Annotated in this window: 53 protein-coding genes and 1 tRNA gene (2 of these 54 only partly in view); 29 read left to right on the plus strand and 25 right to left on the minus strand. The window is 65.8% G+C overall.

Going from position 1 to position 55,784, the window contains the following annotated elements:
* The 4 genes from CXR02_RS02300 to CXR02_RS02315 form a co-directional block, all read right to left on the minus strand.
* Positions 1-233, minus strand: partial view of a type II secretion system F family protein gene (locus CXR02_RS02300; protein WP_104060521.1) — the 5' portion only. Its footprint begins 649 nt before the window's first position; only the first 233 of its 882 coding nucleotides appear in the window; it begins with the start codon at positions 231-233; the stop codon falls past the left edge of the window.
* Entirely contained in the window at positions 230-1,405 is a 1,176-nt protein-coding gene (locus CXR02_RS02305) for a TadA family conjugal transfer-associated ATPase (RefSeq protein ID WP_258060711.1), read from the minus strand. The genes CXR02_RS02300 and CXR02_RS02305 overlap by 4 nt, the downstream gene beginning before the upstream one ends.
* A 74-nt stretch (positions 1,406-1,479) precedes the next feature.
* Entirely contained in the window at positions 1,480-2,721 is a 1,242-nt protein-coding gene (gene ssd / locus CXR02_RS02310) for a septum site-determining protein Ssd (protein WP_308470656.1), read from the minus strand.
* A 116-nt stretch (positions 2,722-2,837) separates the two neighbouring features.
* Complete coding sequence (locus CXR02_RS02315; RefSeq protein ID WP_104060523.1) at positions 2,838-3,053, minus strand: transcriptional regulator; 216 nt, start codon at positions 3,051-3,053, stop codon at positions 2,838-2,840.
* 94 nt (positions 3,054-3,147) lie between these two features.
* Here CXR02_RS02315 and CXR02_RS02320 point away from each other — a divergent pair, with 94 nt between their 5' ends.
* Positions 3,148-4,860, plus strand: a complete 1,713-nt coding sequence (locus tag CXR02_RS02320; protein WP_104060524.1) for a bifunctional 3'-5' exonuclease/DNA polymerase — start codon at positions 3,148-3,150, stop codon at positions 4,858-4,860.
* 135 nt (positions 4,861-4,995) lie between these two features.
* On the plus strand, positions 4,996-5,193 hold the full coding sequence (locus CXR02_RS02325; RefSeq protein ID WP_104060525.1) for a DUF1508 domain-containing protein: 198 nt from the start codon (positions 4,996-4,998) through the stop codon (positions 5,191-5,193).
* 112 nt (positions 5,194-5,305) lie between these two features.
* On the opposite strand, the gene CXR02_RS02330 is transcribed toward CXR02_RS02325, so the two are convergent.
* The 3 genes from CXR02_RS02330 to CXR02_RS02340 are packed head-to-tail and all read right to left on the minus strand — an operon-like array spanning position 5,306 to position 8,124.
* Positions 5,306-5,983 (minus strand): CoA pyrophosphatase, encoded by a 678-nt coding sequence (locus CXR02_RS02330; RefSeq protein WP_104060526.1) that lies wholly within the window; start codon positions 5,981-5,983, stop codon positions 5,306-5,308.
* Positions 5,980-6,804, minus strand: coding sequence for an endonuclease III (nth, locus tag CXR02_RS02335; RefSeq protein WP_104060527.1), 825 nt, complete (start codon positions 6,802-6,804; stop codon positions 5,980-5,982). The genes CXR02_RS02330 and nth overlap by 4 nt, the downstream gene beginning before the upstream one ends.
* Before the next feature lie 9 nt (positions 6,805-6,813).
* Positions 6,814-8,124 (minus strand): hypothetical protein, encoded by a 1,311-nt coding sequence (locus tag CXR02_RS02340; protein WP_104060528.1) that lies wholly within the window; start codon positions 8,122-8,124, stop codon positions 6,814-6,816.
* Between the two features lie 405 nt (positions 8,125-8,529).
* Here CXR02_RS02340 and acs point away from each other — a divergent pair, with 405 nt between their 5' ends.
* From acs to CXR02_RS02365, 5 genes are all read left to right on the plus strand, one after another.
* Positions 8,530-10,539, plus strand: coding sequence for an acetate--CoA ligase (gene acs, locus CXR02_RS02345; protein WP_104060647.1), 2,010 nt, complete (start codon positions 8,530-8,532; stop codon positions 10,537-10,539).
* Between the two features lie 208 nt (positions 10,540-10,747).
* Positions 10,748-12,058 (plus strand): ABC transporter substrate-binding protein, encoded by a 1,311-nt coding sequence (locus CXR02_RS02350; RefSeq protein ID WP_258060673.1) that lies wholly within the window; start codon positions 10,748-10,750, stop codon positions 12,056-12,058.
* 133 nt (positions 12,059-12,191) lie between these two features.
* Entirely contained in the window at positions 12,192-13,163 is a 972-nt protein-coding gene (locus CXR02_RS02355) for a carbohydrate ABC transporter permease (protein ID WP_104060530.1), read from the plus strand.
* Positions 13,160-14,074 carry a carbohydrate ABC transporter permease gene (locus tag CXR02_RS02360; protein WP_104060531.1) on the plus strand — a complete coding sequence of 305 codons (915 nt, stop codon included), beginning with the start codon at positions 13,160-13,162 and terminating at the stop codon, positions 14,072-14,074. The genes CXR02_RS02355 and CXR02_RS02360 overlap by 4 nt, the downstream gene beginning before the upstream one ends.
* Positions 14,075-14,131: 57 nt before the next feature.
* Positions 14,132-14,920 carry a DeoR/GlpR family DNA-binding transcription regulator gene (locus tag CXR02_RS02365; protein ID WP_104060532.1) on the plus strand — a complete coding sequence of 263 codons (789 nt, stop codon included), beginning with the start codon at positions 14,132-14,134 and terminating at the stop codon, positions 14,918-14,920.
* On the opposite strand, the gene CXR02_RS02370 is transcribed toward CXR02_RS02365, so the two are convergent.
* Entirely contained in the window at positions 14,917-15,936 is a 1,020-nt protein-coding gene (locus CXR02_RS02370) for a LacI family DNA-binding transcriptional regulator (protein WP_104060648.1), read from the minus strand. The genes CXR02_RS02365 and CXR02_RS02370 overlap by 4 nt on opposite strands.
* Before the next feature lie 17 nt (positions 15,937-15,953).
* The gene (locus CXR02_RS02375; RefSeq protein WP_104060533.1) at positions 15,954-17,153 is read right to left on the minus strand and encodes a Gfo/Idh/MocA family protein; all 1,200 of its coding nucleotides are present in this window, start codon (positions 17,151-17,153) and stop codon (positions 15,954-15,956) included.
* 210 nt (positions 17,154-17,363) lie between these two features.
* Between CXR02_RS02375 and CXR02_RS02380 the strand changes: the two genes are divergently transcribed.
* The 5 genes from CXR02_RS02380 to aroQ all read left to right on the plus strand — a co-directional run bounded on the left by CXR02_RS02380 (position 17,364) and on the right by aroQ (position 23,540).
* A complete protein-coding gene (locus tag CXR02_RS02380; protein ID WP_104060534.1) occupies positions 17,364-18,305 on the plus strand; it encodes a carbohydrate ABC transporter permease in 942 nt (313 codons plus the stop codon).
* 10 nt (positions 18,306-18,315) lie between these two features.
* Positions 18,316-19,242: a carbohydrate ABC transporter permease gene (locus CXR02_RS02385; RefSeq protein ID WP_104060535.1), complete on the plus strand. Its 927-nt coding sequence runs from the start codon at positions 18,316-18,318 to the stop codon at positions 19,240-19,242.
* 48 nt (positions 19,243-19,290) lie between these two features.
* The gene (locus tag CXR02_RS02390) at positions 19,291-20,634 is read left to right on the plus strand and encodes a sugar ABC transporter substrate-binding protein (RefSeq protein WP_104060536.1); all 1,344 of its coding nucleotides are present in this window, start codon (positions 19,291-19,293) and stop codon (positions 20,632-20,634) included.
* A gap of 95 nt (positions 20,635-20,729) precedes the next feature.
* Entirely contained in the window at positions 20,730-22,937 is a 2,208-nt protein-coding gene (locus CXR02_RS02395; protein ID WP_104060537.1) for an alpha-galactosidase, read from the plus strand.
* 123 nt (positions 22,938-23,060) lie between these two features.
* Positions 23,061-23,540 (plus strand): type II 3-dehydroquinate dehydratase, encoded by a 480-nt coding sequence (gene aroQ / locus CXR02_RS02400; protein ID WP_104060538.1) that lies wholly within the window; start codon positions 23,061-23,063, stop codon positions 23,538-23,540.
* Between the two features lie 45 nt (positions 23,541-23,585).
* On the opposite strand, the gene CXR02_RS02405 is transcribed toward aroQ, so the two are convergent.
* Positions 23,586-24,770 carry a MarP family serine protease gene (locus CXR02_RS02405; protein WP_104060539.1) on the minus strand — a complete coding sequence of 395 codons (1,185 nt, stop codon included), beginning with the start codon at positions 24,768-24,770 and terminating at the stop codon, positions 23,586-23,588.
* A gap of 264 nt (positions 24,771-25,034) precedes the next feature.
* Here CXR02_RS02405 and CXR02_RS02410 point away from each other — a divergent pair, with 264 nt between their 5' ends.
* Positions 25,035-25,712, plus strand: a complete 678-nt coding sequence (locus CXR02_RS02410; protein WP_011693220.1) for a Crp/Fnr family transcriptional regulator — start codon at positions 25,035-25,037, stop codon at positions 25,710-25,712.
* A 107-nt stretch (positions 25,713-25,819) separates the two neighbouring features.
* On the opposite strand, the gene CXR02_RS02415 is transcribed toward CXR02_RS02410, so the two are convergent.
* The 3 genes from CXR02_RS02415 to CXR02_RS22050 are packed head-to-tail and all read right to left on the minus strand — an operon-like array spanning position 25,820 to position 27,440.
* Complete coding sequence (locus tag CXR02_RS02415) at positions 25,820-26,731, minus strand: NUDIX hydrolase (RefSeq protein WP_104060540.1); 912 nt, start codon at positions 26,729-26,731, stop codon at positions 25,820-25,822.
* Between the two features lie 17 nt (positions 26,732-26,748).
* Entirely contained in the window at positions 26,749-27,282 is a 534-nt protein-coding gene (locus CXR02_RS02420; protein ID WP_058931305.1) for a RidA family protein, read from the minus strand.
* A gap of 2 nt (positions 27,283-27,284) precedes the next feature.
* Positions 27,285-27,440, minus strand: a complete 156-nt coding sequence (locus tag CXR02_RS22050) for a DUF4177 domain-containing protein (RefSeq protein WP_099093395.1) — start codon at positions 27,438-27,440, stop codon at positions 27,285-27,287.
* A gap of 37 nt (positions 27,441-27,477) precedes the next feature.
* Between CXR02_RS22050 and CXR02_RS02425 the strand changes: the two genes are divergently transcribed.
* The 5 genes from CXR02_RS02425 (at position 27,478) to CXR02_RS02445 (ending at position 34,718) form a co-directional block, all read left to right on the plus strand.
* Positions 27,478-29,748 carry a transglycosylase domain-containing protein gene (locus CXR02_RS02425; protein ID WP_104060541.1) on the plus strand — a complete coding sequence of 757 codons (2,271 nt, stop codon included), beginning with the start codon at positions 27,478-27,480 and terminating at the stop codon, positions 29,746-29,748.
* A gap of 6 nt (positions 29,749-29,754) precedes the next feature.
* A complete protein-coding gene (locus CXR02_RS02430; protein ID WP_104060542.1) occupies positions 29,755-30,702 on the plus strand; it encodes a metallophosphoesterase in 948 nt (315 codons plus the stop codon).
* Positions 30,703-30,856: 154 nt separating this feature from the next.
* Positions 30,857-32,665 (plus strand): ABC transporter ATP-binding protein, encoded by a 1,809-nt coding sequence (locus tag CXR02_RS02435; protein ID WP_104060543.1) that lies wholly within the window; start codon positions 30,857-30,859, stop codon positions 32,663-32,665.
* Positions 32,662-34,560: an ABC transporter ATP-binding protein gene (locus CXR02_RS02440; RefSeq protein WP_104060544.1), complete on the plus strand. Its 1,899-nt coding sequence runs from the start codon at positions 32,662-32,664 to the stop codon at positions 34,558-34,560. The genes CXR02_RS02435 and CXR02_RS02440 overlap by 4 nt, the downstream gene beginning before the upstream one ends.
* 81 nt (positions 34,561-34,641) lie before the next feature.
* Positions 34,642-34,718, plus strand: a tRNA-Pro gene (locus tag CXR02_RS02445).
* A 184-nt stretch (positions 34,719-34,902) separates the two neighbouring features.
* Here the strand turns inward: CXR02_RS02445 and CXR02_RS22260 are convergent.
* The gene (locus tag CXR02_RS22260) at positions 34,903-35,076 is read right to left on the minus strand and encodes a hypothetical protein (protein ID WP_181037100.1); all 174 of its coding nucleotides are present in this window, start codon (positions 35,074-35,076) and stop codon (positions 34,903-34,905) included.
* A 132-nt stretch (positions 35,077-35,208) separates the two neighbouring features.
* Between CXR02_RS22260 and CXR02_RS02450 the strand changes: the two genes are divergently transcribed.
* Positions 35,209-36,483, plus strand: coding sequence for a helix-turn-helix transcriptional regulator (locus CXR02_RS02450; RefSeq protein WP_181037101.1), 1,275 nt, complete (start codon positions 35,209-35,211; stop codon positions 36,481-36,483).
* Between the two features lie 44 nt (positions 36,484-36,527).
* Here CXR02_RS02450 and CXR02_RS02455 read toward each other — a convergent pair whose 3' ends face one another.
* Both CXR02_RS02455 and purD read right to left on the minus strand, forming a co-directional pair.
* Positions 36,528-37,481, minus strand: a complete 954-nt coding sequence (locus CXR02_RS02455; RefSeq protein WP_104060546.1) for a phosphoribosylaminoimidazolesuccinocarboxamide synthase — start codon at positions 37,479-37,481, stop codon at positions 36,528-36,530.
* Between the two features lie 2 nt (positions 37,482-37,483).
* Positions 37,484-38,800 carry a phosphoribosylamine--glycine ligase gene (purD, locus tag CXR02_RS02460; protein WP_104060547.1) on the minus strand — a complete coding sequence of 439 codons (1,317 nt, stop codon included), beginning with the start codon at positions 38,798-38,800 and terminating at the stop codon, positions 37,484-37,486.
* Between the two features lie 104 nt (positions 38,801-38,904).
* On the opposite strand from purD, the gene CXR02_RS02465 reads away from it, so the two are divergent.
* From CXR02_RS02465 to CXR02_RS02475, 3 genes are read left to right on the plus strand one after another with little or no spacing between them, the layout of a single operon-like run.
* Positions 38,905-40,482: a molybdopterin-dependent oxidoreductase gene (locus tag CXR02_RS02465; protein ID WP_104060548.1), complete on the plus strand. Its 1,578-nt coding sequence runs from the start codon at positions 38,905-38,907 to the stop codon at positions 40,480-40,482.
* 36 nt (positions 40,483-40,518) lie between these two features.
* The gene (locus tag CXR02_RS02470; protein WP_104060549.1) at positions 40,519-41,535 is read left to right on the plus strand and encodes an asparaginase; all 1,017 of its coding nucleotides are present in this window, start codon (positions 40,519-40,521) and stop codon (positions 41,533-41,535) included.
* Positions 41,535-41,912, plus strand: coding sequence for a sterol carrier family protein (locus CXR02_RS02475; RefSeq protein WP_104060550.1), 378 nt, complete (start codon positions 41,535-41,537; stop codon positions 41,910-41,912). The genes CXR02_RS02470 and CXR02_RS02475 overlap by 1 nt, the downstream gene beginning before the upstream one ends.
* On the opposite strand, the gene CXR02_RS02480 is transcribed toward CXR02_RS02475, so the two are convergent.
* The 3 genes from CXR02_RS02480 to CXR02_RS02490 all read right to left on the minus strand — a co-directional run bounded on the left by CXR02_RS02480 (position 41,909) and on the right by CXR02_RS02490 (position 44,863).
* A complete protein-coding gene (locus CXR02_RS02480) occupies positions 41,909-42,646 on the minus strand; it encodes an HAD family hydrolase (RefSeq protein ID WP_258060679.1) in 738 nt (245 codons plus the stop codon). The two genes, CXR02_RS02475 and CXR02_RS02480, sit on opposite strands and share 4 nt — an antisense overlap.
* Positions 42,643-42,936 carry a hypothetical protein gene (locus CXR02_RS02485; RefSeq protein WP_104060551.1) on the minus strand — a complete coding sequence of 98 codons (294 nt, stop codon included), beginning with the start codon at positions 42,934-42,936 and terminating at the stop codon, positions 42,643-42,645. Before CXR02_RS02485 ends, CXR02_RS02480 begins: the two co-directional genes overlap by 4 nt.
* Positions 42,937-43,051: 115 nt before the next feature.
* The gene (locus CXR02_RS02490) at positions 43,052-44,863 is read right to left on the minus strand and encodes a glycoside hydrolase family 15 protein (RefSeq protein WP_104060650.1); all 1,812 of its coding nucleotides are present in this window, start codon (positions 44,861-44,863) and stop codon (positions 43,052-43,054) included.
* A 150-nt stretch (positions 44,864-45,013) separates the two neighbouring features.
* Between CXR02_RS02490 and CXR02_RS02495 the strand changes: the two genes are divergently transcribed.
* The 3 genes from CXR02_RS02495 to CXR02_RS02505 all read left to right on the plus strand — a co-directional run bounded on the left by CXR02_RS02495 (position 45,014) and on the right by CXR02_RS02505 (position 47,779).
* On the plus strand, positions 45,014-45,745 hold the full coding sequence (locus tag CXR02_RS02495; RefSeq protein ID WP_104060552.1) for a DUF72 domain-containing protein: 732 nt from the start codon (positions 45,014-45,016) through the stop codon (positions 45,743-45,745).
* A 66-nt stretch (positions 45,746-45,811) separates the two neighbouring features.
* The gene (locus CXR02_RS02500) at positions 45,812-46,894 is read left to right on the plus strand and encodes an App1 family protein (protein ID WP_104060553.1); all 1,083 of its coding nucleotides are present in this window, start codon (positions 45,812-45,814) and stop codon (positions 46,892-46,894) included.
* A 33-nt stretch (positions 46,895-46,927) separates the two neighbouring features.
* Positions 46,928-47,779 carry a formate/nitrite transporter family protein gene (locus tag CXR02_RS02505; protein WP_104060554.1) on the plus strand — a complete coding sequence of 284 codons (852 nt, stop codon included), beginning with the start codon at positions 46,928-46,930 and terminating at the stop codon, positions 47,777-47,779.
* Between the two features lie 45 nt (positions 47,780-47,824).
* On the opposite strand, the gene CXR02_RS02510 is transcribed toward CXR02_RS02505, so the two are convergent.
* Positions 47,825-49,390, minus strand: a complete 1,566-nt coding sequence (locus tag CXR02_RS02510) for a glycoside hydrolase family 1 protein (RefSeq protein ID WP_104060555.1) — start codon at positions 49,388-49,390, stop codon at positions 47,825-47,827.
* A gap of 97 nt (positions 49,391-49,487) precedes the next feature.
* Here CXR02_RS02510 and CXR02_RS02515 point away from each other — a divergent pair, with 97 nt between their 5' ends.
* Positions 49,488-50,969, plus strand: coding sequence for an ATP-binding protein (locus CXR02_RS02515; RefSeq protein WP_104060556.1), 1,482 nt, complete (start codon positions 49,488-49,490; stop codon positions 50,967-50,969).
* Here CXR02_RS02515 and CXR02_RS02520 read toward each other — a convergent pair.
* The 3 genes from CXR02_RS02520 to CXR02_RS02530 form a co-directional block, all read right to left on the minus strand.
* Positions 50,961-51,338, minus strand: a complete 378-nt coding sequence (locus tag CXR02_RS02520) for a hypothetical protein (protein ID WP_104060557.1) — start codon at positions 51,336-51,338, stop codon at positions 50,961-50,963. The genes CXR02_RS02515 and CXR02_RS02520 overlap by 9 nt on opposite strands.
* Before the next feature lie 43 nt (positions 51,339-51,381).
* On the minus strand, positions 51,382-51,735 hold the full coding sequence (locus CXR02_RS02525) for a J domain-containing protein (RefSeq protein ID WP_104060558.1): 354 nt from the start codon (positions 51,733-51,735) through the stop codon (positions 51,382-51,384).
* 76 nt (positions 51,736-51,811) lie between these two features.
* A complete protein-coding gene (locus CXR02_RS02530) occupies positions 51,812-52,234 on the minus strand; it encodes an Hsp20/alpha crystallin family protein (RefSeq protein WP_104060651.1) in 423 nt (140 codons plus the stop codon).
* A gap of 141 nt (positions 52,235-52,375) precedes the next feature.
* Here CXR02_RS02530 and CXR02_RS02535 point away from each other — a divergent pair, with 141 nt between their 5' ends.
* Positions 52,376-52,696, plus strand: coding sequence for a MerR family transcriptional regulator (locus tag CXR02_RS02535; RefSeq protein WP_104060559.1), 321 nt, complete (start codon positions 52,376-52,378; stop codon positions 52,694-52,696).
* Here CXR02_RS02535 and CXR02_RS02540 read toward each other — a convergent pair.
* The gene (locus tag CXR02_RS02540; RefSeq protein WP_104060560.1) at positions 52,693-53,019 is read right to left on the minus strand and encodes an MmcQ/YjbR family DNA-binding protein; all 327 of its coding nucleotides are present in this window, start codon (positions 53,017-53,019) and stop codon (positions 52,693-52,695) included. The two genes, CXR02_RS02535 and CXR02_RS02540, sit on opposite strands and share 4 nt — an antisense overlap.
* 5 nt (positions 53,020-53,024) lie before the next feature.
* On the minus strand, positions 53,025-53,804 hold the full coding sequence (locus CXR02_RS02545) for a phosphatase PAP2 family protein (protein WP_258060681.1): 780 nt from the start codon (positions 53,802-53,804) through the stop codon (positions 53,025-53,027).
* 131 nt (positions 53,805-53,935) lie between these two features.
* On the opposite strand from CXR02_RS02545, the gene CXR02_RS02550 reads away from it, so the two are divergent.
* Together CXR02_RS02550 and CXR02_RS02555 are read left to right on the plus strand one after the other, a co-directional pair.
* Positions 53,936-55,045, plus strand: a complete 1,110-nt coding sequence (locus CXR02_RS02550) for a DNA alkylation repair protein (protein ID WP_104060561.1) — start codon at positions 53,936-53,938, stop codon at positions 55,043-55,045.
* A 118-nt stretch (positions 55,046-55,163) separates the two neighbouring features.
* Positions 55,164-55,784, plus strand: partial view of a zinc-dependent alcohol dehydrogenase family protein gene (locus CXR02_RS02555; protein WP_104060562.1) — the 5' portion only. It continues 417 nt past the right edge of the window; only the first 621 of its 1,038 coding nucleotides appear in the window; it begins with the start codon at positions 55,164-55,166; the stop codon falls past the right edge of the window.

A 55,784-nucleotide genomic window follows, 5' to 3' on the forward strand; every position in this document is an offset into this window, starting at 1 on the left:
GCAAGCTGCTGCACCACAAGGGTCAGTGACAGGTCATTCCGTTCCGGTCCGGCACGGAGCAACTTCCGCCACGAACCGCCCGTCCTGGTGCCACCAGCCCCGAGGCGAACCCGACGGGCGGGGCCCTGTCCTGCACTCCCCACGGCCCGCCGGAAACGCCCTGAGGCACCGCCGGGCGGGCTGAAGAGCAGCACGACCGCCAGCCCGAGGACCACGGCCAGCAGAAGTGTCATGCGGCGGCACCCGCCTCGGCGGACAGTCCCAGCCGCTTGCTCATCGCCTCCCAGGCTGGACCGGTGCCGACCTGGCCGCGTCCGGCCTCCAACGCCGGAACCACGGCTAGACCGCCGGGACCGTCCTGCACCACGCCCACGCAGGCAACATGCCGCCCCTGGCCGGACCGCTCCACGTGGACCACAACATCCAAGGCGCTGGCTGCCTGCAGCCGGACCGCGTCCTGGCCCATGCCTGCCAGAGCTCCCAAAGCTGTCAGGCGGGCCGGGACAGCGGTGGCCGCGTTCGCATGGATGGTCCCTCCCCCGCCAGTGTGGCCTGTGTTCATGGCGGTCAGGAGTTCCCGCACCTCGGCCCCACGGCATTCCCCCACCACCAGCCGGTCGGGCCGCATCCGCAGTGCCTGCCGGACCAGCTCGCCGAGATCCACTTCGCCGCCGCCTTCGAGGTTTCCGTGACGGGACTCCAGCGACACAATGTGCGGATGGACGGGGTTCAGTTCGGACGCGTCCTCAATCAGGACCAGCCGCTCTGCCGAGGAGCACAGCCCCAGCAGGGTGGACAGCAACGTCGTCTTTCCGGAACCCGTGGCCCCGCTGATCAGGAAACTCAGCCGCTGCTCAACAACCCGTTCAAGGACCTCCTGGACCACGCTGCCGAACATGCCGCCGGCACGGAGTTCGTCCATGGTGAAGACCTGCTCCCGCCGGATCCGGACGCTCAGCAAGGTGCCGGCTGTCGAAATGGGCGGCAGGACTGCGTGGACGCGGTATCCGCCCTCAAGCCTGACGTCAACGCACGGGGATCCGTCGTCCAGCCGCCTGCCGCCGGCGGCCACCAGCCGAGATGCCAGAGCCCGCACCTGTGCCTCGCCGGAAAACGAAACCCCTGCCGGTTCGAGGCCCTGACCCCGGTCGATCCAGACCGAGTCCGGGGCGTTGACGAAGATGTCGGTGACGTGGACATCCCGCGTCAGTTCCTGGAGCGGGCCGAGCCCGTTCAGCTCGGCGCTGATCCTTTCCACAGCGGCAAGGGAGCCGGCAGTCCCCAGCAGCCGGCCGGTGGCCTGGACGGCGGCGGCAACCCGGGACGGGGTGACAGGTCCGGCGTCGGCCATGACTGACTCACGGACGGTTTCCAACAGCGCCGAATCCAAAAAGCGCGGATCCAGGACGCGGGCCTGCCGACGGCGTGCCCCCGTCCGCTGGTCCTGGGGCGATGTCGGCGGGACTGGCCGCTGCGCGCTCACGGCAGGTCTCCGACAGGGATGTCGCCGTCCAGCAGATCGAGCACTGAGGCGGCGAAATGCCTGACACTCCGTCGTTTGCCCACGTCAAGGAGCCTGCCGTTTTCCCCGGCAGCCGTAACGCCGCGCAGCTCCGGAACCCGGCCCTGGACCGGCAGCCCGACGGCGTCCGCAATCAGTCCGGCGTCCAGCGCGGCACCGGCCTTGCCCCGGACCAGGAGGGCCGCCTCGACCGGCGGAAGTTCGTGCAGCAGCCGGGCCGTGGCTACCGCGGCCTTCAGCTGCGCCGGCACAACCACGAGGATGCGGTCGCAGTCCCAGGCAAACATGCGCACGGATTCAGCGCCCCGGCCGATGTCCACCACCACCAGCTCATAGCCCCGCCGGGCCGCATCCAGTACGCCACCTGTGGTGGCGGCGTCCACCGGTGCCTGGCGGTCGCGGCTGCCGGGCCAGGACAGGAAGGAAAACCCGCCGGCGACCGGCAGTGAGTCGGCCAGCTGCTCCGGATCGATGCTTCCGCTCGCGTCGGACAGGTCAGGCCAGCGCAGACCCAGCGTCTCCTCAGCCGCCAGTGCCAGTTCCAGGCCACCACCCCACGGGTCGCCATCAACCAGCAACACGCGCACACCCAGCCCGGCTGCCGCCTGGGCGATCCAGATTGCCGCGGTGGTGGCACCGGCACCGCCGCAGCCCCCTGTTATCCCGAGGACGAGCCCTCCCACTTCGGGTGACCGCGACCGGCTCAGGTACTCTGCCAGCCAGGCAGCGGCATCCGGAAGCACCGCCACCCGCTCCGCTCCGAGGGCTGTGGCCAGGTGCCAGAGACTGTCCCCCTCCCCGTTCAGGCCCACCAACACGGCAGGGGCCCGCCGCCGCGGAGGCAGCTCACGGACATCGCTCCCCACCAATACTGCGGACGCGGCGTCCCAGTACTTGGCGGCATCAGCCACGTCCGCCACCACCCGCAACTGGCCGCCGGCGGCAGCCACAATCCGCTCCACTTCGCCCTGCAGAAAGTCGTAGCCGGTGACCAGGAGAACCTCGGCACCAGCGGGGTCCGGCAGCCAGGCTCCCGCAGCCTGTGCTGAGGCAGGCGCACTGGACGTGGATCCACCGGACCTGGAATCACCGGTCTGGGAACCGCTGGAGTCAGATCCCTGCGAAGATAAGGGCCGCGCGCGGGACAACTGCGTGGAAGGCCGATCGGAAGGGGGTGGCGATAGCTGGTGCCTGCTCATGCAGCAACTCTCCACCGGACTCAAGGGCGAGAAACAGGGGCATTCCACCGTATGTGGACAACTCCCCAGAACGGCCGATAGGCCGGACAGAAAGACGAACCGAACGGCCGGACCGGTTACTGCTTCCCGTATTTGCGGTGGACGGCCTGCTTGCTGACCCCAAGGCACAGGGCAATGGCCTCCCAAGACAGACCGGCCTGCCTCGCCTTGCGAACCAGGGCAGCTTCAGTGCGGCCGACCTCCTTCTGCAGTTCCGCCACCGCGTACAGCGCTTCAGCGGGACCTTTCCCATCCATTGATGCGACCAGCGTTTTCATCCGCTCTACCTCCATTCGTCAACTTTAGTTGACGAATGGAGGGGCGTCAACACATGTTGACGGCAGGGATTGGGGCTTGAATGTCCCGCCACAGGGCAGAATTGGACCTATGTATCTGCTGCTCGCCGCCCACGCCCACGGCGCAGCCCTCCAGCAGGTCACCCAGGCGGGCGATCCCCACCCCGACCGCCCCGAACCGCGCCTCATCAGCGCAAGCGAGCTGGCCGGCGTCGTTCGCCAGCTGGAGAACCGGCCCCGCGAGGCGCCGCCCCGCTGGATCTGGAACCGAACCCAGGACTGGTACCCCGCCCTGCTGGCGGCCGGCGTGGAACTGGAGCGCTGCTATGACCTCGGTTTGTGCGGCAATATCCTGGCGTATTCGCAGTTCACTGCCCACACGGAGTACGCGCGGAACGCCGACAAGGAATCGTTGGACGATCCCCAGGAGACGCCCCGCGCCCTCCAGCCGCCGCCCCCGCCGGCGGATCAGGGCGCCCTCTTTGACGATGTCCGCCACCGCGCCCCACGGCAAGGCCTGGCGGAGCTCCGCGCAGAATACGCCGCCCAGCAGGCTGCCCTGGCCGATGCGCCTCCGGACGAAAACAAGCGGAAGCGGCTCCAGCTGCTGCTGGCCGCCGAGGCCGCCGGCGCCATGATCGCCGCGGAGATGCAGCACACCGGCGTCCCTTGGCGCGAGGACCTGCACGAGCAGATCCTGGCCGGCCACCTCGGGCCGCGCCCGCCGTCCGGTCACCGCCCCGCGAAGCTGGAGGCCCTGAACATCGAACTGCGGGGGCTGCTCAACTCGCCCGGACTGAACCCGGACTCGCCGCAGGAACTGATGCGCGCCCTGCACCGCAACGGCATCGAGGTGAAAAGCACGCGGCAGTGGGAGCTGATGGAATCCAGCCACCCCGCCATCGAACCGCTCCTCGCTTACAAGAAACTGTCCCGCCTGCACACCGCCAACGGCTGGGCCTGGCTGGACGCATGGGTAGCCAAGGGCCGCTTCCAGCCCGAGTATGTTGTGGGCGGTGTGGTGTCCGGCCGCTGGGCCTCGCGGGGCGGCGGGGCCCTGCAGATCCCGCGGCAGATCCGCGGCGCCGTCCATGCGGATCCCGGCTACAAGCTCATCGTCGCGGACGCCTCCCAGCTGGAACCCCGCGTGCTGGTGGCACTGGCGCAGGACTCCAAAATGGCGGAAGCAGCGCGCGACAAGGACCTGTACGCCGGCATTGCCGCCCAGGGGTTCGGCGGCGATCGCGCCAAGGCGAAGGTCGCCCTCCTCGGCGCCATCTATGGCGCCACCACAGGCGAATCGGGGCGCCTGATGCCGCAGCTGGCACGGACCTACCCCCGCGCCGTCGGCTTCGTGGAGCAGGCGGCGCGCGACGGCGAGGCCGGCGGCACCGTGACCACCCGGCTTGGCCGGAGCAGCCCGCCCCCGTCGGAAGGCTGGTACCGGAGCCAGCAGTCGGCCACTGCCGAGGAGCAGCGCCGCGCGGAATCCATTGCCCGTTCCCGCGGCCGCTTCACCCGCAATTTTGTGGTGCAGGGATCCGCCGCTGACTGGGCGGCGTGCTGGCTGGCGGAATTACGACGGCGGCTGCGGGCCTTGCGTGCCGACGGTTCCGTTCAGGCGGAGCTGGTGTTCTTCCTGCATGACGAGGTGATGGTCCATGCCCCCGAGGCCGGCGTCCAGGCCTGCATCCGGGCCGTCGAGGAAGCTGCCGCCGCCGCGAAGGAACTGCTGTTCGGCCCCATCCCGGTGGAATTCCCCGTCAGCGTGGCCGTGGTGGACTCCTACGACAACGCAAAATAGCAAATTCGGTTAGCCGGAAGAAACCTACCCGTGAGTAGATGGTCGAACCGCTGTGACCATGGTTACATCAGTGCAGGACTGAAGCAGACGGTCCAGCTATTCATGCAAAGACGCATATCAGGGGAGGTCCGGCCTATGGCGGGCAGGTTTGAAATACATCGGGTAAGTGACGAGTGCTATCGGCTCAGGCTTACCGACTCAAACGGAAACACCGTTGCGGTTTCGCCCGACTTCAAGCATCTCGGTGCCTTGAAGGACGGCATCAACGCCCTGCGTGAAAACGCAGCAACCGGCATTGTTGTTGATCTTAGGCAGCAGCCGCTCACCAGCTGAGGCGGTGTGCGCGAGCCCAGCTGGCGCACACATTGTGCAAGCCCGGCGGGCTCAGTCCCGCCGGGCCACACGGACCCTGCGAGCTACCCCGAACCTATGAGCTACGCCGAACCTAGAAGACCACCTCATGGAGCCGGGTCCGGTCCCACGGCACGGCCCAGCCCAGCTGCTCAAAGAGTCCATCGAGAATGATCCCGGTGAAGCCCCAGACAAGCACGCCGCTGACCGCGAAGGCCGGGCTGCTGAAGGTCCTGCCGTCGCGGCTGACCGTAGCTGTCACGCGGTTGGCGGGGTCCAGCAGGTCCCGGACGGGGATCCGGAAAACCTGGGCGGATTCGGCGTAGTCCACCACGTGCACCGGCGACGGCGACGCCCACCATCCGAGCACCGGCGTCACCAGGAAGTTGCTGCGCGCCAGCCCAAGCTCCTGCAGCACGCCCAGGACCTCCACACCGGCGGAGTCCAGTCCGGTCTCCTCCTCGGCTTCCCGAAGGGCTGCGGCAACCGGTGTTTCGTCCTCGTCGATGGAACCGCCGGGAAAGGCGACCTGGCCGGGGTGGGAATCCAGGGTGTGCGCGCGTTCCAGCAGCAGGACATCAAGATCTGCCGCGGCCAGGGGTTTGCCGGAGGCCGCGGGAACGTCGTCCAGCACACCGAAAAGCATCAGGACTGCCGCCTTGCGGGCTATGGTTTCATCCACGGTCAGGGCCGCCCAGACAGTGTTCGGCGCGGTGACGTCGCCGCTGTCCGATCTGCGCACCAGGTCGATCAGGTCCTGGCGTGCGCTCACGGGAGCCGCCTCTGCGATTCCATCCGGATTTCAGCGGCGCGGTGCGTCTCGGCCAGCAACCGTTCCAGGAGGCTCTCGCTCCCGGGCGCCAATTCGTATTTAAGGAGTTTGGCGGCTTTTACGGGGTCAGTCTCGCCCAACCCGTAGCTGGGGCACCAGTTCGCTACCGGACACGCGCCGCAGGCTGGCTTCCGTGAGTGGCACACCCGCCGCCCGTGGAACACCACCCGATGCGAGAGCATGGTCCAGTCCTTGGGCTCAAACAGTTCAGCGACGTCGAATTCGACCTGCACCGGGTCCTCGGACGTGGTCCAGCCGAAGCGCCGGGCGAGCCGGCCTAAGTGCGTATCCACAGTGATCCCGGGGACGCCGAAGGCATTGCCGAGCACCACGTTGGCAGTCTTACGCCCCACTCCCGGCAGCGTCACCAGGTCTTCCAGACGGCCGGGGACCACGCCGTCGTACTCGTCCACCAAGCGGGTGCTCAGGGCCAGCACGCTCTTCGTTTTGGCCCGGAAAAAGCCGGTGGGCTGCAGGATCCCTTCCAGCTCGGCGGGATCGGCCTCTGACATGGCCCGGGCGTCCGGGTACCGTGCGAACAGGATCTTGGTGACCTGGTTGACCAGCACATCGGTGGTCTGGGCCGACAGGACTGTGGCCACGACCAGTTCAAACGGGTTTCGGAAATCCAGCTCCGCGTGGGCATAGGGATACTTCTCCGCCAGGGCCTTGTTGATCCGCCGCGCCCGGCGCTTCAACGCCAGCAAAGACTCCGGGGCTGTTGTGGCCGGGCCGGATCCGGGTCTACGGGACGTGGCCACGGGGCCCGGCTAGCCGCGCTCGATGTTGCTGAGGTCGCGCAGCACGCCCACCCGTCCGTCGGTGTGCTGGACCAGGAATTCGTGGCCCCGGTCTTCCAGGGCCAGCACCCAGCCGCCCGGTTCAATCACAAAGGCGGGTGCGCCGGTCTGGGGGTCCACCGCGGTCCGGTGCTGTGCCACGGCAAACCAGAACGCCTCATGCGCCGGCTCTTCGTACGATTCTTCCGGCCTGGATGCCGGATCCACGGTGGCGCCGATGGGCTCCACGCGGCGCACCTGCTGATGCACGGCCGTCGCCGCAGGTTCCGCGGCAGACTGGCGAGTCGAGGCAGCGACGCCTGTGCCGACGTCGTGGGTTGCTGCTTCAGGGGCAGCGGCGGCGGACGCCGTAGCGGTCGGCGCAGGGGCGCCCGGAGCCGCCGTCGGGATGTCACCCGCAGAAGTCTCCGCAACGGCGGGCGCCGCGGAGGTGCCCGTCGCTGAAGGGGAAGGCACGACGTCGGCCGCCTGGGTTGCGGGGCTCGGGTCGCCGGCAGCGGTCGACTCGTTGACCTCCGGGGCGGAAGAGGCGGCTGCTGACGCAGCCGGAGAGGAGGTGGCGGCGGCGGAAAAGGCCCCGGCCGAGGAGGCGGGGGTGGCGGCACGCGCAGAAGTTGCCGCCGCCGAAGAAGGGGGAACAGGCGCGGAAGCCTCTGGAACCGGCGTGGCCGCAGGCTTGGGTTCCTTGGGCGTGTGCGGCTTGGGCAGCGGGACAGCCGAGTCGCGCGCCATCACGTGGGCCGGGGTTTCGTCGCGCCCCAGGAAGTCGCCGGCGAAGTACGGAATGAAGCGGCTCAGCACGGTGCCCGCGAACAGCACGACGGAACCCACCAGGCCCACCAACAGGCTGGGCACAAAGGCCGCGGCCGTGGAAACGAAGAAGAACGCCAATGCAAAGGAAGCCACCACAGACCCAAACTGGTCAACGGACAGCGAACCGATACGGACCTTCGTGGCGGGAGCGAGCCGGCGGGCAGCAAAGAGTGCCGTGACAATCAGCGGCAGCACAATGCCGAGACCCAGGAAGAACAGGCTGCCTGCATTCCAGAGATTAAACCGGCCGAAGAAGATGGGCAGCAGCGAGGCGACCAGCAGAATGAGGGTGGCGGCGAAAACCGTCAGGTCCCGCAGCGTGAACGGACCCAGCACGGCCTGGTTGGTGGTGCCCGGCTTGGCGCCGGCCGGCTTCTGCACGCCCTTCGCTGAGCCGCCTCCCGGGGTACTGCCAGGCCCTGCCTCGGTTGTGCGGCCAAACTTCTGGCCGAAGCTTTGCTGGTTCATTCTGTACTCCTTAGCGTGGCGGCACCGGGACGGTTCCGTCCCAAAACTGTGCCGTCCGAAACGGCGGAAACGGCCAGGCCCGGCAGTGATACGCCGGATCCGACAGCTCCGTAGAAAGTCACAATTCAATCTCAGCCTAGTCAACCGGATGGCCGATCACTAGCTGATCCAGAGCGGCGGGACGCCAGTGGGCAGGGTCCTTTAACCATTCACCGCTAAATAAATGCCGTTCGTGGGGGCCTTTGTGACAGCGAACACATCGCGGCCCCGGCGCGTATTAGGCTTGATTCCGGAACAGCTCTTTGCGGAATGTCCGTGATCGGCCGCTACCCTGCCGCGCAAAGCGGCGGAGCACGGCCGGGCAACGGCAGCCGCTGAAAAGACCGATGAATGATGAGGTTCACCATGTCTCAGGACACTCCCGGCTCCACGGCCACCGCTCCCGCAGCTTCCGTGCAGACCGACCAGCAGGGCGACGCCTTTGAAAACCTGCTGCACGAAAACCGCACTTTCGCCCCCAGCGCCGAATTCGCTGCCGACGCCGTTGTCACCGCCGCTGATTATGCAGAGGCCGACGCCGGCCGCCCGGCTTTCTGGGCGAAGCAGGCCCGCGAGCTGCTCACCTGGAGCAAAGACTTCGACCAGGCACTGGACTGGTCCAACCCGCCGTTCGCCAAGTGGTTCGTGGGCGGCGAAGTCAATGCCGCGTACAACGCGCTGGACCGCCACGTGGAGAACGGACTCGGGGACCGGGTGGCCATCTACTTCGAGGGCGAACCCGGCGACACCCGCACGTACACGTACGCCCAGCTCACCGAAGAGGTGAAGAAGGCCGCGAATGCGTTCGAGTCCCTCGGCGTTGGCAAGGGTGACCGGGTGGCCGTATACCTGCCGATGATCCCCGAAGCCGTCATCACGCTGCTGGCCTGCGCCCGCATCGGGGCCGTGCACTCCGTGGTGTTCGGTGGCTTCTCCGCCGACGCGCTCCGGTCCCGGATCGACGACGCCGAAGCCAAGCTGGTGGTCACCGCCGACGGCACCTACCGCCGCGGCAAGCCCAGCCCGCTGAAGGCGGCCGTGGACGATGCACTTTCGGCCGACGCGCACACCGTACAGAACGTTGTGGTGGTCAAGCGCAACGGCCAGAACGTGGACTGGCACGAAGGCCGCGACCACTGGTGGGCGGACACCGTGGAGCTGGCCTCCGCCGAGCACAAGGCCATCGGCCACGACTCCGAGCACCCGCTGTTCATCCTGTACACCTCCGGCACCACGGGCAAGCCCAAGGGCATCCTGCACACCACCGGCGGCTACCTCACCCAGGGCGCCTACACCCATAAGGCCGTGTTCGACCTCCACCCCGAAACGGATGTCTTCTGGTGCACGGCCGACGTCGGCTGGGTCACCGGCCACACGTACGTCGCCTACGCCCCGCTGATCAACGGCGCCACCCAGGTGATGTACGAAGGCACCCCGGATTCCCCGCACCAGGGCCGCTGGTGGGAGATCATCGAGAAGTACAAGGTCTCCATCCTGTACACCGCCCCCACGGCCATCCGGACCTTCATGAAGTGGGGACGTGACATCCCGGACAAGTACGATCTGACCTCCCTCCGGGTCCTCGGTTCCGTGGGCGAATCCATCAACCCGGAAGCCTGGATGTGGTACCGGGACGTCATCGGCGGCAACAAGGCACCGATTGTGGACACGTGGTGGCAGACCGAAACCGGCGCCCAGATGATCGCCCCGCTGCCCGGCGTCACCGCCACGAAGCCCGGCTCGGCCCAGACCCCGCTGCCCGGCATCGCGGTGGACGTCGTTGATGAGCAGGGCGAATCCGTGCCGGACGGCCACGGCGGCTTCCTGGTGATCCGGGAGCCCTGGCCCGCCATGCTCCGCGGCATCTGGGGCGACCCCGAGCGGTTCAAGGAGACCTACTGGTCCCGCTTCGAAGGCATGTACTTCGCCGGCGACGGCGCCAAGAAGGACGAGGACGGCGACATCTGGCTCCTGGGCCGCGTGGATGACGTTATGAACATCTCCGGGCACCGGCTCTCCACCACTGAAATCGAATCCGCCCTGGTCAGCCACCCGTCCGTGGCCGAAGCCGCCGTTGTGGGCGCCGCGGACGAGACCACCGGCCAGGCCGTCGTCGCGTTCGTGATCCTGCGCGGCGACGCCGTGGACAAGGGCGACGCCACTATCCAGGAACTCCGCAACCACGTGGGCAAGGAAATCGGGCCCATCGCCAAGCCCAAAATCATCCTCGTGGTCCCGGAACTGCCCAAAACCCGCTCGGGCAAGATCGTCCGCCGCCTGCTCAAGGACATCGCCGAGGGCCGCGAATCCGGCGACGCCACCACCCTGGCCGATACCACAGTGATGCAGCAGATCGCGCAGTCGCTCAGAAAATAACAGCTGCCTCACGACCCAGTCCGACGCTATCGAGTGGCCCCGATTATCCCGTCCCCACGGGTAAATCGGGGCCACTCCCTGTTTGGGACGATTCAAAAAATCGACGCCAAGAATGTTACTTGCCGTTCTTCCATGTTCTGTTTTGAACGTTTATAGTCAGATGCAATGTGAGGTGTCTCACATGCGGCTATTTTTCAAGGGAGAGAACATGGCTTCACAGTTTGATGCGTCTGCAACTGCTTTTCCCAGCAGGCGGAGCATCCTCAAAACCGTTGGCGTAGGCGCGGCAGGCCTGGCCGGCATTCCATTCCTCGCAGCCTGCACGGGCGGAAGTGCGCCGTCCGCCACGGGTTCCGACTCCGCCGGCCTTACCTTCGGTTCCGGCTCCTCCGATGACGTCCCCAAGCGGGCGTACCAGGCTGTCACCGACGCCTTCACGGCCAAGTCCGGCAAGAAGGTCACCACGAACGTGGTGCCCCACAATGATTTCCAGAACAAGATTAATTCGTACCTGCAGGGCTCTCCGGACGATACGTTCACTTGGTTCGCCGGTTACCGCATGCAGTACTACGCAGGCAAAGGGCTCCTTGCGCCCATCGATGACGTCTGGGAAACCATCGGTGGCAACTACTCCGATGCGCTGAAAAAAGCCTCCACCGGACCGGACGGCAAGATGTACTTCGTACCCAACTACAACTACCCGTGGGGGTTCTTCTACCGGAAGAGCCTCTGGGCCGAAAAGGGGTACGAGGTGCCGGAGACCTTTGACGCCCTCAAGGCCCTCGCTACGAAGATGCAGGCAGATGGCATCATTCCCATCGGCTTCGCCGACAAGGACGGCTGGCCGGCCATGGGCACCTTCGACTACATGAACATGCGGCTCAACGGCTACCAGTTCCATGTGGACCTGTGCGCACACAAGGAATCCTGGGACCAGCAAAAGGTCAGCGCGGTCTTTGACACCTGGGCGGCGCTCCTTCCCTTCCAGGATCCGGGAGCCCTCGGCCAGACCTGGCAGGACGCCGCCAAGGCGCTGGAAGCCAAGAAGACCGGCATGTACCTGCTGGGTTCCTTCGTCACCCAGCAATTCACCGACCCGGCGGTGCTGGCGGACATCGATTTCTTCGCCTTTCCGGAGATCGCCATGGAAGGCCGCGACGCCGTCGAAGCCCCCATTGACGGCCTCCTGCTGTCCAAAAAGGGCGGGGAGAACAAGGCGGCCCGCGACTTCATGGCGTTCCTCGGCACCGCCGATGCCCAGGACGCCTACGCCGCCGTGGATGCGTCCAACATCGCCACCGCCAAGGGCACTGACACGTCCAAGTTCAGCCCGCTCAACAAGAAGTGTGCGGAAACCATCGCAGACGCGAAGTACATCAGCCAGTTCTTCGACCGCGACGCTCTGCCGGCCATGGCCAACAACGTGATGATCCCGGCCCTGCAGAGCTTCATCAAGGACGGCAAAATGGACGTCAAAAACCTTGAGGCCCAGGCCAAGACGCTCTACGCCGCGCAGTAGTCCAGGGCAGCACTTTCAGCCCTGTCAGCGCCGTTTCCAAGGCGACCAGCCAGAACGGAACGACGGCGGCGGCGCGGGCTCCCGCCGCCGTCGTTCCCTTCCAGCGTCCCCACCAAATAGAGGGAAGACTTCCATGAGCAGCACTGCACAAGAACTGATACCGCCGGAAGCGCGGGAACCCGGCGGGGGCCGTATCCGGCGGGCCAAAGGCGGGCGGGTCCGCCGCCTGACCGGGCGGGACAAGGTGGTCCTGTCGCTGATGGTGGGGATCCCAACCCTGATCGAACTGACCTTGGTCTGGCTGCCGACGCTGATGTCCGTGGGGCTCAGCTTCAGCCGGTGGAACGGCCTGGACCTGGCAGACATACGCCCCGCCGGCACGGCGAACTACCAGTACATCACCCAGGACTACCCGCCCTTTTGGCCGGCGGTGCAGCACAACCTGCTGTGGCTCCTGTTCCTGGCCCTGATTGCCACACCGCTGGGCCTGCTGCTTGCCGTACTTCTGGACCAGAACATCCGCGGCAGCAAGATTTACCAGAGCATCTTCTTCGCACCCGTGATGTTGTCGCTGGCCCTGGTCGGCATCATCTGGCAGCTCTTCTACCAGCGCGACAACGGACTCCTGAACTTCCTCCTGGGCACCGCAGGGACACCGCAGGCCGTTGACTGGTTCGGGGACTCCTCCGTGAACATCTGGGCCGCCATGATCGCAGCGACGTGGCGGCATGCCGGCTATGTCATGCTCCTCTACCTGGCCGGGCTGAAGGGCGTGGACCCGACCCTCAAGGAAGCCGCCGCCATCGACGGAGCCAACGCCGTGCAGACCTTCTTCCGCGTGGTATTCCCGGCCATGCGCCCCATCAATATCGTCATCGTGGTGATCACCATCATCGAATCGCTGCGCGCCTTTGACGTGGTTTACGTCATCAACCGCGGAACCAACGGCCTGGAAATGCTCAGCGCCCTGGTGATCCAGAACCTAGTGGGCGAAGGCCAGGTGATCGGCGTCGGCTCGGCACTGGCAGTGGTGCTGCTGGTCATCTCCCTTGTTCCCATCGTCTTCTACCTCAGCCGCACCTTCGGCAAGGAGAACAAAGCATGAGCACCACCACAGCCCGCACCGGCCGTACTCCCGCCGCAGCGGCGCCCCGCTCCGGCAGCAGGCCCAAGCGCCACTACGGGACCCATATCTTCCTGGCCGTTATGGCGGTGATGTGGCTGATCCCGCTCGGTTGGTCGCTTTTCACCGCCCTCCGTCCGGTGGCCTCGACGAACCAGTACGGCTATTTCAGCTTTGCCGGCGACTTCAACTTCGACAACTTCGCCCAGGCCTGGACCCAGGGCGGGTTTTCCACGTACTTCTGGAACTCGGTCATCATCACCGTCCCGGCTGTGCTGCTGACCCTGTTCCTTGCCTCCCTCATGGCCTTCGCCGTCAGCCGGGTGAGCTGGAAGTTCAACATCACGCTGCTCATCATGTTCACCGCCGGCAACCTGCTTCCCCCGCAGGTCCTTGCCGCCCCGCTGTTCGAGATGGCAAAGCACTTCGAAGTGCCGTACTCGTTCAGCGATTCCGGAAACATGCTGAACACCTACATCATTGTGATCGCGGTCAATACCGCCTTCCAGATGGGTTTCTGCACCTTCGTGCTGTCCAACTACATGAAGGCGCTTTCCGCGGACCTGACCGAGGCCGCCCTGGTGGACGGGGCCGGCATCTGGCGGCAGTACCGGGAGATCATCATGCCGCTCTGCCGGCCGGCGTTCGCCGCCCTCGGCACGCTCCAGGTCATCTTCATCTACAACGACTACTTCTGGCCCCTCATCTTCATCCAGAGCGGCAACCGGCTTCCGATCACCACGGCCATCAACAACCTGCAGGGCGAATTCCTGAGCAACTACAACCTCCTGGCCGCCGGTGCAGTCATCACTGTCATTCCCACGCTGGTGATCTACCTGCTCCTGCAGCGGCAGTTTGTTGCGGGGCTGACTCTTGGTTCAAGCAAGGGGTAGACCATCATGGAACGTGACGGGGATATCACTCCCCCGCCTCAGCACGAAAGGAATTACATGCTCCCCGCAGCACGCCACCAGGCAATCGTGGACGCCGTCCAGCGCGAACGGGTTGTCCGCGTCTCGGACCTCGCCCAGCAACTGGGTGTTTCGCTGATGACTGTCCGCCGGGATATCGAGCTGCTGGAGGAGGGCGGCAAACTGGAACGTATCCACGGCGGCGCCAAGCTCCCCGGCGATGCCAGCACCCACGAGCCAGGCTTCGAACTTAAGTCCACGCAGCTGACAGCGGAGAAGCGTGCCATTGCAATTGAAGCGGCCGCGCTGGTCCAGGAAGGGATGGCGGTGGGTCTGAGCGCCGGGACCACAACGTGGGCGCTCGCCAAGGAACTGGTCAATGGCCCGCAAATCACGGTGGTCACCAACTCGGTGCGCATCGCTGACCTGTTCCACTATGCTGCGGCAACGGGCCCGGCCCGCTACAGCTCCACGGTGATCCTGATCGGCGGCCAGCGCACGCCGTCGGACGCCCTGGTTGGTCCCATCGCCACAAGCGCACTGAAGCAGCTGCACTTGGACGTGCTGTTCCTTGGCGTCCACGGCATGGAAACCGTCGCCGGCTTCACTACGCCAAACCTGCTTGAAGCCGAAACGAACCGGGCCTTTGTGGCCGCCGCGCGGAAGACTGTGGTGCTGGCGGACCACACCAAATGGGGGGTGCTGGGCATCAGTTCCATTGCGTCACTGGACGAAGTGGACGAGGTCATCAGTGATTTCGGGCTGGGTCCTGAGGCGCGACGTGTCCTGCAGGAGAAAGTTGGCAGGCTTCGGCTCGCTGCAGCCTAGGGGCAGCCGCAGGACTGCCGGATCTGCAACTCGGCAGGAAAGATGAGATGCTCCGATTTGTGGCCGCGATGGGCGCCTATTAGGGCGCTGACAGCGGCGTCCGCCATTGCCTTTGCCGGCTGTTTCACTGTTGTGAGGGGAGGCCAGCTGTACTCAGCTTCAGCTGAGCCGTCGAAGGACGCCAGGGCGATGTCCTTGGGGATCGACAGTCCCGCCTCATGGAGTGCCCGGAGGATGCCGACAGCCTGCAGGTCAGAGGTGGCAAAAATGGCCGTCGGGCGGCTCGCGGAGGCCAGGAGGCGTTTCCCTGCGGCGTAGCCGCCTTCCCGGGTGAAGGCGGTACGGACAATGGGGCCTTCAGGCAGGCCTGCCCCGGCCAGAGCCTGCAGCCAGCCCTCTTCACGGCCGTCATAATAGTTGCCGGTGTTTGTACCCATGGCGAGGGCGATACTGGTGTGTCCGTGGCCGATCAAGTGTTCAACTGCTGATTTTGCGCCTCCCACCAGATCCACGCCCACGCTGTTGAATCCGGGCGCATCGGCACTGTGGTTCAGGAGAACAACAGGTATCTCCGCCGATTCAAGGTCCGTCAGGCCCGGTTCCATCAAGACACTGGACAGTATGACGCCGTCCACTTGGCGTGCCGCAAGGTTGCGGACGTGTCGGAGTTCCTTCGCGAGGTTTCCATCCGAGTTGGTAAGCAGCAGGGCGTAGCCCAGTTCGGCGGCAGCATCTTCCACAGCGTGTGCCAGCAGCGAGAAGAAAGGGTTGCTGTTGTCCGGAATAACCAGCCCTATTGTTTCGCTGGATCCCAGTTTCAGGGCCCGCGCGGCAGCGTTCGGACGGTACCCCAGCCGGCGGATGGCGTCCTGGACCTTCGCTTCCGTGGCGGGAGCCACTTTCTTGGGCCCGCCGTTCACTACATAGCTGACGACGGCGGTGCTAACGCCCGCGTACCGGGCAACGTCCTTGCGGGTCACCGGGCCGCGCGGGGCCTGCACTACGGGAGTCGTCATGGAGTACATGCTAGCTATCAGATCCCCGGAGCGTCGCCGAAGTCACGGATGGGCAACCGCTCGCCGCCGCGGAGGGCGGACTCGTGCGCCACGATGCCGGGCAGCGTGAACCGGGCGGCAACCCAGGCGTTGACCGGCGGCAGCGTGCCGGTGTTGACCGCCGTTACGAAGTCATCCACCAGGAAGTGGTGGCTTCCCTCGTGGCCGTTCGGTGCGCCGCGGAACTCCTCCGGAAGCCGATCCGCATCTTGGACCGGCGAGAGTCCGGAGACGAAGGCGTCCCTCAGTTCCGGCGCAACGTTGGCCAGCGACGGGTCATCCAGGGACATGCTGGGCCGGGTTTCGAACTGCTCGGAAATGTCTTGGACGTTTTCCTTGTCCTGCCAGACCGTGACTTTTGCCAGCTGTTCAAAGCTGGCCTCCGTCCCGAAGAACCTGAACCGGGACTCCCTGATGTGTGATGGGTAGCCCACGCGGCGCATCTCATTGGTGCGCATAACGCCGCCGTCGTTGAGTTCAAAGAGGGCCGTGGCGTTCGAGAAGTCGTTGCCGAACATGCTGACTTCCTTGTCGAAGACGCCGTCGTTGCGGTCATCCTTGACTCCAACGCAGCTGACGCTGACGGCGTGGGCGGGGACGGCGCCGAGGACTCCCCCGACCGCGTGCGTCGGGTACAGCATCGGCGGGTAGCTGGCGGTTTCCTTCCAGCGATCACCGCCGCTGTACTGGTAGGCATCGTAAAAGCCCAGGTCCATGTCGTGGACGTAGTCACCTTCGGTGTAGAAGATCCGCCCGAAGCGGCCGGCCGCATGCTGCTTGCGTGCGTAGACCGTGGCCGGGTTGTAGTAACTGGTCTCCCCCATCATGTAGACCAGTCCGGTTTCACGGACGGCGTCGATGATCCGGGCGATTTCTTCCTCGGAGATGGCCATGGGGACGGCTGAATAGACGTGCTTGCCGGCGCGGAGCGCCTGTTCCACCAGCGGACCGTGCGTCCAGCGTTGGGTGAAGATGGCCACGGCGTCGATGTCGGAAGCGAGGAGGTCTTCGAAGCTCGCCTTCGACCCGGCCAGGTGGTACCGGTCCACGGCCTCGGCCGCCCGTTCCGGAAGCTCATCCACTACATATACGGCGCTGACGCCGGGGTGGAGATTGAAGAGGTGCGCGAACTGGCCGCCGAACTGGCCAACTCCTACTACGCCGATTGAAAACGTCATTGTTTGCCTTCCCTGGATGCTGTGACGGAGCGCCGGCAAGCGCTGTCCATCAGGATTTCAGTGTTTCATTCGAATCTACTCGAGTCAATGCCCTAGCGACTGGATAATCCCTCTAGAAATAAAAGAAACATTAGCACTTGCCACTCTAGATCTACTCGTGTAGATTTCTCACCAGTTGTTATCCACATCACAGTCAGGAAAGGGTCGACGATGACCACCCTTGCCAAAAACGCGAGATCCGCCCCGCCCCAAACCGGAGCACCCAAGCCGCGCGGCGGTTACCGCCGGCTCGGCGACCTTAAGATCGCCCTGTTCTTCATCGCCCCGGCCATGATCGGGTTCATCTTCTTCTACGTTGTCCCAACCATCCGCGGCGTGTACTTGAGCTTCACGGAGTACAACATCCTCGGAGACCCAACCTGGGTGGGGATGGACAACTACACGGCGATCGCCAAGGACCCGCTGTTCTGGAATTCCCTGGCCGTCACCGGCCAGTACGTCCTCATCAACATCGTCCTCCAGACCGCCCTGGCACTGGGGCTGGCCCTCCTGATGCACCAAGTCGCGAAGTCCACGCTCATCCGTGGCGCGCTGCTCCTGCCCTACCTGATGTCGAACGTCATCGCGGCGCTGCTCTGGTTCTGGATGCTTGACTACCAGATCGGTGTGGTCAACCAGTTCATCGAATGGGCGGGCCTCCCCCGCGTCGCGTTCTTCGGCAGCGAAGAGTGGGCCATCCCCACCCAGGCAGTCATCAACACCTGGCGACACATGGGCTACACCGCACTGCTCATCTTCGCCGGCCTGCAGGCCATCCCCGGCAACATCTACGAGGTCGCAAAACTCGACGGCGCCTCCGCGTTCCAGACCTTCCGCAAGATCACCATTCCGCTGCTCCGCCCAGTCCTGGTGCTGGTCCTCGTGGTGACCGTGATCGGATCCTTCCAGGTCTTCGACACCGTGGCCGTCACCACCCAGGGCGGACCTGTCAACGCCACCCGCGTGATCCAGTACTACATCTACCAGCGGGCCTTCACCGAGTCGGACTTCGGTTACGGATCCGCCATCGCCGTCATTCTCTTCCTCATCCTCGCCCTGGTGGCCTTCATCCAGATGAAGTTCCTCAAGGGCAACGAGTCGGACCTGGACTAAGGAGTCCCCCATGACATCCACCACCAGCCGCGCACCGCTGCAGGCCCCGGCCCGCCGCCGTCGTCCGTTCAACACCCGCCGCGCAGGTGCCTGGGCCCTCCTGGTCCTCGCCATCGCCGTCTCTGTCCTCCCGTTTCTCTGGGTGCTGCGGACGGCGCTGTCCACCAACGCGGCACTGGCCGCCAACTCAGCCAGCCTGCTTCCCGCCGATTTCACGTTCGGTGCCTTCATGCGGGTGTTCGGGCTGCAGAGCCCCGCGGACGCCATCGCCGAGGGCGGTTCCGGTGCCACCATCGATTTCTGGCTGTACCTGAAGAACTCCATCATCTTCTCGTCCATCACCACCGCCGGGGCCGTGTTCTTCAGCGCCATGGCCGCCTACGCCTTTGCCCGGCTGCGCTGGAGGGGCCGGAACGCGGTGTTCAGCCTGTTCCTGGGTACCATGCTGGTCCCGCCGATCTTCACGGCACTGCCCAACTTCCTGCTGATCAAGAACCTGGACCTGCTCAACACAATGCTCGGCATGGTCCTGCCATACGTCTTTATGACGCCGTTCGCCATCTTCTTCCTGCGCCAGTTCTTCCTGAACATGTCCCGCGAGGTCGAAGAGGCAGCCATGCTCGACGGCGCCAAGCACCTCCGCATCTTCTTCCAGATCGTGCTTCCCAACGCCGCGGCCCCCATCGCCACCCTTGCCCTGCTCACCTTCATCGGCCAGTGGAATGAATACTTCTGGCCGCTGCTCGTCGGGTCCCAGGACGATGTGCGCGTCCTGCAGGTGGGCCTCGGGGTCTTCAAATCACAGGCACCCCAGGGTTCCCCGGACTGGTCCGGCCTGATGGCCGCGACCCTGGTTTCGGCACTGCCGGTCCTGATCCTCTTCGCCACCTTCGGCAAGAAGATCGTCAACTCCATCGGCTTCTCCGGCATCAAGTAACCACCCCCCAAAACCCCACTCCCCAACTCCCAAACGGAAAGTAGAACCATGAAGAAATCCCTCGGCGCCGTCGCCGTCGCCGCAGTTATGGCACTGTCCCTGTCCGCCTGTGGCGGAGGCTCATCCTCCTCGGCAGAGTCAGCCAAGGGCGAGATCAACTACTGGCTGTGGGACGCCAACCAGTTGCCCGCCTACCAGCAGTGTGCCGACGACTTCACGAAGGCCAACCCGGACATCTCGGTCAAGATCACCCAGCGCGGGTGGGACGACTACTGGAGCACGCTGACCAACGGCTTTGTCGGCGGCACTGCCCCGGACGTTTTCACCAACCACCTCGGACGCTACGGCGAGCTCGCAGAGAACAAGCAGCTGCTGGCCATCGACGACGCCGTCAAGAAGGACAACATTGACCTGACCCAGTACAACGAGGGCCTCGCGGACCTCTGGGTTGGCCAGGACGGCAAGCGCTACGGCCTGCCGAAGGACTGGGACACCATCGGCCTGTTCTACAACGAGGCCATGCTCGCCAGCGGCGGCGTCACCGAAGAGCAGATGAAGAACCTCACCTGGAACCCCCAGGACGGCGGCACGTACGAACAGGTCATCGCCCACCTGAGCGTTGACAAGAACGGCAAGCGCGGCGACGAGGCCGGCTTCGACAAGAACAACGTCGCCGTCTATGGCCTTGGCCTCAACGGCGGAGGCGACTCCTCCGGGCAGACGGAGTGGAGCTACCTCACCAACACCACCGGCTGGTCCCACACGGACAAGAACCCGTGGGGCACGCACTACAACTACGACGACCCCAAGTTCCAGGAAAGCATGGACTGGTTCGCGGGACTCGTGGAAAAGGGCTACATGCCTAAGCTAGAGACCACCGTCGGCGCCAGCATGGCCGACACGTTCGCGGCCGGTAAGTCCGCCATCAATGCCCACGGTTCGTGGATGACCGGTCAGTACACCGGCTACCAGGGCATCGAGGTGGGCATCGCCCCCACCCCGGTGGGCCCCGAAGGCAAGCGTGCCTCCATGTTCAACGGCCTGGCCGACTCGATCTGGGCCGGAACCAAGAAGAAGGACGCTTCGATCAAGTGGGTTGAGTACCTCGCCTCCGCTGACTGCCAGGACGTCGTAGCGTCCAAGGCCGTGGTGTTCCCCGCGCTCAAGGCTTCCTCTGACAAGGCTGCCGCGGCCTTCGCCGCCAAGAACGTGGACGTCTCCGCGTTCACCGAGCACGTCAAGAACAAGAGCACGTTCCTGTACCCGATCACGGACAACACTGCCAAGGTCAAGGGCATCATGGAGCCAGCCATGGACGCAGTAGTGTCCGGCAAGGCCCCGGCCAGCTCCCTGACCCAGGCCAACGAACAGGTCAACGCCCTCTTCAAGTAGGCACCAGCTTGACCGACTGCGCGCCGCGGACACCTTGTTCCCGCGGCGCGCAGCCTCGTATTCTTACTCACACCCCCGCAGAAGGACAGCATCTTATGGACCCCCTCCACCTCCGTTCCGCCGGCACCAGCCTGGTGATGAGCTTCAACAGCGGGGAGGCCGAGGTCATCCACTGGGGCGCGGATCTTGGCAGCACCCTGCCGGACCTCGCCATCCTGGGCGAACCCATCCCCCACTCCGCCATCGACGCCAATGTGCCCGCCGGCCTCCTGCCGCAGGCATCCTCCAGCTGGCGCGGCCGTCCCGCCCTCCGCGGCCACCGCACCGCCGACGGCGTCTCCGGCCTTGACTTCTCGGCCCGCCTCCGCGTCGTAACCGCGAGCACCGAGGGCAATTCCGCCGTCATCGTCCAAGCCGATTCCGATGCCGGCCTCACCGTCTCGTCCGCACTGACACTGCACGACGGCGGCCTGCTGGAGCTGCGTCACACCCTCACCAACGACGGCGCCACGGCCTACCAGCTCGACGAGCTGGCCACCGTCCTCCCGGTGGCGCCGGACGCCGTCGAACTCCTTGACCTGACCGGGCGCTGGTGCCGGGAACGCCACCCGCAGCGCCGCCCCATCCAGCAGGGCACCTGGGTGCGCACCGGCCGGCACGGCCGCACCGGCCACGACTCCTCACTGCTCTTCGCCGCCGGCACCGCAGGTTTCGGCAACCGACACGGAAAGGTCTGGGCCACGCACCTGGCCTGGAGCGGCAACCACGAACAGTTCGCCGACAGCATCGGCGACGGCCGCACCATGATCGGCGGCTCCGAGCTCCTGGGCCCGGCCGAGGTCATCCTCGCACCCGGCGCCAGCTACACCACGCCGGCGCTCTTTGCCGCATACTCGGACCGCGGCCTGGACGGCATCAGCGAGGCGTTCTATAGCTGGTTCCGGTCCCGCCCCCACCATGTGCTCCCCGCAGCCGGTGCGGCTACCGCTCCAGGCAAGCCCCGGCCTGTGGTGCTGAACACCTGGGAAGCGGTCTACTTCGACCACAACCTGTCCACCCTGATCGAGCTGGCTGATTCCGCCGCCGAACTGGGCGTGGAGCGGTTTGTGCTCGACGACGGCTGGTTCCGCGGCCGCCGCGACGACCACGCCGGCCTGGGCGACTGGTACGTCGACGAATCACTCTGGCCCGACGGCCTCACGCCCTTGATTGATGCCGTGACCTCGCGCGGGATGGAGTTCGGGCTCTGGGTGGAACCGGAAATGGTCAACCTGGACTCCGATATTGTCCGCGCGAACCCCGAATGGATTGTTGGTCCTTCGGTCCAGAGCTACAAGGACGGCGGCCGCCTGCCGATCGAATGGCGGAACCAGCATGTGATCGACCTCGTGAACCCGGACGCGTGGCAGTACATTTTCGACCGCGTCGACGCCCTGCTGCGCGAGAACAACATCAGCTACCTCAAGTGGGACCAGAACCGGGACCAGCTCGAGCACGGCCACGCCGGCCGCGCCTCGGTCCACGAACAGACCCTGGCCGCCTACCGGCTCTTTGACGAACTCAAGAAGGCCCACCCCGGCGTCGAGATTGAAAGCTGCTCCTCCGGCGGCGCCCGCGTGGACCTGGGCATCCTGGAACGCACCGACCGCATCTGGGCCTCGGACTGCAACGATGCCCTGGAACGGCAGACCATCCAGCGCTGGACCGGGCTGGTGGTCCCGCCGGAGCTCGTGGGCGGCCACGTCGGCCCCACCACCTCGCACACCACGGCCCGCACGCACGATCTGTCCTTCCGCGCAATCACAGCGCTGTTCGGCCACTTCGGTATGGAATGGGATGTCCGCGGGGTCCAAGGCGCGGAGCGCGAAGAACTCAAACGCTTCATCGCCCTCTACAAGGAACACCGCGGCCTGATCCACTCCGGACGCATGGTCCGCGCGGACGTGCCCGATGATTCCCTGATACTGCATGGCGTGGTTGCCCCCAGTGGCGCCTCGCAGGGCACCGATCTCCCGGGCACGACGGCGGCGCTGTTCGCCCTGGTCAGCACCGGCACCGCGTTCGCGGAACAGAGCGGACGGATCACCATCCCCGGCCTGGAACCGGAGCGGGACTACCGGGTGGAAGCGATCTTCCCGGCGCCCGTAGACGCCGACTACGCCCACACATTCACCCAGGTCCAGCCGCCGGCCTGGCTGGCGGACGGGGCGGTGGCCGGTGGCCGCTTCCTGGCCGAAGTGGGCCTGCCGATGCCCATCCTCAACCCGGAACACGCCCTGGTCCTGAGGTTCACGGCGCTCTAGGGTCCCGTGCGACGGATTCTGCACCATCATTCACCGTTCGAAGTCCACGGCCCCCGGAAATCCGGCGACGTGGAATCTCCCGGGCCGAATGATGGTGCAGAATCCGGCGGGTAGATTGGAGCCATGACTGACGTTTCCTCCCCTGACTCCGCATCTGCCTCCGCTGCCGGGCGCGGCACGATCCTTGTGATCAACGGCCCCAACCTCAACCTGCTGGGCACCCGTGAACCGGAGAAGTACGGCACTTCCACCCTGGCGGACGTGGAGCAGCTGGCAGCTACGGCGGCGCAGGCCCACGGCTTCACTGTGAAGTGCGTCCAGTCCAACCACGAGGGGGTGCTCCTGGACGTCATCCACGCAGCCCGCGGCACCGCCGTCGGGATTGTGCTGAACGCCGGCGCCTTCACGCACACCTCCGTGGCCCTGCGCGACGCTCTGGCAGCGGTGCAGCTTCCCGCCGTCGAGGTCCACATCACCAACGTGCACCAGCGCGAGGAATTCCGGCACCACTCCTTCTTGTCCCCGGTGTGCGCCGCGGTGATCGTAGGAGCTGGAGTGTTCGGCTACAAGCTGGCCATCGATTACCTGGCCGAAGCGCTGTAGCCCGGCGCTGTGTGGCTTAGGCTCGTGTGGCTCAGGCCGCCCGGGCTACTTCTGGATGCACTGCCCGGAGGAGACTGGAGCGCTGAGGCTTGCGGCCTGGGATGCGACCGGGAACAGGTCATTCATGGTGATCGCGAAACCCATTTCCGTGTCCGAGGTTGCCTTGGCGAAAATGACGCCGGCCACCAGGCCCTCCATGGTCAGCAGCGGGCCGCCCGAGTTCCCGGGCTGGACGTTGCCGGCCAGACGGTAGATCTCTTCCGGGGCCGGGTTTTCGCCGTAGATGTCGGGCACCAGAACCGAGGTGATGTCCTGGACCGTGGCGGGGTTGGACTGGAACGGACCGCCGTGAGGGTATCCCGCGAAAGCTGCCGGGCTGCCGTTCGGAAGGTCGGACGTCAGCGTGAGTGGTTCGGAAGGCAACCCGTCAACGGCCAAAACGGCGAGGTCGTGCCTGGTGTCGAAGTACACCACCCGCCCGGGCATCGCGCCGCCGTCGGGAATTTCAACCACCGGCTGCGACACGCCCGCCACAACGTGGGCATTGGTCACAACCCGGCCAGGGGAAACCACAAAGCCGGTGCCGGTCTGGTTCTGCCCGCATTGGTAGGCGGTTCCGGCTATTTTCAGGACTGACTGTGCGGCCCGGTTCAGTGCCGGAGTATCGGTGCTGGCATTGGGCACCGCCAATGGCTGCCCCTGGTCCAGACCTTCCAGCAGCGTGGGGATTCCGTTGCCGATCACCGTTGACCGCAGTTGCGCCATGGTGGTCTTCAACGGGACAGGCGTCAGCCCGTCGATGTACCGGATGACTTTGGACTCGGCCAGTTGCTGGGACACAAACGGAACGCCCAGGGCGCTGACGCTGAAGGCAAGCATGGACATGACCAACGCCGAGACCACCACATTGACGGCCCCGCCCACCAGCCGGTCCACAGCACGCAGCGGCTTGATCCGCACGGCGCCGCGGATTTTGCGCCCGATCATGGTCCCGAGGCCATGGCCCAGAGCCATCAGAACGACGGCGGCGGCCACGATGGCGGTCAGCCTCCAGCCGGAGTCGTCCACGAAGCCGCTGACCAGCGGAACGGCAAAGAACGCGGCCACGGCGCCTGCGGCGAAGCCGGCGATACCCCCGAGGGTTACCAGGAAGCCGTTGCGCAGGCCATAGATCAGGTAGGACAGCAGGGCAAGGATCAGCGCCAGGTCCAGAACAGTCAAGCCAAACACTGAGCGCTCCTTTAATACGGTTGAGACCCAATTCTAGTGGCGCAGGCTGACATTGTTCTGTGCGCGCCTGCCCCCGACCATTCGGGCCAGGTCCGGCTCACCTTCGGTTGCGAAAATCACACCCCGGGCGCGGCCGGGAACCGGATCGTGCCCGCATTACACACTGTCAGCGGCGTTTCCGCTGCCAAGTACGTCACAGAACCTTGAAAATTCTGAAACAATGGCAAAAGCGCCACAGCCGACACTTTTTATTCAGGAGATTTCATGGACATCGAGGTACTGCGCCGAGCACCCCTATTTGCCACGCTCGACGACGAAGCATTCCGCCTGCTGACGGACGAGCTGACCGAGGTGGACCTCTCCCGCGGTGCATCGGTATTCCGCGAGGGTGACCAGGGCGACCAGCTCTACTTCATCGTCTCCGGCAAGGTGAAGCTGGGCCGCACGTCCCCCGATGGCAGGGAGTCCCTGCTCGCCATCCTGGGCCCGGGTGAACTGTTCGGCGAAATGGCACTCTTTGACCCCAGCCCCCGCACGGCCACGGCCACGGCTGTCTCCGAAACCCGCCTTGCTGGCCTGAAGAACGAAAGCCTCAACGCCCTGCTGCGGACACGCCCCGAGGTTTCGGCGCAGCTGCTGCAGGCCCTGGCCCGTCGCCTGCGCCGCACCAACGATTCACTCTCGGACCTGGTGTTCTCCGACGTCCCCGGCCGCGTGGCCAAGGCCCTGCTGGACCTGGCCGATCGCTTCGGCCGGCCGGCTACCGACGGCGTCCTGGTAGCCCACGAGCTCACGCAGGAAGAGCTGGCCCAGCTGGTAGGCGCCTCCCGCGAGACGGTCAACAAGGCCCTGGCAGAGTTCGTCCAGCGCGGCTGGCTCCGCCTCGAAGCCCGTGCCGTAGTGATCCTCGACATGCAGCGCCTCCGTCAGCGTTCCCGCTAAGACGCGGATTAATTCCTGACGACACGCAAAAGGCCTGGCGACACCAGAATACGGGTGTCGCCAGGCCTTTTCCGTGTCGCTGGCAATTGAGCAGGGCGATCCGCGGACTACCGTTCGCGCTGGGGGTCTCCGGCTACGGTTTTGGCGGCCTCGACTTCGAGCATGAGCGTGCCCTCTTCTTCGACGAGCCGGGCCTGGTACACGTGGGGTTTGCGCTTGTAGCTGAGGTAGGCGATGCAGCCGTTCGCTGCGGCCATCTTCTCCAGCATGATCTCCGAACCCGGCACCAGGAGCTGGCCGAGGGTAAGGCCAACGGTGTTCTCCTGGCCCACTTCATCGCCCAGGGCGGTGGTGCTGCGCGCGGCGATGGCCTTGGTGGCGCACACCCAGCGGCCCCAGACGCCCTTGCTCTGCAGCAGGCTGGGCTGCTGGTTCATGGGGACGGTGGCGGCGAAATAGCGGGTGTCGAAGCGGCGGTGCGCGAAGTCGGGGCTGCGCCAGTTGACGAGCGGCTTCAGCAGGTCGGTCCGCAGCGAGAGTCCCCGCTTGGCGAGGAGCTCCGTGAACGTCTTCTCCTGGTCGGCAACGGCCACACGGGCCCGCATCCAGTCCTGCGTTGACGTGTTTTCCACGGTGGTGGACATGTCCGGCCCGGCAAGGAGCACGCCGGCTTCCTCAAAGAGTTCGCGGATGGCGCCCACCACGTGGCGCCGCGCCAGCCCGACGTCGTCCGTCCCCATCTGCTCGGCCCAATGCTGGGGTGAGGGGCCCAGCCAACCGACGGCGTCGTCGTCGGACGCCTCGAGGGAACCTCCGGGGAACGCGAGGACGCCCAGCGGCGAGGAACCGGGCCGGTACCCCAGCCACGTCTCCAGGCCGGTGGGCGAATCCCGCAGAAGCACCACGGACGATGCGTAGCGGGCGGCACGCGGCGTCCGCTCGCCGTGTTCGAGCCAGCTTTGGGCAGCCCCTTCAAGATCCGGAGGAAGGGCAAACAAGCGTCGGGCGAGCTGAGGCAATTGAGTGAACCGGGTCCTTAGCTGAATTCAGCGATCAGTTCGACCTCTACGGGAGAGTCGAGCGGAAGAACAGACACGCCGACGGCGGAGCGGGCGTGCTGGCCTGCGTCACCAAAGACCTGGCCGAGGAGCTCGGACGCGCCGTTGATGACACCCGGCTGTCCGGTGAAGGCAGGATCGGAGGACACAAAGCCCACCACCTTGACGATGCGGGTGATGCGGTCCAGATCGCCGATGACGCTCTTGATGGCCGCCAGAGCGTTGATGGCGCAGACAGCGGCGTAGGCCTTGGCATCCTCCGGGGACACGGTGGGCTCGTCGGAGGCGCCCTCTGTGCCGGTGGAGACCTTGCCGGTTGCTTCGAGTTTGCCGTTAATAAACGGCAGCTGGCCGGAGGTGTAAACATGGCTGCCGGTGATGACGGCCGGCACGTAGGCGGCGACGGGAGCGGCCACCTCGGGAAGGGTCAGTCCGAGCTCGGCGAGGCGCTGCTCAACGGCTGAAATCGGCGCGGTTTCCGCGCCGGACGTGGTCTCTGCGGGGGTGCTCATTGCTACTGCTTCTCCCTCTTGAGGTAGGCAACCAGGCCGTTGCCGTCCGGTCCGGTGATTACCTGGACGAGCTCCCAGCCGTCCTCTCCCCACTGGTCCAGAATCTGCTTGGTGGCGTGAATAATGAGCGGAATCGTCGCGTACTCCCATTTGGTCATGAGCTAAAGACTAGTCCTTGCCGGTAAAGTGGAAAACATGGTGACTCGTAAGAACCCCATTTTCGACACGGCCACTACCCTCGGAAAGATATTTGGTTTCCTCGGTGTGAGCGCGATTTGTGGTGTCCTGGTGGCGGGCCTGCTGGTTCCGGCTGCGGCCGTTTCCGGCAGCGCGGCAAGCGGTTCTATCGAGTTCTTCGATACCCTCCCGGCAGAGCTGCAGGTGGACCCGCCCAGCCAGTCCACCCGGATCCTCGCCGCGGACGGCAGCCTGATCGCGAACCTCTACGAGGAAAACCGGACCAAGGTTGCCCTCGACCAGATTTCGCCGTTCATGAAGGAAGCGATCATCGCTGTCGAGGACAGCCGGTTCTACGAGCACGGCGGTGTGGACACCACCGGCATCCTCCGCGCCATGGTCAGCACGGCCCGCGGCAACAAACAGGGTGCCTCCACCATCACCCAGCAATACGTGAACAACGTACTCAACGCCAACCTCGCCGCCGAGGGAAACACTGATGACATCAAGCTCAACGGTGTTAACAAGGGCGTGGGAGACAAGCTTCGCGAAATGAAGCTCGCGATCGCCCTGGAGAAGAAATTCTCCAAGGAGCAGATCCTCGAGGGTTACCTCAACATCGTCTTCTTCAACCGCGACGCTTACGGCATCGAGGCCGCGTCCAAATTCTTCTTCAGCAGCACCGCGAAGGATCTGACCCTCCCGCAGGCAGCACTCCTTGCAGGGCTCGTCAACAGCCCGTCAGCGTTTGATCCCATCACCAACCCGGATAACGCCAAGGAGCGTCGCGACCTGGTCCTGGGCCTGATGCTGAACCAGGGAAAGATCACGCAGGTTGATCACGACGCCGCCGTGGCCACCCCGGTGGAGCCGAAGGTCACGCCGTCACGCCAGGGCTGCGCCTACGCCTCCACGGCACCTTATTTCTGCGACTATGTGCTGCACCTGCTGCTCAACAACCCGGCCTACGGCGCCACTCCCAAAGAGCGTGAGCAGATGGTGTTCCGCGGCGGCCTGACCATCACCACAACGCTGGACGTCAACGCCCAGAACGTGGCACAGGCCGAGTCGGATGCGGCGGCCGGCGTCAACCCTGACAACTGGGGCGCGTCCATCGTTTCCGTGCAGCCCACCACCGGCAAGATCCTGAACATGGCGCAGAACACGTCGTACCTGCCCACCGAAGGCAAGTTCAACCAGACGCAGAACTTCAACGTGGACAGCCTGGACAAGGACGGCAACGACCTCAACGGCCTGGGCGGATTCCAGCCCGGTTCCACCATGAAGCCCTTCACGTTCGCCGAATGGCTGAACGAGGGCAAGTCGATGAACACCAACCTCAACGCCGCCACACGCAAGTACCCGCAGAACTTCCCCTGGAAGAACACCTGTGCGGAACCCACTGTGGGCTGGTATGACGCCAGGATTCCCGGCAGCTTTGACCTGCAGAACTCCGACGACGGCTACTACCGGAACATGACCGTCCTGTACGGCCTGCAGAACTCGATCAATACGGCCACCTTCGCGTCGGCGGCGCAGGTTGACCTCTGCGGCATCCAGAAGATCGTGGACGCCGTAGGTATCCACGGTGGCCTGCCGGTGGGTGACGATCCCAACCCGCCGGTCAAGATGACCACTTTGGCCAACCTGATCGGCTCCACGCAGACCGCCCCGCTGACCATGGCCTCCGCGTTTGCCACGTTCGCCAACGACGGCAAGTACTGCGAGCCCATCGCCATCACCTCTGTCACGGACCAGACCGGCGCACAGCTCCCGGCCCAGGCCACCAACTGCAAGGACGCCGTCAAACCGGAGGTCGCCCGGGGCGTTGCGTATGCCTTGCAGAAAGTTCTGGATGAGGGGTCCGGATCCCTCATCAAGCCACGGATCTCCACCAAAACCAACTTCCCGGTGGCTGCCAAGACCGGTACCAATGACACCAACGGCTCCACCTGGGTGGTGGGTTTCACCACCGGTGTGGCCACTGCAGCATGGTTCGGCGACCCGCTGGGTGACCAGCTCCGGCCCGGCCGGAACCTGACCATCAACGGGAAACGCTATGAGGCGATCGACGGTTACATGATCGCCGGTCCCATGTTCTCCAAGTACATGGCCCAGGTCGCTCCGGCGTATGGCACTAACCCGTTCACGGCACCGCCCACCAACATGGTGAGCGGAACGCCTGCCCGGACCACGCCGTCAACGCAGGCCACCGCGCCGGCCACGGCCCCGGCCACGGAGCCGTCCACCGCGCCGTCTGCCCCAGGCAACGGCGAGAAGAAGAACTAGCCTCCCATGGCAGTCAGCCCAGCATTGGCCAGCCGCGTCCGGAACATCGGGCGCGGCTTTGCCGTCACCGCCGGCGCGGGCACCGCACTGGGTCTCGCCGCCTTCGGTTACGGGCTGTGGGAGAAGAACCAGTTTGTCCTTCGCGAGGAGACGCTGCCCATCCTGCCGGCCGGCCACCCGCCCTTCCGCGTCCTGCACCTGAGCGACATCCACTTCGTCCCGGGCCAGGACACGAAGGCCCGCTGGCTTGAGTCGCTTGCGTCGCTGGAGCCCGACCTGGTGGTCAACACCGGGGACAACCTCAGCCACGTCAAGGCAGTGGAACCCCTGCTTAAGGCACTGCGCCCGCTCCTGGAATTCCCGGGCGTTTTCGTCCCGGGGTCCAACGACTACTACGGCCCGAGCTTCAAAAACCCCGCGTCCTACCTGCTGGGCCCGTCCAAGGCGAAGCCCGAAGCCACTGAGCTGGACTGGCCGCGGCTGCGATCCGGATTCGGCATGGGCGGCTGGGTGGACCTCACCAACCGGCACCAATCGGTGGTACTGAAGGGCATCCGTTTCGACTTTTCCGGCGTGGACGATCCGCACTTGAACCGGGAGCGATACGCCGGCTGGCCCCGCGGCACCCGTGACCAGGACCAGAACGCGCACCTCCGGGTTGCGGTCATCCATGCCCCCTACCAGCGGGTCCTGGACCACTTCACGCAGGACGGCGCGGACCTGCTGCTGGCGGGCCACACCCATGGCGGCCAGCTCTGCATTCCCGGCTATGGCGCCCTGGTGTCCAACTGCGACCTCCCCACGTGGCGGGCCAAGGGACTCAACGACTGGGAAAGCAACGGACGTACGACGCCGGTCAACGTCTCGGGCGGCATCGGCACCTCCCGGTTCGCTCCCATCCGCATCGCCTGCAAGCCCGAGGCAGTCCTGCTGACGCTCACCTCCCCCGAGTAGCCCCGTTGCTCTATCACTTTGAGTCGCTAACAGGCTCGGATAGCAACCGGAAGTGATAGAGCAACCGGGGACGGAACGTGTGAACCGGCTCACGCCATGGCATAGGGTAGTTGCTAAGGGAAACTACATTCGATTTAGAGCTTGAGAAGCGGGCATGGCCAAGCAGACCTCATTTTTCAGATCCATCAGCCGTCTTTATCCTCATGTGAGGCCGATCATCCCCCGGCTGGTGATGGGACTCCTCTGCGCACTCCTGGCCAGCGTCGTGGCGCTGACCATCCCGCAGGTGCTGCGGGTCCTCGTCAATGAGTCCCTCAAACCCGGTGGCGCGTCGGACGCCGTCTGGACTGCCGCCGTCGTCATCCTGGTCCTGGGCATCGCCGAGGCGGGACTCGTGGCGCTCCGCCGGCAGTTTGTGATCAACCCGGCCACCACCGTGGAAACCCGGATGCGGGTCTCGCTGTACAGGCACCTGCAGGACCTGACAGTGTCCTTCCACGACCGCTGGGGCTCCGGCCAACTGCTGTCGCGCGCCATGACGGACCTGAACTTCCTGCGCCGGTGGATGGCGTTCGGTGCCATCATGCTGGTGGTCACCACGCTCACGGTGGTCATCGGCATTGTGGTCATGTTCTCCATGAGCTGGCAGCTGGCCCTGATCTTCCTAGCCGCGGCGGTGCCCATCATGGCCTACGGTTTCCGGTTCCGGACCCGCTTCAGCAAGGTGGCGCGGCGGAGCCAGGACCAGGCCGGCGACCTCGCCACCACGGTGGAGGAATCCGTCCACGGCATCCGCGTCCTGAAGGCCTTCGGCCGCAGCCGCGAGGCCCTGGAGAACTTCAACGAACAGGCCGAGGAACTCCGCCAGACCGAGATCATGAAGGCGAAGCACCAGGCCACGTTCACCATGGTGGTGACCCTGCTGCCGGAGCTCGCGCTCGGCGCCGGGCTGGTGGTAGGCGTGATGCTCTGCGCCAGCGGCCAGCTGAGCATCGGCGCCCTGGTGGCCTTCTTCGCCACCGCCGCGGTCATCGCGATGCCGGTGGAATTTTCCGGCATGCTGCTGGCCATGGCACTCACCGCCAAATCCGCCGTGGACCGCCACTTCGAGGTCATGGATTCGGTCAACACCATCACCAGTCCCCCGGAGCCGCGCACCCCCTCGCAGCTGAAGGGCGCGCTCAGCTTCACCAACGCCATGTTCGCGTTCGAGGACGCACCGGACAAACCCATCCTCAAAAACATCAATCTGGACGTCCGGCCCGGCGAAACCATGGCGCTCGTGGGCATCACGGGCAGCGGCAAGAGCGCGCTGATCCAGCTTGTCCCGCGCCTGTACGACGTCACGGACGGCTCCATCACCATTGACGGAGTGGACCTGCGCGAGTTCGACGTCGACGGGCTCCGGCGCGTGGTGGGCGTCGCGTTCGAGGACACTACACTGTTCTCCAATTCCGTCCGCGACAACGTGCTCCTCGGGGCGACGGACCGGACCGAGGAAGCCCTGGACGAAGCCCTGGATGTGGCGCAGGCGCACTTCGCGTACTCGCTGCCGGAGGGCGTGGACACGCTCATCGGCGAGGAGGGCCTGAGCCTGTCCGGCGGGCAGCGGCAGCGGATTGCCCTGGCCCGGGCTATCGCGGCGCGGCCCCGGGTCCTGGTCCTGGACGACCCGCTGTCGGCACTGGACGTGCACACCGAGGAGCTTGTGGAAACCCGGCTCCGCGCGGTCCTGAAGGACACCACCACACTGATCGTTGCGCACCGCCCGTCCACCGTGGCGCTGGCTGACCGGGTGGCGCTGCTCGAGGGAGGCCGGATCGCCGCCGTCGGAACCCACACGGAACTTCTGGCGCACAACCCCCATTACCGCTACGTCATCGCCAGCCTGGACCAGGAACCAAAGGACCTGGATTCGGAACTGTCGGAGCTTGAGGACGAGCCAGAGGACAGCATCCGATGAGTAACGCAACCTTCGGCACCGCCAACGAGGACAACACCCACCTCAGCAAGTCGGACAGTAAAACCGTACGACGGCGGTCGCTCGCCCTTTTGGCCACCCTGATCCGTCCGGTGCGGCTCCGGTTCTGGCTGACCATCGCCACCGTGGTCCTGTCCCAGGCCGCGCGCGTGGCCGGGCCTGCATTGATCGCGTTCGGCATCGACCACGCGCTCCCGGCACTGCAGGCGGGCGACAACCTCCCGCTGGTGTTCACCGGCGTCGCCTACCTGCTCGCAGCGATCGCGACGGCGGGACTCACCGCCCTCTACGTCACCTCCACCGCCCGGCTCAGCCAGGCCATGCTGCTGGACCTGCGTGTCCGGGTCTTCCGGCACACCCAGCGCCTGAGCCTGGAGTTCCACGAAAAGTACACGTCCGGCCGGATTATTGCCCGGCAAACCTCGGACCTGGAGGCGCTGCGGGAACTCCTCGACTCCGGCGTCAGTTCCCTGGCCTCGGGCCTGCTGTTTATGGTCTTCACGGCTGTGACGGTGTTTGCCCTGGACTGGCGCAGCGGACTGATCGTGCTGGCCGCGGGCGTCCCCATGTACTTCCTGTCGCGCTGGTACCAGAAGCACTCCCAGATCGTGTTCCGCGAATCCCGCGTGGTCTCCGCCCGGCTGATTGTGCACTTTGTGGAGACCATGACCGGGATCCGCGCGGTGAAGGCCTTCCGCAAGGAAACCGAGAACGCAGCGAAGTACGGCCAGCTGTCCGAGGACTACCGGCTGGTTACCGTGCGCTCCATCAACCTCAACGGCATATTCCAGCCCGGGCTGGTGCTGATCGGTAACGTCTGCGTGGCCGTGGTGCTCCTGTTCGGCGGGTTCCGCGTCCTGGGCGGGGACCTCGCTGTGGGCGTGCTGCTGGCACTGATGCTTTCCACCAAGCGCTTCTTCCAGCCGGTGGACCAGATGGCCATGTTCTACAACTCCTTCCAGAGTGCCCAGGCGGCCCTGGAGAAGGTGTCCGGCCTGCTGGAGGAGGTTCCCACGGTCCGTCCGCCCAAGAACCCTGTTGCGCTCAGTGATGCCAGGGGCGCCGTCGATTTCAAGGGTGTGGAGTTCCGCTACGGCGACGGCCCTGTGGTCATCCCCACCATGGACCTGCACATCCCCGCTGGCCAGACCGTTGCCCTGGTGGGGCAGACCGGCGCCGGGAAATCCACGCTTGCCAAGCTGATCGCCCGCTTCTACGACGTCTCCTCCGGCTCCCTGACCCTGGACGGAGTGGACCTGCGCAGCCTCACCACCACGGACCTGCGCCGGAACATCGTGATGGTCACCCAGGAGGCGTTCCTGTTCAGCGGTTCCGTGGCGGACAACATCGCGCTGGGCCGGCCGGAGGCTTCGCGGGCGGAGATCGAGGATGCTGCCAGGGCCGTGGGCGCCCACGAGTTCATTACCGAACTCCCCGAAGGCTATGACACTGATGTCAACAAGCGCGGCGGCAGGGTGTCCTCCGGGCAACGGCAGCTGATCAGCTTCGCCCGTGCGTTCCTGGCCCGGCCGGCGGTGCTGATCCTGGACGAGGCCACCTCCTCGCTGGACATCCCCTCAGAGCGGCTTGTCCAGAGCGGCCTGGCGCGCCTTCTGCGGGCAACGTCCGACGCCGGCAGTCCGGCAGGTGCCCCCGGCTCGTCTGGTGTGGGGTCTGCGGCGGAGGGGTCGGCTGCTGCTGGCGGCGGCCGGACGGCGCTGATCATCGCGCACCGCCTCTCCACCGTTGAAACTGCCGACCGCGTCCTGGTGGTCCACGACGGCCGCGTGGTTGAGGACGGCACCCCCACGGAACTCATCGGCGGCGGCGGACGCTTCGCAGACCTCCACGGCGCCTGGAAGGACTCCCTGGTCTAAGGATCTGACCCGGCCTGCGCCGCCGATTTCACATCCGGGCCCGGCGTCGGCTATTCTTGTAAAGTTGCTTTTGCAGCGGATCGGGATGTGGCGCAGCTTGGTAGCGCGCGTCGTTCGGGACGACGAGGTCGCAGGTTCAAATCCTGTCATCCCGACCAATTGAAAGAGGGTCTCCCCCAGGGGAGGCCCTCTTTTGTGTTTCCCGGCTGTCAAGCGCCCGGGCTAGGAACGGCCAAGTGTCCGGGCAAAGAAATAGCCCCGAGGCATGATGACCATGCCCCGGGGCCGCGCCTCCTGAGAGGATTCCTTACATCGGGTCGGCCAGTTGCCAACGTTGGTGGTTTAGGTGCCGCTCTTGTCCTTGACGGGCTTGGACATGGGATCGGGCCAGTTGCCAACAGCCACGGACACGCCGGTGGTGTCGGCGATGGAACCTGCCGACAGGACAGCCGGGGCCGCCGCAGAAAATGCCAAGGCAGCAGCGAGTACGCCAGCGGCCACAATCTTCTTCAACATATAAGTTCCTCAATACGAGTCGGATTCGTTACAAAGTCAGCACTGTCCTTGTTGACATACATTGTAAAATGTTTTCCACAGGGACTGTCAAGCATTGCGTACAAAGACTGTCCAGAATTAGGAGGAAATCCCGTGGGCAACGGATTCGGGGAGAAGCTCCGTGCGGAGCGTCTCGAACGTGGGCTGACACAGGCTGAACTGGGCAAGGACCTGTATTCCCCCAGTTACATCTCCCTCCTCGAAACCGGCCGCCGTGAGCCGACGGCCGAAGTGATCGAGGAGCTCGCCCGCAGGCTGGAGCTGGCGCCCAAGGCGCTGGAAGCCTGGAGCCAGCCCATCACAGTCAGCGACGCCGAGTACGTCCTGGCCGGCCTCTACGCGCGCCAGGCCTGGGACCTCAGGGACTACCCGCTGGCGGCCACGCACGCAGCCAACGCAGCCCGGATAGCCCTGGAGGGCAAGAACACCAGCGCGTGGTGGAACATGACCTACATGCAGGCCGAATGCCTGATCAAGCAGGGCAACTGGCAGGAATGCCAAACGATCATGCAGCACCTCCTGGAGCACCCCATGGCCACGGAGTCTGCCGGCCTCGCCGTCCGTGCCCGCCAGATGCTCGCGGCGATCTGCCAGGGACAGGGACAGCTGAGCACTGCCGTGGAACACGCATTGGCGGCCGTCCAACTCTGCGGCCAGCTGCCCAACGGTTCCACGCTGATCATCGGCGCCTACCGCGCGCTGATCGGCGCGCTGGCGGAGAGCGGCCGCCTGGACGAAGCCTGGAAGTACTGCCAGGCCATGAATGACCAGATGGACGAGCACTCCATGTCCCAGCTTGCCGGTGAGGTTGCCTGGGTGATCGGCAACGTCGCCTTTATGCGGCACGACTACCCCGAGGGCATCAAATACCACGAGCGCGCCGCCCGGATGCTGTCCCCTGCCAACGACATTGATCTGTGGGCCCGCTTCAATAAGGCCTCGGCCGCCGTGCGGCTGTCCTCCGGAATCGTGGAACCGGAAACACTTTCCAGCATCGAGCGCGCTGAACTGGCGCTGTCCATTGTGGGCGGCAACAAGAGCGACCAGTTGGAAGTTGCCTTCATCCGCGCGCGCTGGCTGTATCTTACCGGCGACATCGTGGCTGCCATCAACAAGCTCCGCGAGATCCACTCGGAATTGGGCGCTCTGGCCAAGCACACGGCAGGCGAAGTTTCACTCCTGCTGGGCAAGTCGCTGAAGGCCGCCGGCGAGTCAGACGAAGCCCTGGTATACCTCGAAGAAGCGCAGAAGGCCTTCAGTGCTGCGGGAGCCTCGGACCGCGTCCAGCAGGCACTGGACGCGGTCCTTGAGATCAGGCTTGCCCAGCAGCGGGCCGCCGCAGCAGCGAAAGACGTCAAAGCAAGCTAGCACCCGGCCCGGCCCGGCCCGAAGCCGGGCCCGTCAAGAACGCCCTACGCGAACGTCCTGCCGGTGATCTTCTCGTACGCCTCGACGTAGCGGCTGCGGGTGCGGGCCACGACGTCCGCCGGCAGGGCGGGCGGTGCCACATCGGAGTTCTTGTCCCAGCCGGATTCGGCCGACGTGAGCCAGTCGCGCACATACTGCTTGTCATAGGAAGGCTGCGCCTTGCCCGGCTCATATGTGGCCGCATCCCAGAAACGGGAGGAATCCGGAGTCAGGACCTCATCGCCCAGGGTGATGGCCCCGGACACGGCGTCGTAGCCGAACTCCACCTTGGTATCGGCAAGGATGATGCCGCGTTCGCGCGCGATCTTCTCGGCGCCGGTGTAGATCTTCAGGGTCAGCTCGCTGAGGCGTGCGGCGATGTCGTCCCCCACCATGGCCACAACATCGTTGTAGGAGATGTTCTCGTCATGCTCGCCCACCTCGGCCTTGGCAGACGGTGTGAAGATGGCCTGTTCCAGCCGGGACCCGTCCACCAGGCCCGGCGGCAGCGGAATCTCGCAGACGGTCCCCCGGGCCTTGTACTCCAGCAGCCCGGTGCCGGTGAGGTAGCCGCGGGCGATGCATTCCACGGGGAACATATCCAGCTTCCGGCAGATCATCGCGCGGCCTTCCACAGCCGCGGGAACGCCGTCTTCCACGGTGGATGCCAGCACGTGGTGGACCACGTCAAGCTGGTCGAACCACCACAGGCTCAACTGCGTGAGGATGCGGCCCTTGTCCGGGATTTCGCTGGCCAGCACGTGGTCGTAGGCGCTGATGCGGTCGCTGGCCACCACCAGGACGCAGTCCTGGCCCACCTGCTGGCGGATGGCTTCGTCCGCCGGTTCGTAGAGGTCGCGGACCTTGCCGGAGTAAACGTGCGTCCAGCCCGGCAGGTCCAGGGTTTCGGTGCCGAGGCCGCGGGGCTGCTGTGGTTCCAGGGCGGAGTTCTCAGTCATGTTTATGCCTTCGCGTTCGTGACGGGGAGCGCCCCGGTGGCCAGGGACGTTACCTTGATTTCACCGCGGGCGGCCTTGCGGCCGATGTCCGTCCGGAACTGGGAGCCTTCCAGCTGGACCAGCTCCACGCCGTCGTACGCCCGTTCCCGGGCCTCCACCAGGTCGCTGCCGAGGGCAACGACGGCGAGTACCCGGCCGCCGGCGGAGATCACCTTGCCGTCGTCGTCGAACGCGGTGCCTGCGTGGATCACATGCACGCCGTCGAGCTCATCTACCTTCTTGAGTCCGCGGATGCGGTCACCGGTGCGCGGGGTGTCCGGGTAGTTTTCGGACGCGACGACGACGGCGACGGCGGTCTCCTTGGACCAGCGCAGCTCGTCGGCCTTGTCCAGTTCGCCCTTGGCGGCTGCCAGCAGCAGCGCACCGAGGGGGGTTTTGAGCCGGGCCAGTACGGCCTGCGTCTCGGGGTCGCCGAAGCGGACGTTGAATTCGATGACGCGGGTGCCGCGCGTGGTCAGCGCCAGGCCAACAAACAGCACACCCACAAACGGGGTGCCGCGGTTCGCCATTTCGTTGACCGTGGGCTGCGCGACGCGGTCGATGACTTCCTGGACCAGCCCGGCGGGGGCCCATTCCAGCGGGGTGTAGGCACCCATGCCGCCGGTGTTGGGGCCTTCGTCATTGTCGAAGATGCGTTTGAAGTCCTGCGCCGGGGACAGTGCCACGGTGTTGCGGCCGTCGCAGAGGACAAAGACTGAAACCTCGGGGCCGTCGAGGAATTCCTCGATCACCACGGTGCCGGCGGCGTCGAAGCACGTCTGCGCGTGGGCCAGGGCTTCGTCGCGGTTGTTGGTGACCACCACGCCCTTGCCGGCCGCGAGGCCGTCGTCCTTCACCACGTAGGGTGCGCCGAAAGTGTCCAGGGCCGCGGCGGCTTCCTCGGCGTTTGTGGCCACCATCGCCATGGCCGTGGGGACACCCGCTTCGGCCATAACTTCCTTGGCGAACGCTTTGGAGGCTTCCAGCTGGGCTGCGGCCTTGCTGGGGCCGAAGACCGGAATGCCGGCGGCGCGCACGGCGTCGGACACGCCGGCAGCCAGCGGCGCCTCGGGGCCTACCACGACGAGGTCCACGCCGAGCTTGGTGGCCAGCGCCGCGACGGCGTCGGGATCATTCCCGTCAATGTTGTGGGTGGGGACCAGCTTGCTGATGCCGGCGTTGCCGGGAGCCGCATGGACCTCGGAAACGTTGGGGTCGGCGAGCAGGGAGCGGACAATGGCGTGTTCGCGGCCTCCAGGGCCAATGACGAGTACCTTCACAGTCTCCAAGGGTACTTTGTGCACCCTGCCCTTTCCTACGGGGGTGTTCCTAAGCTGTGTCCTCGCCCGGCAATCCCTGCGGCCTGCCGCAACGAATCCAAGGTATGAAGAAGCTTCTGAAGTGGCTCAAGGACCCCGCCGCAATGGCCGCGCTGGCAGGCGTGGCGGCTGCCGCCGTCGTACTTTCCGTTGCGGAGCTGATCGGAGCGTTCTTTACCGCCCGGGCAACTCCGGTGATCGCGTTGGGGTCCACGTTCATCGACTTCACACCGCCGTGGATGAAGGACTTTGCCATCGCCACGTTCGGCACGAATGACAAAGCCGCGCTGTTTGTGGGGATGGGCCTGACCATCTTCCTGCTGGCCTGCGTGCTCGGCGTGGTGGCCTACCGCAAGTGGGCGCTGGGCGTGGCCGGTGTGCTGCTGATGGGCGCGGTGATCGTGGCCAGCGTGGTGACGCGGGCCAGCGTGAAGCCGCTGGATGCCATCCCCACCGTGCTGGGCACAATTGCCGGGCTGGTGGTGCTGCGGCTGCTGATCGCCCCGCTGTGGCGGCTGAAGTCCTGGCCTGAGGCGCCTGCCGACACGGGCGCCGAGGAACCTGACCGCCCCGCCACCAGCCGCCGCCGCTTCTTCGCCGCCGCAGGGATCACCGTGATCGGCGCCGGGATCGCGGCCACGGGCGGCCGCCTGCTCAGTGCCGCGCGCAGCAACATCTCCAAGGCCCGCGAGGCCCTGCAGCTGCCCGCCCCGGCCAAGGCCGCCGCGGCTGTGCCCGCCGGCGTCCAGTCCCCCGCGGCCGGCGTGACGCCCTGGATCACGCCCAACGGGGACTTCTACCGGATCGACACCGCCCTGAGCGTCCCCGAAATCAACGCTGATGAATGGGAGCTCCGCGTGCACGGGCTGGTGGAGGAAGAGGTCCGCCTCACCTTCCAGGACCTGCTCGACGCCGACCTCATCGAATCGCACGTGACCCTCACCTGTGTCTCCAATCCCGTGGGCGGAAACCTCGCCGGCAACGCCAAATGGCTCGGCCTTCCCATCCGCGAAGTCCTCAAGCGGGCGCGTCCCAAGGACGGCGCGGACATGGTGCTGTCGACGTCGATCGATGGCTTCAGCGCCTCCACGCCGCTAGAGGTCCTGCAGGATGACCGCGACGCCATGCTGGCGATCGGGATGAACGGCGAGCCCCTGCCGCTGGAGCACGGCTATCCGGTGCGCATGGTGGTGCCCGGGCTGTACGGTTTTGTCTCCGCCACCAAGTGGGTGGTGGACCTGGAAGTGACGCGGTTCGCGGACAGCAAGGCCTACTGGACCCAGCGCGGCTGGTCCGAGCGCGGCCCCATCAAGACCATGGCCCGGGTGGAAGTCCCGAAGTCCTTCGCCAAGGTGCCCGCCGGCCGGGTGGCGATCGGCGGCACTGCGTGGGCGCAGACCCGCGGCATCACCAAGGTGGAAGTCCAGATCGACAACAACCCCTGGGCCGAGGCCGTCCTGTCCACCGAGGCGTCCCTCATCACGTGGCGCCAGTGGTCCTTCGACTGGGAAGCCACGCCCGGGCCGCACTACATCAAGGTCCGCGCCACCGACGGAACGGGCGAGGTCCAGACCGATCAGCGGGCCGATCCGGTGCCCGACGGCGCCTCCGGCTGGCAGTCGGTCATGGTCACCGTGGAGTAGCCCGGCATTCGTGGATTCCGCCCCTAGACTGGCAACATGCCGCACAACCCGCATGCCACATTCACCGTGGACTCCGCCGTCGAACTCGCCGTTATTGAACGAACCGGTTTTGTGGAGTCCCGGCACATCGGCTCAGCCGTCGTACTGTCCGGCGACGGGTCCGTCGTCACAGAGCTCGGCGACATCCGGACTCCCCTGTACGCACGGTCCGCGCTTAAACCGCTGCAGGCCCTTGCGGCCATGCAGTCCGGAGTTCCGCTGCGCGGCGCTCAGGTGGCCCTCGCCTGCGGCAGCCACGTGGGCTCCCTGGACCACATGGACGTGGTGGAGGGAATGCTCAAGGCCGCCGGCGTCCGGGAGGACCAGCTCCAGTGCCCCGCCGCCTGGCCGCAGGACGAGACGGCCCGCAACTGGCTGGTCCGGTCCGAAAAGGGCAAATCGAAGCTGGCCTTCAACTGCTCCGGCAAGCACGCCGCTTTCCTGTGGGCCTGCACTGAAAACGGCTGGGACACCCACAGCTACCTCGAACCGAACCATCCGCTGCAGCAGCGTGTCCGAAGCGTGATCGAGGAATACAGCGGCGAAAGGATCGCCCACCTGGGCATTGACGGGTGCGGGGCCCCGGTGGCCGCCATTTCGCTGACCGGGTTGGCGCGAGCGTTCTCGATGCTGGCCAAGGCGCCTGGCGACAAGAATTCCAACGCCCGCGCCGCCACCATCGCCACGTCCATGCTCGACTACCCCTGGGCCGTCCAGGGCCGCGGCGAGGCCAACACCATCGTGATGGACGAACTGGGCATCATCGCCAAGATCGGCGCCGAGGGCGTCCTGGCTATGGCCACACCCCAGGGTGTCTCGGTGGCCATCAAGATACTGGACGGGAATCTGCGTGCCACGTCCCTGGTGGGCCTGACCCTCCTCGCCGCGGTTGGCGCCGTGGATATCCCCGGCGTCTCCAGCGTCCTCGAAAAAGTGGTGGCCCCGGTGATGGGCGGCAGCCACGAGGTGGGCAAGATCCGCCTGGGCCCGGCCGTGTCCGCGCTCCTGGACTGATGGCTGTAGCACGCCGTCGGATCGGCATTGAAGAAGGCACAGCGGCACTGGCCGCGTGGCAGGAAGCCGCCGCATCGCCGTCGGACGTTCCGCTCCCCCGCAACGTCACGGCCACGGCCGTGCGGTACACGCTGGAGGAGGTGACCGCGCGGGCACCGGGGAACTCGGTGGAAGTGCGGGTGCCGCCGTTCGGCGTCACCCAGTGCGTGGAGGGGCCGCGGCACACCCGCGGAACCCCGCCCAACGTGATCGAGTGCGACGCCGCCACCTGGCTGGGAATGGTGACCGGCCAGTTGAGCTGGGCGGACGCTGTCGCGGCGCACAAGGTGTCCGCCTCCGGCCTGCGCGCTGACCTCTCAGCCCTGCTCCCCCTTTAGCCCTCCAACCGGCCGCCGGCGGGGTTCGATTCCAGCGTCAGCAGCCTGCCGATGGCGCTGGCCTGCAGGTTGTCCAGGAGGTCCCGGGGGCCGTTGTAGACCTCGGCCGCGCCTGCCTCGCGGAGTTCGGCGGCGCTGGTCCCGCCGCACGTGACGCCGATGGCAGGGATTCCCAGCGCGGCAGCAGCTTGCATGTCCCACACCGCATCCCCCACATAGACTGCCCCGGCCGCGGCCACACCAACAGCTTCAAGCGCGGCCACGAGGATGTCCGGAGCCGGCTTGCTTGCCTTCGCATCGTCGGCGCTGGTGGCGGCATGGATGAACGCATCCGCACCGAGGGCTTTGCGGGTGGCCGTCAGATCCTGCGTTCGCGCCGATGATGCCAGGGCGACGGCGAGTCCCCCGGCGTGGCACTGCGCAAGCAGCTCCTTGGCGCCGTCGAACGGACGCAGCGACGGCCAGCTCTGCGCGAAGACTGCCGCATGGCTGGCCAGGATTTCGGCGTCGGCCTCGCGGTCCCGGCCAGCAGGAAGAAGCGTGTCCACCAAACGGTCGCCACCCATCCCGACGCACCGGTGGATGGCGGCCATGGGGACGTCATATTGGTGCTGGCGGAACGCCTGCCACCACGCGAGCGTGTGGATGTAGGCGGAGTCCACCAAGGTTCCATCAACGTCAAAAAGGACGCCGAACCGCCGCCCGCGGACCAAGGCGTGGCTTTGGGTGATCACCCGGCTACAACGCGGGCGGCCCCGGACATCTTCTTGGCGCGGGCAGCCGCATTGTCTTTCGGGGAGGACACGGGACCAACCCGGTCCCGGATGACGGCTCCGGCACCGTTGCTGCTGAAGTCCCTGATCAGGCCGGTGCCGGCAATCTCGCGGGCCATCGCAATGCCGGCCACCGCGGCGCGCTTCGTTGGGAAAGTCACCGAGATAGCCATCAGGCTTCCTGAACCATCCAACATCCGCACGCGATAGCCGCCGTCAGGCGCATCCACCAGCTCAAAATGTCCGGCCATTACAACCACCCCTCGTTCAGTCGCGGCGCTGTGCCTTAATAGGAGCGCTCCGCGAGTGTAGTAAGTATACTTACCTATCCCGCGGAGGTGAAGAGCGGGCGGACCCCTCAGGCCCTCATTGCCCTACCCTTTCGGTCTCCGGGGGAATAGGTGTGTCACTTCGGCGAACTGTATCCTGATGCAGCTCAAGAGCGCTTGTCACAAGCGCGAAGTGGCTGAAGGCCTGGGGTGTATTGCCCAGCTGCCGCCCCGCCCTGACGCCCCACTCCTCGCTGAGCAGACCCACATCGTTGCGGAGTTCCAGCAGCCGTTCGAAGAGTTCGGTGGACTCCTCGGTGCGCCCCGCACCCAGCAGTGCCTCCACCAACCAGAAGGAGCAGGCCAGGAACACCCCTTCGTCCCCCGGGAGGCCGTCGTCGCTGTCGGCGGGACGGTAGCGCAGCACAAAACCGTCTTCGGTCAGCTCCCGCTGGATCGCGTCGATGGTCCCCAGCACCCGGGGATCATCCGGGGGCAGGAAGCCCACCCGCGGGATCAGCAGCAGGCTGGCATCCAGTTCGGGCCGGCCATACGCCTGCACAAAAGTGTTGCGGACGGGGTCGAAGCCGTTGGCCATGACGTCCCGGTGGATGGTGTCGCGAAGGGCCCCCCAGCGTTCCGCGGGGCCGGGCAGGCCGAAATCGCGGACGCCCTTAACCATCCGGTCTGCAGCTACCCAGGCCATCACCTTGGAGTGCGTGAAATGGCGCCGCGGCCCGCGCATCTCCCAGAGTCCGTTGTCCGGCTGGTCCCAGATGGTCTCCAGGTGCTGCATCAGGGCCACTTGAACGTCCCAGGACTCGTCCGTATGTTTCAGCAGGGAGTTCCTGGTCAGCGCCAGGCAGTCCAGGACCTCGCCCCAAACGTCCAGCTGAAGCTGCTCGGCGGCGCCGTTGCCGGTCCGTACCGGTTTTGAATTCTCGTACCCGGCAAGCCACGGCAGCTCCATTTCCGGAAGCCTGCGTTCGCCGTGGATTCCGTACATGATCTGCAGGTCGGCCGGATCGCCCGCCACAGCGCGGAGCAGCCAGTCACGCCAGGCGGCAGCCTCGGTGGTGTAGCCAGCGGCCAGGAGCGCCTGCAGCGTCATGGTCGCGTCCCGCAGCCAGCAGAAGCGGTAATCCCAGTTGCGGGGACCGCCCAGCTGTTCCGGCAGGGACGTGGTGACCGCTGCGACGATGCCGCCCGTGGGAGCGTAGGTCAGCGCCTTCAGGGTCACCAGCGAACGGACCACGGCATCCTGGTACTTTCCTTGCACGGTGCACTGGGATGCCCAGCCGCGCCAAAAGGCCAGGGTGGTGCCCAGCACTACCTCAGCGTCCACCGTGTGCGGGCGGGGAACGTGGCTGGGGGCCCACGTCAGGACAAAGGGGATGCGCTCCCCTGCCTGGACCGTGAAGTCACTGACGGAATGCATGTCCTCGCCGTGAAGCGGCGCCTTAGTAACGAAGTAGACGGAGTCCGGGCCGGCGATGGCATGCAGGCCGTGCTTGTCGCGCCGCACCCAGGGAACGATATGCCCGTAGTCGAACCTCAGCGCCAGTTCACCGTGCATCCTGACGCTTCCGCCCACGCCCTCGACGATCCGCACGATGTCCGCCACCTCGTCACGTGGCGGCATGAAGTCAATAACCCTGACGGTACCCTCGGGGGTTTCCCATTCTGTTTCCAGGATCAGGGTCCCCTCCCGGTAGCCGCGCCTGGTGCAGGTACCGCCGCTCTCGGGTGCCAGTAGCCAGCGTCCGGCCTCGGGCGTATCCAGGAGCGCGTTGAAACATGCCGGCGAGTCGAAGCGCGGCAGGCAAAGCCAGTCGATGGAGCCCTCGGTGCTGACCAGGGCGCCGGTGTGGAGGTCGCCAACAACTGCATAATCTTCAATGCGCGCCATTCCCATACACTGCCACACGGATGGGCCCTGCCGGAGAAAACAACCGTGGATGATAGTGGCAAAGCACAGCGGTGTAGCCTGAGTTGACGGCCGGTCCACGAACACCGGAGGCATCATGGTTCACCCTTCTCCCCTGCGGGTCAGCTGACTGTGGCTGTCCATATAGGCACCTCCGGCTGGAGCTATGACCACTGGGAGAACGTGCTCTACCCGCCAGGCCTCCCGGCCCGGGACAGGCTCCAGCACTACGTTTCCCGGTTTGGCACTGTTGAGTTGAACGCCAGCTTTTACCGGTGGCCCCGGGACACGTCCTTCGCCAGCTGGCGGCGCCGGCTCCCGGACGGGTTCGTGATGTCCGTCAAAGCTCCGCGCGGCCTGACCCACGGCAAGAAACTCTACGGACCCGAAGTCTGGCTGGAGCGCATCGCCCGCTGCTGGCACGAACTGGGAGACAAACGCGCTGTCCTGCTGGTCCAACTGCCACCGCAGCTGCAGCGCGATGATGCCCGGCTGGATCATTTCCTCGCCGCGGTCCCGTGGTGGATCCGGGTGACCGTGGAGTTCCGGCACCCCAGCTGGGACCATCCGGACGTCTACGCCTTGCTGGAACGGCACCAGGCCGCCTACTGCATCATGAGCGGCGCCCAACTGCCGTGCATCCTCCGCGCCACGGCACCCTTCGTCTACATCCGGCTCCACGGGCCTGACCATCATCACTTGTACGGCGGTTCCTACTCCGATACCGATCTGCAGTGGTGGGCTGACCGGATCCGCGAATGGTCGGCGACCGGCAAGGACGTTTATGCCTATTTCAACAACGACGGCGGCGGGAACGCCGTGCGGAACGCCGACACCCTCCGCTGGCTCCTTGGTGGAGGCTGACGTCACGCACGACGGCGGGACCGCCAGGGTGCCCGGCGCGCGGTTGCGCTGTGGCAGAGTGGAGACATGGACAGGGCTCCTCAGAATTCACAGCAGAACACTCCGCACCCCGCACCGCTGTCCGGCACCCAGCTTTTACGCCTGGCGCACCGGATCTCCGCCGTCGTCAACGCCGTCCGCATCCAGCTCGCCAAGGGCTGGAATTTTGCGCCGCAGACCATCGCGTACCAGGGCTATGGTTCGACCGGCTGGGTACGCGTGCTCGGCCGCGTCCTGTTAACCAAGAATCCGGCCCCGGGCAGCCGGGCCGAGCAGGCTGCCCGCAACGGCACACAAAACGTCCGCGGCTGGCGGGCCTTCACCAGCGTCCCCCTGCAGTTCATCGAGGTGGAAATTACCATCGGCGGCGTCACCACCCGAGTCCGGGCGGACCGTGGCGGCCTGATCGACACCGTGGTGGACGTGCAGCTCCCGCCGGGCTGGCACACGGCCATCCTGCGGGCTGACGGGACCGAACCCGTGGAGACGCTGATCCAGGTGATCGATGCCGATGCGAAGTTCGGCATCGTGTCCGACATCGACGACACCGTGATGGTCACCGCCCTGCCTAGGCCGTTCCTGGCCCTGTGGAACACGTTTGTCCTAAGCGAACGGGCCCGGATGGCGACGCCGGGGATGGCGGTCCTGCTGGAGAGGCTCACCATTGAACACCCGGACGCTCCCGTCATCTACCTGTCCACGGGTCCGTGGAATGCTGCCCCCACCCTGGCGCGGTTCCTGGGCCGGAACATGTATCCATCCGGCGCCCTCCTGCTCACGGACTGGGGCCTGACCCAGGACCGCTGGTTCCGCAGCGGGCAGGAGCACAAGCACCGCAACCTGGAGCGCCTCGCCAAAGAATTCCCGGACATGCGGTGGCTCCTGATCGGCGACAACGGCCAGCACGACGAACAGATCTACTCAGGCTTCGCCCAGGAAAACGCCGACAAGGTGGCCGCCATCGCCATCCGGCAGCTCTCCGTCAGCGAGTCCGTCTTCGCCGGCGGGCACTCCGAGGACGGCGACCACACCACGTCGGTGGTGCCCTGGATCTATTCGCCGGACGGCGCGGGGATGGCCAAACAGCTTAAGCTCCTGGACCTCCTCTAGATCAATCACCACACAGGCGGATAGGCGACACGCATGAGCGACACCGACGGCGATGCGCGGCGGCGGGAACTTGGCGACAATCCAGGCCCGGTTGAGGAGGAGGTGGAGGAATCCTTCGACCGCACGGTTGAGGAAGGCGCGCAGCGGCTGAACCGCTCCTTTCGGGACGTGCTCATCACCGGCTTGTTCGGCGGCTTTGAAATAGGCGTTGGCATCATGGCCTACCTCGCCGTTCTCTATGAGACCGGGAACCACCTTCTCGCGGGACTGGCCTTCAGCGCAGGACTCATCGCCCTCCTGCTGGCCAAGAGCGAACTGTTCACGGAAGGCTTCCTGGTACCCATTGCCGCTGTCGTCGCACGGGAGGCAAGCTACGCGCAGCTCGGGAAGCTCTGGGGAGGCACACTCATTGCCAACCTGGTGGGCGGTTGGCTGTTTATGGCATTGATCATGACAGCGTTCCCGCAGTGGAGCGAGACCATCACGAAGGAAGCCAACTACTATCTGGACGCCGGGTTTAACTGGAAGACCGTGTGTCTTGCCGTGTTGGCGGGGAGCACCATCACGTTGATGACCCGCATGCAGCACGGGACGGACAGCGTCACCGGCAAGATCGCGGCCGCCGTCGTTGGCGCTTTCCTGCTCTACGGGCTGCAGCTCTTCCACTCGATCCTGGACTCGCTGCTGATCTTCGGTGCCATCCACACGGGTGCTGACATCAATTATCTTGAATGGCTCGGCTGGTTTTCCTATGTAGTGGTCTTCAACATGCTTGGCGGGATCCTGCTGGTGACCGCGCTGCGGCTGGTGAGTGCCAGCAAGCTGGTGAAGGAACGGCGCGATGACTCACCCGAGGACCCGGAGGACGCACACCACTCCGGCTAGGTTCCGGTGAACGTGCCCAAGTCCGAGCAACATATCCCCACGAGGCTAGGCGGTGGCGCCCGAGGTGGTCACGCCGTCGTCGGGAGGTACCGCCGTTTCGGGATCAGCGGCGGTATCCGGTTCCTCACTGGCGGCCTGCGCGACGGCGGCACTCGCCGCTGCGGCAAGGTTCCGCTCCTCGATGAGCTCCTGGAGCCAGAAGTAGGACGCCTTCGGCGTGCGCTCCAGGGTCTCAAAATCAACATGGAGCAACCCGAAGGGCTGGTTGTAGCCTGCCGACCATTCGAAGTTGTCCAGCAGCGACCACACATAGTAGCCGCGCAGGTCAATGCCCTCGGCTTCACCGCCGGGAGCCGTGGCCTTCAGCGCGGCCTCGATGTGGTCCGACAGGTATTTCAGCCGCCGCTCGTCCGGGATGAACGTGGTGTTCGTGGACTTGTCCCGGACGATGATGTCCTCAAAACTGGCCCCGCCCTCGGTGATGATCACCGGCGGAAGATGCGGGTACCGCTCCGCCATCTCCTTCAGTGCCACCCCGATGTACTCGGGTTTCACCGGCCAGCCGTAGGCGGTGATATCCGCCTCAGGCCAAGGCTCCACGTGGAACGGTGTGGCACCGTTGCCGGCCGCACTCAGGTCGCTGCCCATAGCCTCCGCCATGGTGGCCGGCACCGCCCCGTCACCGGGGCCCACGGCTACCTTGGTTGGCATGTAGTAGTTCAGGCCGTAGAAATCCAGCGGCTGGGAGATGATCTCCATGTCCTCGTCCGGATGGTCAAAGGAGCCGAAGAACTTCGCGGCGCGGATGATGTCCGGATATTGGCCAGTGAGGACGGGGTCCGCGTACAGCCGGTTCTGTGCGATGTCCATCAGGCCCGCACTCATCCTGTCCAGGGGGTTGATCGAGTTCGGGACCATGGGCGAATACACGTTGGTCATCCCGATCTCGCCGGGGACCCCGGCCGCCCGCAGCGCCTGCATAGCGAGCCCGTGGCCCAGCAGTTGGTGGTGCACGGTGGGCAGTGCGTTGAGCATGAGCGCTTCGCCCGGTGAGTGCAGGCCCATGGTGTAGCCGTTGGTGCTGACCGTGGCGGGCTCGTTGATAGTGACCCAGCGGGCAACGCGGTCGCCGTAAGCAGCAGCGGCGATCGCGGCGAACTCCCCCAACCGGTAGGCGGTATCGCGATTCAGCCAGCCGCCGGCGTCGTCCAGTGCCAGCGGGGTGTCCCAGTGATAGAGCGTGACCATGGGCGAAATCCCGTTGGCCAGGAGCTCGTCCAGGAGCCGGTCGTAGAAGGCCAGCCCGGCCGGGTTCACCGGCCCGCTGCCGTTGGGCTGGATCCGGGGCCAGGACAGTGAGAACCGGTACGAGTCGACGCCCAGCTGCCTCATGAGGGCAACGTCGTAGGGCATCCGGTGATAGTGATCGCAGGCAACGGCGGGGCTGTGGCCGTCCACGATGGCACCTTCCTTGGCCGAAAACACGTCCCAGCCCGCCGGGCCCCTGCCGTCCTCGGTGAGCGCGCCTTCGATCTGGAAGGCCGCGGTGGCCACTCCCAGGGTGAAGTCCGCAGGGATGAGGGCGGCCAGGTCCTTGGCGGAAATGTGCATCGAATCGGCCCTTTAGGAAGGAGGAAGCGTGGAACGCGTACATCCCAGAATGTCACATGCCCGGGCTGCTGACGAGCGCCGCTGCTAGGGTCGGTGCATGGATGAAAAACTGGGGAAGTTCATCGACGATTTTTCCGAGCTGGTCCAGCTGGCGCAGGCCGGAAACCACCGGCAGCAGGCGGGCAAGCAGCTGCTTGAGGCGCTGACGGAGCACCTGGGTGAGCCGGCTGAAGGCCTCTCCGTGGTGGTGGAGAACATCCCGCCGCACCGGTTTGTGGATGCGGACATCCTGATGGCGGAGTTTGCCGGTCAGGATCCGGGCAGCCGGCTGGTGGGCATCGGCGGCGGCGGGCAGCGGCACCACCAGTCGCTCAGCGACATGGTGCAGCAGTCGCAGCTGTTTCCCCAGTTTCCGCTCTCCCAGCCCGAGTACACGAACCTTGCCGTGGGACCTGGCCAGCAGCGCCAGGCGGTGGCCATTGGGCTCTGGCTCTTCAGCCGCGCAGGGCACAAGCTGGCCGTGTTGCAGCGCGACGCGGCCCCGCATACCGGGCGCCAGTCCGCCACCTTGGAACTGCTGGCCGCCCGACCGGAAACAGCCAACGGATTCCTGGCCGAGTTCCGCCTCCGGATGGACAACAACAGCGTCCTCAAGGGACAGGTCATCTCCCTGGTCATGTCCGAGTATGGGCCGAGCACCGCGGGGGTGACGTTCCACCACCGTCCCAGCCTCCCGGCGTCGGACGTCATCATGCCCCACGGCCTGCTGCAGAAGGTCGCGGACCACACCGTGGGCATCGCCACGCACCGGGCGTCCCTCAAACAGCACGGCCAGCATCTCAAACGGGGCATCCTGCTCTACGGCCGCCCGGGGACCGGCAAGACGCACACCGTGCGCCACCTGCTGAGCCAAAGTGAAGGCTCGACGGCGATCCTCCTCTCGGGCGGATCGCTCGCCAGGATCTCCGAGGCGGCCCGCATGGCCCGGGCGCTGCAGCCCTCGATCGTAGTGCTGGAGGATTGCGATCTTATTGCCGAGGACCGGAGTTTCGGGCACGGGCCGCAGCCGCTCCTCTTTGAGGTGCTGGACGCCATGGACGGCTTGGATAACGACGCCGACGTCGCGTTCGTCCTCACCACCAACCGGCCGGACATGCTGGAGCGGGCGCTGGCGCAGCGCCCGGGCCGGGTGGACCTCGCGGTGGAGATCCCGCTGCCGGCCCATGCCGAGCGGGTCAGGCTGCTGGAACTGTACGGCCGCCTGGTGGCGTTCAGCCCGGCTGCACTGGATGCCGCCGCGGAACGGACGGCGGGAACCACCGCCTCCTTCGCCCGTGAACTGGTCCGGCGGGCGGTGGTGGCTGCGGCGCTGGATGACGCGCCGGTGTCCGATTCGCACCTGGCGGCCGCCGTGGAGGATCTTATGGCTGACGCCGAAACCCTCACCCGCAGCCTGCTGGGCAGCGGCACGGACGCGGCCGGATCGCCCGGTTTCCCGGGGCATGGTTTCCCCGGGCATGGTTTCCCCGGCCCAGGATTTCCTAAGCCGGGAATGCCTGGGCCGGCCGACTCATTGTGAGCCGAACAGAAATTCCTTGGCGTGGGCAACAGCCTTCCGGTAGGCATCGTTCCGGAGCGTGATGAGTTGCTCCGTGTCGCCGTCGGCCGGCTCCAGGTAGCCTGTGTATCCGGGCCGGAGCACCCAGATGTCGCCGGCGGGCGGAAGGTAGAACACCCCGAAGGACCGCTGCTGTTCGTCTTCTGCGGTCCACACCGGCACCACTGCCAGGGCCGCGCCGGTGACGGGATTGATCCATTGGGCCCGGGGCAACGGCTCTTCGTGCGCTTCAGGGTTCAGGAACGGCGCGGTGCCCTTGCCCCAGCGTTGTTCGAAGCGTTCGTGGAACGCGGGGATCAGGTGGGAATCGTAGCGGCGCCACTCGGTCATTGTTGTCCGCCTCCTCGCGGTTGATGGCTGTCGTCTTTCGTGCCTACGTCCACGGACCGCTTTCCCAGCGCACGGGCGTAATTCTGATGGTGTTGCCAGCCTGCTCGTCCCGGCGATTGACTTTTCTGACGGGGATGACGACCGGACCCGCACCCTGCGCGTTGATGCCGGTGCCGCTCCGGTCATAGGCTGCGCGCCGCGCCGGGTCACGCAGGACGGAGAAGGCCTGCATGATCTGCAGCAGCTCGGCACGCGACAGGTCGCGGCCAACTGTTGCACGGCCGTCGAGATCCGGATGATGGGTGCGCATGAGCGCCCGATAGGCACGGGAGATCTCCTGCTGGCTGGCGGAGGGCCTCACCCGCAGCACGTCATAGTAGTCCGGCTGGGTGGTCATGGCGGCTTCTCGGAAAGATTCTCGTCGGCACGGCCCCGGGGCGCGGGCAACAGGCTGCCCGCGCCCCGGGGAACGGCTAGCCCCCGATCTCGTGCAGCTGGCTCTTTGTTTCGATCTCGATCTTGCGCGGCTTGGCCTGCTCCGACACCGGGATCCGCAGGGTCAGGACGCCCTGGTCGTAGCTGGCCTTGATGTGGTCCGTGTCCAGGGTGTCGCCGAGGATCAGTTGGCGGCTGAACACACCGCGTGGGCGTTCGGAGGCCACCAGCTCAACGTTGGGCTGGGTCGGATCAATGCGCTCCGCCCGGACCGTCAGGACATTGCGCTCGACGTTCAGGTCCACGGAGTCCACCTTGACGCCCGGGAGGTCGAACGCGACCACGAAATCGCCGTCTTCCTGCCAGGCATCCATGGGCATCGCCGCCGGCCGGGCCGCGGTTCCAAAGACCTGCTGGGTGAGCCTGTCCAGCTCACGGAACGGGTCCGTACGCATTAACATCATTTCCCACTCCTTCAGCGTGAAGTTGTTGATTTTTGATCGCATACCCACCACCCGCATATCTATGGTGTTGGATATAGATTTTTTATAGCACTCGTGGGAAACTGAAGCAAGGCACTTTGGAGGAAATTTGGAGCTGACATGACCGGGTCCACTTCATGGAGTGAACCGCTGCCCACGGCAGGACGGGCACTGTATGCCATCTCCGTGGCGGCCCAGCTAACAGGCACAGGCCAGCAGAACATCCGGCTCTACGAGACACGGGGCCTGCTCACGCCCGCCCGAACCTCAGGTGGTACCCGCCAGTACAGTGATGCCGATATCGCCGTACTCCTGCACATCGGGGAACTGCTGGCGCAAGGACTCAACCTGGCCGGCATCGCAAAAGTCCTGGAACTTGAGGCCGCCAACGCCAGGCTGCACCGTGCCCTCAAGCGTGCGCGGTCACTCCCCGGGCTCTAGTGTCCTGCGGCTGGTCCGGACCCCAGACCTCCCGCCAGCCGGTAGGAATCCTCCAGCAGTTCTTCGAGTTCGTCGGTGCCGATGCGGGCCAGCCGGACCAGCACCAGCTGCGGCGATCGCTCATGGTGCGGAGTCCAGAAATACGTTTCGGGTTCCGTGCCAGCCAGGGCTTCCCGCTCGGGGGTCTTCACCGTCAGCACGCCGTCCTCCCAAATGCGCGCCATCAGGGCCTTCGCGAACCACGCGGGCTGGTCCCAGCTGCTGCGTTCGGTGACACCGGGCAGCGCCAGGCACATCCGCCGCACATCGTCCTCGGTTGCCATCGCGGCTAATCCCCCGGCGCGTCCGCTTTGGAGAGCTCGCCGGTGATCCGTTCGCCGGGGACCCGGGCGGTCCGCCACGTATCCAGGGCGATGACGGCGCCGAGGATCAGCAGCGAGAGGGAGACCGAGGCCATGGCATCGCTGAGCCAGTGGTAGCCGAGGTACAGGCGGCTCAGCGCAGCTAGAACAACGCCGATGCCCGCGCCAACGAAGCCGATGACGGCCGTCCTCCTGTTTTTCCGCCGCGAGAACACCAGGAAGGTGGTCACCAGCAGGAAGTCACAGGCACCCAGCACATGGCCGGACGGAAACGAGTACGTGTGGTCGGCGCCGAACAGCATCAGTTCCACCGGTGGCCGCGAGCGCTGGACGATCGCCAGGATGATCTGCGATGTCACGACGCCGGTGAGCATCGCGGCAGCGAGCAGGATGGGCCGCCACGCGTGCCTGGCCGCGAACCCCCAGGCCACCGTCACCACCAGCACGATGATGGGCAGGGCAACAGGGCCGAAGATCACCGCGAGGAAGATCATCACGGCAGTGAGGGTCTCGGACCGGAGCGAGAGCAGCCAGTCGCGGATGGACTCGTCGGGACCCAAGGGGCCGGTGTTGCTCTGCAGAACGCCCACGAGGGTGGCGAGGAACAGCAGCGCGCCGACGCCGATGAGCACCACAGCCGTCCGGTACAGAGCCTTCCGCGCGGCCGGTTCCATGAAGCGCTCCTCCACCACGAACTTGTTATGGAAGGTCCGCCAAAAACTGGTCTTGCCTGCCTGTTCTGCCACTGTGTTTCCGTCCGTGCGCCGTTGAAGAGTGCTTAGGGTGAAGATTATCCCTTCTGGGCGATGTTGGCCCTTCTCTGCGCATGGTTTGCCCTGCCGCCGGGCATGTCAGCCTGCCGGGGTAGCCTGACTGAATGGGCGTGATGAATGAGCTGATCAACCGGCAGGGCGTGGAAACACTGGGCCGGATTCTGGTTGAGGCCGCTCCAGGATCGGACTGGCCGCACGTCGGCGCTGCCGCCGCACAGTTGGACGAGTTGAGCCTGCGCGGCCGGACGGATGCGGTGAGCAGCGCTCTGCTGGCAGACGTGCGGCAGCTTCCGGATCCGGGATATCCGACGGCGGCGCGCATCTTCCGGAGCGCACTTTCCGGCGCCGGTTTCACAGGTTGGATCCTCTGGCCGGTATCCGAAACGGCCGTCACGCTGGCCCTCGAATCTGGCGCCGCTCCTGACTTTGACGACTGCCTGGCCCTCCTGGCCGAACTGACCCCGAGGCTCACCGGCGAGTTCGCCATCCGCCGGCTGCTGGCCGCGGACCTGGAGCATTCCTTCGAGATCATCCAGGGCTGGACGGGGCATCCGGACGAGCATGTCAGGCGGCTGGCCAGCGAGGGGACCCGGCCGTACCTCCCCTGGGCGGTACGGGTACCCGCCGTCGTCCTTCATCCGGAGGCGTCCCTCCCGATTCTGGACGCCCTGTACCGGGACCCTTCGGAGTACGTGCGGCGCTCGGTGGCGAACCACCTCAACGACGTGGCGCGGCACGCGCCCGCTCTGGTGGTGGCAACGGCGGCTCGCTGGCTGGCCGCCCCGGACGCCAACACCGCATGGGTGGTCAGGCATGGCCTGCGGACCCTGATCAAGAAGGCCCACCCCGGTGCGCTCGCGCTGCAGGGGTTCACGCCGGCGTCGGTGGCTGTCACGGGGCCCCGGCTGGACCGGAACTCGGTGGCCATACCGGGTGAACTGGCTTTCGACTTCGCGATCGCCAACACCGGGAAGTACGATGCGCGGCTCGCGGTGGACTACGTGGTCCATTACGTCAAAGCCAACGGCACGCAATCGGCCAAGGTCTTCAAGATCGCGGCGCTCACCCTCCCCGCCGGTGAGACCCGCACACTGTCGAAGCGTCATGCCTTCCGGCAGATGACCACCCGGGTGCACCACCCCGGGGTCCACGCCCTGGAGCTGCAGATCAACGGGATCCGGCACGGGCACACGGAGTTTGAGCTGCACCTCTGAGGTGGGGGGCACTGCGGGTACCTGTATCAACAGCCACTCCCACACAGGCGGAATGTGCGGTTGGCTAGTGAAGGAACACCCGGGCTCCGGCCCCTGACGAAGTGATGAGGAAACGAAAATGCGAGCAACCATCATGTATGGCGCCGGTGACGTGCGCGTGGAGAACGTGCCCGATCCCGTCATCCAGAATCCGACCGACGCGATCGTGCGGATCGTCAATTCCTGTATCTGCGGCTCCGACCTGCACCCCTACCACGGCATGCCTTCGTCCAGGCAGGGCAGCCCCATGGGCCACGAGTTCATCGGCGTCGTGGAGGAAACAGGCAAGGACGTGTCCACCCTGAAGAAAGGGGACTTCGTCATCGCCCCGTTCGCCTGGTCCGACGGTACCTGCGTCTTCTGCCGTGAAGGCCTGCAGACGTCCTGCCGCCACGGCGGATTCTGGGCCTCGAACGGAATCGGCGGCGCCCAGGCCGAGGCCATCCGTGTCCCGTTCGCCGACGGCACCCTGGTCAAGGCCCCTGTGGGTGAGGACAGCGAGCTGCTGCCGTCGCTGCTGACCCTCTCCGACGTCTACGGCACCGGCTACCACGCCGCCATCAAGGCAGGCGTCAACGCCCGGACCACTGTCACGGTCATCGGTGACGGCGCCGTCGGGCTGATGGCGGTGCTGTCCGCCAAGCAGCTCGGTGCCGAGCAGATCATCCTGATGGGCCGGCACAAGGCCCGCACCGATCTG

The sequence above is a fragment of the Arthrobacter sp. 4R501 genome (genome assembly GCF_002929755.1).
GTDB lineage: Bacteria > Actinomycetota > Actinomycetes > Actinomycetales > Micrococcaceae > Arthrobacter.

What these genes read in the sequence shown, in the direction of transcription:
- ssd (WP_308470656.1), bottom strand. Translation starts at nt 2,721, where the DNA reads ATGAGCAGGCACCAGCTATCGCCACCCCCTTCCGATCGGCCTTCCACG.
- CXR02_RS02315 (WP_104060523.1), bottom strand. Translation starts at nt 3,053, where the DNA reads ATGGAGGTAGAGCGGATGAAAACGCTGGTCGCATCAATGGATGGGAAA.
- CXR02_RS02320 (WP_104060524.1), top strand. Translation starts at nt 3,148, where the DNA reads ATGTATCTGCTGCTCGCCGCCCACGCCCACGGCGCAGCCCTCCAGCAG.
- CXR02_RS02325 (WP_104060525.1), top strand. Translation starts at nt 4,996, where the DNA reads ATGGCGGGCAGGTTTGAAATACATCGGGTAAGTGACGAGTGCTATCGG.
- CXR02_RS02340 (WP_104060528.1), bottom strand. Translation starts at nt 8,124, where the DNA reads ATGAACCAGCAAAGCTTCGGCCAGAAGTTTGGCCGCACAACCGAGGCA.
- acs (WP_104060647.1), top strand. Translation starts at nt 8,530, where the DNA reads ATGTCTCAGGACACTCCCGGCTCCACGGCCACCGCTCCCGCAGCTTCC.
- CXR02_RS02350 (WP_258060673.1), top strand. Translation starts at nt 10,748, where the DNA reads ATGGCTTCACAGTTTGATGCGTCTGCAACTGCTTTTCCCAGCAGGCGG.
- CXR02_RS02355 (WP_104060530.1), top strand. Translation starts at nt 12,192, where the DNA reads ATGAGCAGCACTGCACAAGAACTGATACCGCCGGAAGCGCGGGAACCC.
- CXR02_RS02360 (WP_104060531.1), top strand. Translation starts at nt 13,160, where the DNA reads ATGAGCACCACCACAGCCCGCACCGGCCGTACTCCCGCCGCAGCGGCG.
- CXR02_RS02365 (WP_104060532.1), top strand. Translation starts at nt 14,132, where the DNA reads ATGCTCCCCGCAGCACGCCACCAGGCAATCGTGGACGCCGTCCAGCGC.
- CXR02_RS02370 (WP_104060648.1), bottom strand. Translation starts at nt 15,936, where the DNA reads ATGACGACTCCCGTAGTGCAGGCCCCGCGCGGCCCGGTGACCCGCAAG.
- CXR02_RS02375 (WP_104060533.1), bottom strand. Translation starts at nt 17,153, where the DNA reads ATGACGTTTTCAATCGGCGTAGTAGGAGTTGGCCAGTTCGGCGGCCAG.
- CXR02_RS02380 (WP_104060534.1), top strand. Translation starts at nt 17,364, where the DNA reads ATGACCACCCTTGCCAAAAACGCGAGATCCGCCCCGCCCCAAACCGGA.
- CXR02_RS02385 (WP_104060535.1), top strand. Translation starts at nt 18,316, where the DNA reads ATGACATCCACCACCAGCCGCGCACCGCTGCAGGCCCCGGCCCGCCGC.
- CXR02_RS02390 (WP_104060536.1), top strand. Translation starts at nt 19,291, where the DNA reads ATGAAGAAATCCCTCGGCGCCGTCGCCGTCGCCGCAGTTATGGCACTG.
- CXR02_RS02395 (WP_104060537.1), top strand. Translation starts at nt 20,730, where the DNA reads ATGGACCCCCTCCACCTCCGTTCCGCCGGCACCAGCCTGGTGATGAGC.
- aroQ (WP_104060538.1), top strand. Translation starts at nt 23,061, where the DNA reads ATGACTGACGTTTCCTCCCCTGACTCCGCATCTGCCTCCGCTGCCGGG.
- CXR02_RS02410 (WP_011693220.1), top strand. Translation starts at nt 25,035, where the DNA reads ATGGACATCGAGGTACTGCGCCGAGCACCCCTATTTGCCACGCTCGAC.
- CXR02_RS02420 (WP_058931305.1), bottom strand. Translation starts at nt 27,282, where the DNA reads ATGAGCACCCCCGCAGAGACCACGTCCGGCGCGGAAACCGCGCCGATT.
- CXR02_RS22050 (WP_099093395.1), bottom strand. Translation starts at nt 27,440, where the DNA reads ATGACCAAATGGGAGTACGCGACGATTCCGCTCATTATTCACGCCACC.
- CXR02_RS02425 (WP_104060541.1), top strand. Translation starts at nt 27,478, where the DNA reads ATGGTGACTCGTAAGAACCCCATTTTCGACACGGCCACTACCCTCGGA.
- CXR02_RS02430 (WP_104060542.1), top strand. Translation starts at nt 29,755, where the DNA reads ATGGCAGTCAGCCCAGCATTGGCCAGCCGCGTCCGGAACATCGGGCGC.
- CXR02_RS02435 (WP_104060543.1), top strand. Translation starts at nt 30,857, where the DNA reads ATGGCCAAGCAGACCTCATTTTTCAGATCCATCAGCCGTCTTTATCCT.
- CXR02_RS02440 (WP_104060544.1), top strand. Translation starts at nt 32,662, where the DNA reads ATGAGTAACGCAACCTTCGGCACCGCCAACGAGGACAACACCCACCTC.
- CXR02_RS22260 (WP_181037100.1), bottom strand. Translation starts at nt 35,076, where the DNA reads ATGTTGAAGAAGATTGTGGCCGCTGGCGTACTCGCTGCTGCCTTGGCA.
- CXR02_RS02455 (WP_104060546.1), bottom strand. Translation starts at nt 37,481, where the DNA reads ATGACTGAGAACTCCGCCCTGGAACCACAGCAGCCCCGCGGCCTCGGC.
- CXR02_RS02465 (WP_104060548.1), top strand. Translation starts at nt 38,905, where the DNA reads ATGAAGAAGCTTCTGAAGTGGCTCAAGGACCCCGCCGCAATGGCCGCG.
- CXR02_RS02470 (WP_104060549.1), top strand. Translation starts at nt 40,519, where the DNA reads ATGCCGCACAACCCGCATGCCACATTCACCGTGGACTCCGCCGTCGAA.
- CXR02_RS02475 (WP_104060550.1), top strand. Translation starts at nt 41,535, where the DNA reads ATGGCTGTAGCACGCCGTCGGATCGGCATTGAAGAAGGCACAGCGGCA.
- CXR02_RS02485 (WP_104060551.1), bottom strand. Translation starts at nt 42,936, where the DNA reads ATGGCCGGACATTTTGAGCTGGTGGATGCGCCTGACGGCGGCTATCGC.
- CXR02_RS02490 (WP_104060650.1), bottom strand. Translation starts at nt 44,863, where the DNA reads ATGGCGCGCATTGAAGATTATGCAGTTGTTGGCGACCTCCACACCGGC.
- CXR02_RS02500 (WP_104060553.1), top strand. Translation starts at nt 45,812, where the DNA reads ATGGACAGGGCTCCTCAGAATTCACAGCAGAACACTCCGCACCCCGCA.
- CXR02_RS02505 (WP_104060554.1), top strand. Translation starts at nt 46,928, where the DNA reads ATGAGCGACACCGACGGCGATGCGCGGCGGCGGGAACTTGGCGACAAT.
- CXR02_RS02510 (WP_104060555.1), bottom strand. Translation starts at nt 49,390, where the DNA reads ATGCACATTTCCGCCAAGGACCTGGCCGCCCTCATCCCTGCGGACTTC.
- CXR02_RS02515 (WP_104060556.1), top strand. Translation starts at nt 49,488, where the DNA reads ATGGATGAAAAACTGGGGAAGTTCATCGACGATTTTTCCGAGCTGGTC.
- CXR02_RS02520 (WP_104060557.1), bottom strand. Translation starts at nt 51,338, where the DNA reads ATGACCGAGTGGCGCCGCTACGATTCCCACCTGATCCCCGCGTTCCAC.
- CXR02_RS02525 (WP_104060558.1), bottom strand. Translation starts at nt 51,735, where the DNA reads ATGACCACCCAGCCGGACTACTATGACGTGCTGCGGGTGAGGCCCTCC.
- CXR02_RS02530 (WP_104060651.1), bottom strand. Translation starts at nt 52,234, where the DNA reads ATGTTAATGCGTACGGACCCGTTCCGTGAGCTGGACAGGCTCACCCAG.
- CXR02_RS02535 (WP_104060559.1), top strand. Translation starts at nt 52,376, where the DNA reads ATGACCGGGTCCACTTCATGGAGTGAACCGCTGCCCACGGCAGGACGG.
- CXR02_RS02540 (WP_104060560.1), bottom strand. Translation starts at nt 53,019, where the DNA reads ATGGCAACCGAGGACGATGTGCGGCGGATGTGCCTGGCGCTGCCCGGT.
- CXR02_RS02550 (WP_104060561.1), top strand. Translation starts at nt 53,936, where the DNA reads ATGGGCGTGATGAATGAGCTGATCAACCGGCAGGGCGTGGAAACACTG.